Raw genomic sequence first — 45,600 nt, 5'->3', positions numbered from 1 at the left:
ATTCCATATTTCAAACACATGAGTACCGCTTCCATCAACCCGCTCACCCTCCTGCCGAAAGGCCGCCCGTTCAATGTCAGCCAATCGTTGAAACGAAAAATGGCTTCCTCATTCGCCGCTGATGCCAATGATTTCCTTTGGCGCGTTGGTATTCTGAATTCCAGCCGGCCCCACGACACCAACTCTTTCTTCTCCAAAATGTATGTCGACTTGTTGATGAGTGCGGAATGCTCCTTGAAGTCGTTGATTGTTAGTCTGTCACCGCCTAATGAAACACCCGAAGATGCTTACCTCAAGATCCGCAGCCTCGGCCACAATCTGGAAAAGCTTTACAAGGAAGTAGAACGGCGCGCTGTTAACCGCCTGAAACTGCTGAAGCCTGCGCAACGTGCGCTACTAATGGACGCAAACACCATTGGTGTAGGCTACCGGTACGACATCACTATCTTTTTCTTTTTGAGCCGGGAGTCCCGCCTGGACCGCGCATTCCAACAAGGCACTGTGAGTCGGATTCTGAACTACGACTTCATCATGGCATTGTACAACATGCTACATGAGCTGCGGGATTTAGCTGATGCCGCCCAGCTTAAACGGTTCGGTCCGCTCACTGCTTTATCTATGAAACAACTCGGGAAAATAGAGGAACGGGAAGATGCCTTCTTCGCGGCAGTAGGGCATCGCCTTTAAGTTTATTGTAAGGCTCCGCTGTCCTGACGGCGGCACGGTTTATGCGGCCCTGGCTGCAACCATGCCGCCGTCCAGTATGGCTTTAGCCCGTTCGGTTACCGAAATAGTGCGCACCTTTGCACCAAGCCCTATTGTTTATGTCTCGTTTGCTGACCCATTTGCTGTTGCTGCTATATGCGGGTGTTTACCTGCATTGCCAGCCGCTGCCTGCCCGGGTCCCCACAACGACCACTGGGCTGGGTAGTCCGCAGGAACAGTCCCAAACTGGCCTGTGCAAAAAGAAGCTGCAGACGGTGCAGGCCGATCCGCAGGCCGACCACGCACCAGAAGTAAAAGCCAAGCTGCTGCCGCTGGATCTGGCGCTGAGTGGTGATTTCCCGGCCCTGTATTTCGGGCTGCTGTTCCCGGCCGACGAGCCGACCCTGAATCCCGCCCGTGGCCCGAATGCCGGCCCCGAGCACTCGTTTGCCAACCACCCTAACAAGGCTCCGCCCGTTCGCTTTTCTTAGGAAAACGCGTCGTGGAGCCGGGTGTGTACCCGGTTAGTTGCCCCGTTCGTGGGGGCGATAACCGGGTTTTTTATGCCCCGACCAGCCCGCCGCCTCATGCGGCCGCCTTAACCCTGGTTATCGGGTAGTCCCGCCTTTTCCTGAGAGCCCCAGCAAATCTGCCTAGTAACTGGCTGGCTACGCCCCTGTGCGACCGGCCCGGATTTCTGTCCTGACTTCTCTCAGCCCATGTTTTTCCCTTTTGTACCTCCTGTCCGGCGGCTGCCGGCAGGTAGTGCCTGGCTACTCGTCGCCCTGCTGTTGACGGGTCCAGTCAGCCAGGCACAACAGCGCCCGGTTCATCCAGCCGCCGGCCGGCCACTTTCCTTAAAAGAAGCCCTGGATCTGGCCCGCACCCAGGCCCCGCACCTGCAAGCTAAAGCCTACCAGGTGCAGGCCGCCGAGGCCGATATTGCCCAGACCAAAACCCAGCGCCTGCCTTCGGTGCGCTTGAGCGGGCAGGTGAGCTACGGCTCCACCAACGCCGTGGCCGGCACCATGCTGCCCGTGGGCACTATCATTCCCAGCAGCGGCTCGCTGAGCGGGGTCAACTCCTACAACGCCGTATTCGGCAGCATGGGCACGGCCCTTGCGGAGTGGAGTCCGGTCACCTTTGGGCAGTACCCGGCCCAGCGGGCCCGCGCCGAAGCCGCCCGCGACTACGCCCAGGCCGACGCCGACAACGAGCTGTTCACCCAGCAGCTGCGCGTGGCCCAGACCTACCTCGACTTGCTGGCTACGCAAAGCCTGCGCCAGGTGCGCGAGCAGGATGTGCGCCGGGTATTCATACTCAAAAAGACCATTACCCGGCTGGCGCTGCATGGTCTGCGCCCCGGCGTGGACAGCACCCTGGCCCGCGCGGCCGAGGCCCAGTCGAAGCTGGCGCTGGTAAGTGCCCAGGAACAGGAAGCCGACCGCCAGGCCCGTCTTTCCACGCTGCTGGGCCAGCCCGGTGCTACCTGGCAGCCCGATACGCTCTACAACCGAACCCTGCCGCCCGCGCTGGTGCCGCCCACGGCCACGCACCCCACGCTGGGCCTGCAGCAGCGGGCCGTGGACCTGGGCCAAGCCCGCGAAACGGTCATTCGCCGTCAGTACCGCCCCCGGCTTTCCCTGCTGGGGGCCACCTGGGGCCGGGGCTCCGGGCTAAGCTACAACGGCACCACCGACTACGGGCTGGGCGGGGCCGCACCCACCCGCTTCAACTACGCCGTGGGCGTGGGCGTGGTGTTCGACCTGCTTGACTGGCCCCGCGTGCAGGCCCAGGCCAAGGCCGAAAACCTACGCACCCAGGGTCTGCAAGCGGAATATCGCCAGCAGCAGCTGGAACTCAGCAACCAGGCCACTTTAGCTAACCAGCGCCTGCAGCTGGCCGCCGAGCGCGCCCGCCAGGCACCCTTGCAGCTTGCGGCCGCCCGCCAGGCGTACCGCCAGAAGCTGGCCCTGTACAACTCCGGCCTGGCCACCGTGGTCGACGTGACGCAGGCCCTCTATGGGCTGCAGCAGGCCGAGCAGGACCAGGTGCTCACGGCCAACGCCGCCTGGCATGCCGTGCTGCTGCAAACCGCCGCCGCCGGCGACTTTTCCTTCTTTTTCACCCACGTAACGCCCTAGCCGCATGTACGAACTCATCCGGTCGGCCCTGCAGCGGCCCCTCACCGTGGTGGTGGCCATGCTGGCCATCCTCTTTTTCGCCTTCGCCGCCGTGCGCGACATTGCCGTGGACATCTTCCCCAGCATGGACGTGCCGGCCATCTACGTGGCCGAGCCCTACGGCGGGCTCTCGCCCGAGCAGCTCGACGGTTTCATGGCCAACCAGTTTCAGAACAACTTCCTGTTCGTCTCCGGGGTCAAGAAGATTGAAACCAAGAGCATTCAGGGCCTGACGCTCATCAAGCTCTCCTTTTACCCCGGCACCGACATGGCCCAGGCCGCCGCCGAGGTGGCCACCCAGGTGTCGCGGGCCACGGCCTTTATGCCGCTGGGCACGCTGCCCCCGCAGGTGGTGCGCTTCGATGCCAGCTCCCTGCCCGTGGGCCAACTGGTGCTGGAAAGCGAGAAAAGCTCCCTGACCCAGCTCCAGGATCTGGCCGCCAGCCGCATCCGGCCCATGTTTACCACCATTCCGGGCGTCACCTCCACGGCCCCGTTCGGCGGCAACATCCGCACCATCGTGGTGAAGGCCGACCCGGCCAAATTACGCGGCTACCAGCTCACGCCCGACGACGTGGTAAAGGCCATCGTCAGCAGCAACCAGCCCTCGGCGGCTGGCAACGTGAAGATGGGCGACGTGGCCTACATGGCCCCGGTGAACTCGCTGATTGAAAACCCCGCCGACTTCCTGGACGTGCCCTTGCGCACCGGCGCCGGCCCCGGCGTGTATTTGCGCGACGTGGCCACGGTGGAGGACGCGGCCGACGTGACGACTGGCTACGCCGTCATCAACGGCAAGCGGGCTATTTACATGCCGGTCATCAAGAAGGCCGACGCCTCTACCCTGAAGGTGGTGCAGCAGGTCAAGGCCAAGCTGCCCACCCTGCGGGCTCTGCTGCCCGAGGACGTAAAGCTCAGCTACGCCTTTGACCAATCGACCTACGTGGCCAACTCGCTCAAAAGTCTCGTCACGGAGGGCGTCCTGGGCGCGGTGCTCACGGGTCTGATGGTGCTCTTGTTTCTGCGCGACTGGCGCAGCGTGGTGATTGTGGTGACGACCATTCCGCTGTCGGTCTTGTCGGCCGTGATTCTGCTTAAGCTCTTCGGGCAGACACTGAATATCATGACCCTGTCGGGGCTGGCGCTAGCCATCGGCGTGCTGGTGGACGAAGCGACGGTGACTATCGAGAACATTCACCAGCACCTGGAGCGTGGCAAACCCAAGGCCCAGGCCATCTGGGACGCGGCCCGCGAAATTGCCCTACCCAAGCTGCTGATTCTGCTCTGCATCCTGGCCGTCTTTGCGCCCGCCCTCATCATGGAAGGCGTGCCGCGTGCCATGTTCCTGCCCCTGTCGCTGGCCGTGGGCTTTGCCATGGTGGCCTCGTTTCTGCTCTCGCAGACCTTGGTGCCGGTGATGGCCAACTGGCTCATGAAAGACCACGCCCCGGCTGCCGGTCACGGTCACGACGAACCAGCTGAACAAACCGGGTTCTTCGCCCGCTTCCAGGCTGGCTACCAGCGCCTGCTCACGCGGGCCCAGGGCCGGCAGCGCGGCGTGGTGCTGGTCTACCTGGCATTGTCGCTGATAATAGTGGGAGCGGGATTTGCCGTCATCGGTACCGACATCTTTCCGCAGGCTAACAGCGGACAGTTCCAGCTGCGGCTGCGCGAGAAGGTGGGTACCCGCCTAGAAAAAACTGAGCAGACGGTAGCGGCGGTGCAGGCCATCATCAACAAAGAAGTCGGCCCCGACAACGTGGAAATTAGCTCCACCTTCGTGGGCACCCAGCCGGCCAGCTTCGCCGTCAACTCGGTGTTCGTCTTCACCACCGGTCCCCACGAGGCGCTGATGCAGGTGGCCCTGAAGGAGGGCGTGCACGTGAACCTGAGCCAGCTTAAGGAGCGGCTGCGCCGGCGTATCCACGACGCGCAGCCGGGCTTACAACTAAGCTTCGAGCCGATTGAGCTGGTGGAAAAGGTGATGAGCGACGGGGCGCCCACGCCCATCCAGGTAAACGTGGGGGGCAAAAACCTGAAGGAAGCCGCCGGCCACGCCCGCAAGGTGCTGGCTGCACTAAAGCAGATTGCCTACCTGCGCGACGTGCAGATTGCCCAGCCCCTGCAGTACCCGGCTTTGCGCATCGACGTGGACCGGGAGCGGGCCGCCCAGTTTGGCCTCACCAGCCAGGAAATCACCCAGTCGGTGGTAGCGGCCACCTCGTCCTCGCGCTTCACCAGCAAAAACCTCTGGCTCGACCCCAAGTCCGGTCTGGGTTACCAGGTGCAGGTGCAGCTGCCCGAAGACCAGCTCACCCAGTTGCAGGATCTGGAGGCGCTGCCCGTCAAGGCCGGGCAGGCCCGCCCCACCATCGGGGAGGTGGCCACGGTGTCGGCGCGCATGATGCCCGGCCAGATTGACCGCCAGGGGCCCTACCGCCTGGTGAGCATCACCGCCAACGTGCAGGGCCGCGACCTGGGCACCGCCGCGCAAGCTGTGCGTAAGGCGCTCAAGCAAGTCGGCGAACCCCCGCGCGGGGTAGTAGCCAACCTGGTGGGCCAGCCCCAGTTGCTGGAAGACACCATGAGCAGCCTGCAGACCGGGCTGGGCATGGCCATCGTGGTCATCTTCCTGCTGCTGGCGGCCAACTTCCAGTCGTTCCGCCTCTCGCTGGTGGTGCTGTCGGTGGTGCCGGCCGTGGTGGCGGGTTCCCTGCTCATGCTGCTGGCTACCGGGGCCACGCTCAACCTGCAGTCCTACATGGGCATGATCATGAGCGTGGGCGTGTCGGTGGCCAATGCCATCCTGCTCATCACCAGCGCCGACCACCTGCGCCACGAGCACCGCGACGTGCCCCTGGCCGCCCGTTTGGCCGCCGATACCCGCATCCGGCCCATCCTGATGACCAGCATTGCCATGATTGCCGGCATGTTGCCCATGGCTTCGGGCCTGGGAGAGGGCGGCGACCAGATTGCCCCGCTGGGCCAGGCCGTCATCGGCGGGCTCATTGCTTCCACGCTGGCTTCGCTGCTGGTGCTGCCCCACGTGTTCGGCTGGGCCATGCGCCGGGTGGGCTACGAGTCCGGCTCCCTGCTCCCCGCCCGCACCCGGCAGGCTGCCTAATCTTCTCCTTCTTTCCCTACTGAGTCTCTATGAATGCCTTCCTGAAATTGATTGCCCCTTCACCCCGATATACTTCCCTGCTGGCGGCGGCTCTGCTGCTGAGCGGCGTGCTGGGCAGCTGCTCGTCCGGCGCTTCGGAACCCGCGGCCGAAAAACCCACGCCGGCCGCGCCGGCCACCGTAACTACCTTTCGGCTGACCAACGCCCCGGCCGTGCGCCGGCTGCGCTTGCCCGCCGAGCTCAAGCCCTATGAGCAGGTCGACCTTTTCCCCCGCGTGGGCGCTTTCGTGCAGCGGGTGCTGGTGGACCGCGGCTCGCGGGTAACCAAGGGCCAGACGCTGGCCGTGCTCGAAGCCCCCGAGCTGGCGGCCCAGCTGGCCCGCGCCCGCTCGCGCTGGCAAGCCGCGCAGGCCAAGCTTTCTGGTACCCGGGCTAGCTACGAGCGGCTATTGCGCACCAGCCAGGAGCCGGGCACCATCTCGCCCAATGACCTAGAGCGCGCCCGCGCCGAGATGCAGGCCGACCAAGCCAATGTGCAGGCTGCGCAGTCTGAGCTGCAGGCCAGCCGGGAGTTGAGCAACTACCTGGTGGTGCGCGCCCCCTTTAGCGGCACTATTACGGCCCGCAACGTGTCAGCCGGGGCCCTGGTGGGACCGGGCGGGGGCCAGCCGTCGGCACCCATGTTCTCGCTGGAAAACAGCCGCACCCTTCGCCTGGAAGTGGCCGTGCCCGAGGCCGCGGCCGGCCAGTGGCTGCAGCCCGGCGCTGCGGTGCCGTTCACGGTACCGGCCTTTCCCGGTCAGACCTTTACCGGCGTGTTCCGCCGCAACGCCAGCCGCCTGAGCCAGACGGTGCGCTCGGAGCTGGTGGAGATGGACGTGCCCAACGCCGATGGCCGCCTGAAAGCGGGTATGTACGCCCAGGTGCTAGTGGCGCTGCCCACCGCTGCGAAAGCCGTTGCCGTGCCGACCTCGGCCGTGTTTGCCACCCCGGACGCACCCAAGCAGGCCCAGGTAGTGCGCGTGCAGCAAGGGCGGGCCCAGTGGGTACCCGTGCGCAAAGGCCAACTGCTGAGCCGCGATACGGTGGTGGTGTTCGGGCCACTGGCGCCCGGCGACGAGTTGGTTCGCGAAGCCAGCGAGCAGGTGCCCGACGGCCAGAACGTCAGGATAGCCAAGGCCAAGCCCGCCGGAGTTTAATATATGAACGTTTTTTCATTTGTTTGTTGTTGCGCGTTTAAATCCTTCGACCATGAATCGTAAAAATCTGCTCCAGTGGCTGCCACTGGCTTTGTTTGCCCTCGTTCTGTTCACTCCGTTGCGCACGCCAGTATTGGGTGCCCTGCAGCGCGGCCTGCTGGCCACGGGCCTGTGGAAACCGGATGTGCCAGTAGCGACTCCGGCCCCGGCCGACGCGCCCATTGTGCCGACGGGTGGCGCTGCGTACCCGCACAATCTGCCGCTACTCACCCTCGACGGCAAACATGCTAACCTGAGTGACCTGAAGGGCAAAGTTGTGTTCGTGAACCTGTGGGCCAGTTGGTGTCCGCCCTGCGTGGCCGAGATGCCCGGCATTCACGCCCTCTATAAGAAGATGGACCCCAAGAAGGTGGCTTTCGTGATGATTTCGCTCGACGAAAACCCGGCCAAGGCCCAGGCGATGCTTAAGCGCCAGGGCTACACCTTCCCGGTGTACTTTCCCGCCGGCCCCCTCGTACCGCCATTTGATTCTAACTCGATTCCTTCCACAGTCATCCTGGACTCGGACGGCCAAGTAGCCGCTCGCCACGACGGCATGGCCGAGTACGACACGCCGGAGTTCAAGGCTGCGCTGGATAACCTAGCCGCCGGCAGCCACAAGTAAGCAATCCTAGGTGCCGGCCCAGCGGGCCCTGGGCCGGCACCTAATCTTCGTCGTGTTCGGCTTCGGCGGGCTGCACGAAGCCAGGGCGGGCTTCGGGGTGCATGATCTGGCCGCCCAGGTTACCGGTGCGAGCCAGCAAGCCGAAGCTGACTACTGCTCCGGCCAGCGTGAGGTAGGTAAACAGCGGGGCGCGGGCGGTTGTGCGGCGCCGAGCCAGTAGGCTGACTAGGGCCAGCGCGCCGGTGGCTTCCATTACCCAGAGGCTCAACTCGGCGGCTTCTTCGTGCTCGTGAATCAGGGCGTGCGTTACGCCGGGGCGGTCTTCCACCACTTCCTCCGCGCCTTCTCCTGTGAGCTGGGTGGGAATGGTGAGCAGGGCCGCGACGACCAGCGCAACCAGGCCGGCGTTGATCAGCGTTTCCTGCCGCCGTACGACAGCCACCAGCAGCAGCAACAGGCCGAACAAACTGCCGAGGATGGGGGTGTGATTCAGCAGAAGGTGAAGGTGGGCACCATTCATAACAGAGGTTTGGGAGAAAAGGAGGGGAGCAGATGCAGGTTGGATGTTTACGCGGGCGTGACGTTGAAGAAATGGCCGACCACGGCAGTAAGCCCCATGGCCAGTACGCCCCAGAACGTGACACGAGCGGCGGCTTTCAGCACGCTGGAGCCGCCCACGTAAGCCGCCAGCCCGCCTAGGGCCGCTAGAAATGCCAGTGAAGTAATGGACACTGTCCAGGTCAGCTGCTGCACCGGCGACACCAGGATGACCAGTAGCGGCAGGGCCGCCCCTACCGTGAACGTGCCGGCCGAGGCCAGCGCGGCCTGCACGGGGTTTGCGGCGGCCGTTTCGGTGATGCCCAGCTCATCGCGGGCATGGGTGCCGAGCGCGTCGCGGGCCATGAGCTGCTTGGCCACTTCGTCCGCCAAGGATTGGGTCAGGCCCCGCTCTACGTAGATGGCGGCCAACTCGCGGTGCTCCGCCGCTGGGTCAGCGGCCAGTTCGGCCTTTTCCCGCGCCATATCGGCCTGTTCGGTATCGGCCTGGGAGCTGACGGATACGTACTCGCCCGTGGCCATCGACATGGCTCCCGCTACCAGCCCGGCCACGCCCGCTACCAACACGGCCTCGCGCGAGGCGTTGGCGGCCGCGACGCCCACCACCAAGCTAGCTGTGGAGATGATGCCGTCGTTGGCCCCGAGCACGGCGGCGCGAAGCCAGCCAATGCGGTGGGTGCGGTGGTTTTCGTCGTGGCGCATGCAGTAAGGGTGTTTAGGGAATAGGTTAATACGTTGGAATACTGCTCAACTGGTTATACGGCCGAGGTGCGGTGGCAGCTATAACCCAGGTTGTGCAGTAGTGCTACTGACTCGCGCAAGCCGGCCTTCGCAGCTGCTAAATCAGCGACGAGCTAGAAACGCGGCCACGCCCAATGCTACGGCCGCCGCCAGCCCAAATGGCAACGCTGGGCCACCCAACTGCCAGAGCAGGCCCGCGCCGGTGCTGGCGCCCAGTGCGGCCAAGCTGCTCAGACCGCCCAGCGTACCCAGGGCAGCGCCGGTATCGGCTGGCGCGCAGAGCGTGCTGACCCAGGCCTTGCTCACGCCTTCGGTGGCGGCCGCATAGAGGCCGTAGAGGGCAAAGAACCCGGCAAAGACCCAAGGCCCTTGCGCCAGGGCTACCCCGCCATATACCACCGCGAAGATTAGTAGGCCCCCCACCAGCAGGCGGCGCGGGCCGAGGCGGTCGGCCAGGTGCCCCAGGGGCCAGGCGCTGAGCACGTAGGTAAAGTTATAGAGTACGTAGAGGCCGATGACGCCGGTAGCCGATACCCCACGCTGGCGGGCCAACAGCAGCAGGAAGGCATCGGCGCTGTTGAAGAGGGCAAACACAAGTAGGGCCCCTACCACCCGACGGTAGGCGGGCGGGGCCTGTCGCCAGTAGCGAAACGAGGCCCAAAAGGGCATCACCGGCCGGCCGGAAGGCACGGCCCGCCGTTCCCGAAGCGCGAAGGTGATACCAACGGCCAGCGCGCCTGGCAGAAAAGCCCACAAAAACAGCGGGCGGTACTGACCGGGGTGCGCGGCCAGCCAGGCCAGCGCGGCCAGGGGACCGAATACGGCCCCGAGCGTATCCATTGAGCGGTGGAACCCGAAGACCTTACCCCGGTCGGCAGGCGTGGTTTCGTCGGAGAGCAGCGCGTCCCGGGCGCCCGTGCGCAAGCCCTTGCCCAGGCGGTCGAGGGTGCGGGCCAGCAATACCCAAAGGGGAGTGGCCAGCACCGCCAACATCGGCTTGGAGAAGGCACTCAACCCGTAACCCCACTGCACGAAGGGCACGCGGCGGCCCAGCCGGTCGCTCCACTGGCCGAAGTAGCCCTTGCTCAGGCCGGCCACGGCTTCGGCCAGTCCTTCAAGCAGACCGATGAAAAATACGGAGAAGCCAATGGACTGCAGATACAGCGGCATCACCGGGTAGAGCATCTCGCTGGCCAGATCGGTGAAGAGGCTAATGAGCGAGAGCAGCCAGACGGCGCGGGTAAGGTAAGTCATCGGCGTGGGTTACGAATGCAATAGTAACAAAAGGGGAAAAGCCAATCACCGTGCCATAAATAGGCTAAAAAAGCATTAATAAATAAGCTAAAAAAGCAACAATAACAGGCGCATTTGCGTTTAATAAGTATAAGCAACGCACCTAAAACAGCTTGATAATCATGGTGTCAATGCCCCTTTCCCCTGCTTGTGCGCTCTTGGTTTCCTCAGCCCGCCGGAACCTGCGCGAAGTGCTCAATCACCCCGCCTTTAGCCCCGAGCGCCGCCAAAAGGCCGAGCCACTGCTCAGCGCCTGCACCGATGCGGCCCAGTTGCTGCGCTGGAAGCTGCTGGCCTTGCAGGAAAGCGAGGCATGGGAAGATGCCCAATTGGCCCGCGAGGACCAGGAGCTAGGCCCGGCTGCTCATCCTGATTACCTCTACTAACGCTTTTCTCACCACTTACCCCGCCTTTGGTTTATGAAAAATGCCCCCGCTGCCGCCCCCCGCGCCGATGTGTATGACATCATCACCAACCGGATTATCCTGGCTTTAGAAAGCGGCGTAGCCCCGTGGAAACAGTCGTGGAACGCTGCCCACGGCGCTCCCCGCAACTACCGCAGTAAGCACGTGTATCAGGGCATCAACGCCCTGCTGCTGGCCATGCTCCAGCACGAGCAGCCTTATTACCTGACCTACAACCAGGCCCGTGAGCTGGGCGGCCAGGTGCGCAAGGGCGAAAAAGGAATGCCCGTGGTGTTCTTCAAGGTATCGAAGAAAGAGGACGCCCAGGGGAAGGAGAAAAAAGTGGCCATCCTGCAGTATTCCACCGTGTTCAACATTGCCCAGATTGACGGCGTGGCGTGGAAACTACCCGAGCCGGTGCAGCGCGAGCATACACCCGAGCAGGCTGCCGAGCAGATTGTGACCGGTTACGCCGGTGGCCCCCGCATCTGTTACGCCGGCAGTGAGCCCCACTACCGCACCAGCACCGACACTGTGACTGTGCCCGAGCCGGCGAACTTCCACACGCCGGAGGATTTCTACACTACTCTGTTTCACGAGTTGGCCCATTCCACCGGCCACGCCAAGCGTCTTGACCGGGCCACCCTGACGGAAAAGGCCGCTTTTGGTAGCGAAACCTACGCCAAGGAAGAGCTGGTGGCCGAGTTGGGCGCCGCCTTCCTGAGCAACGCCGCCGGCCTGAACCTGGCCGTGACCGAACCCAGCACCGCCGCCTACCTGGCCAACTGGCTGCAGGCCCTGCGCAATGATAAGCGCCTGATTATTTCTGCCGCCAGCCAGGCCCAGAAGGCCGCCAACCACATTCTGGGCATTGTGTCCAGCTACGAGGCCGACAGCGCCGAAGCCCTGCCCGAAGCAGCATAGCGGGGGAGAGGGCACCGGCTGGCAACCGTCAGCCGGGGGCCCGGCGCGCCAACAAAAGGAAAACACCCGGCCCCGAAGCCAGCGGCCCCAAGCTCCGCTGTTTCATCAGTCACCACTTACTGCCTCATCATGTCCAGTTCTTCCGCTTCCGTCGTCCGTCAGCCTACCCTTAGCCCTACCGCCTGGACAGGGGAGCCGCAAGCCTGCCCGGCGTGGGTGGGGTTTCCCAGCCTGGCGGGCTTCCCGGCCGGGCTGCAGTGGTCCGGCCGCGGCCAGGTGCCGGCCATTGGTGACCGTGTGCACATCTAGGAGAGCATCAAAAAGTGTGGGGCAGTGGGGAGGTAGCTGTCTTGCGGGTTAACTTGGGAAACTCTCCTTATCCGTGAAAGCGATGCGCCAGCCAGCAGTTGCTGCTCCTACCGTATCTGGTACTGACCGGCTGCAGGCCGTCTACCAGCTCAAAATTCATCTGCTAGGCATCAGCCCGCAAATCAGCCGGCGGGTGCTGGTGCGGGGCGACACGACCCTGGCCGAGCTGCACCACGTCTTCCAAGTGGTGATGGGCTGGGAGAACTGGCACCTGCACAGCTTCCATCTCTGGGGCAAGGACTACGGCATCTGCTACGCGGGCGGCACGTGGTTTACCGACGATGCCCGGCGGATCCACTTGGGCGATTTCGAGTGGCGGGTCAAGGACCGGTTCACGTACACGTACGATTTTGGCGACTACTGGCAGCACCAGGTGCGGGTCGAGAAAATACTGTCTGCAACGGCGTTAGCGGCCCACCCGGTATGCATCAGTGGCCGCCGGGCCTGTCCCCCAGAAGAGGTCGGTGGTCCCCGCGGCTACGACCAGCGCACGCTCGACCAGTTCTCGTGGAGCTACGAAGCCGTGGACCGGCTGCTGGCCGGCGAAAATATCTTCGCCGACGACGTGCCGACCTGGTTCTGGACCTACCGCCCGGAGCACTTCGACAAGGCACAAGTCAATGCCCGCTTGGCCAAAGTGTATCAACTTAAGGGTAATCCCGATTTCCTGCTTTCGCAGGGCGGCTACGACTACTTCTTCGCGGATGTGACGTCGTGAAAACTGTATCAGGAAAACCAAGTGGTTTCGTTGATACAGCCCAGGTAGCTTTGCACGATGCAACAGGCGGTTATTTTCGTGCGCGTCTCCAAAAAGGAGCAGGACTACCAGCGGCAGGTGGAAGATCTGCGCGCCGTGGCCCAGAGCCAGGCCGTGCAGGTCGTGGCCGAGATTGCGGAGAAGATTAGTGGGGCGAAAAGGAATCAGGAGCGGGAAGGGATTCAGCAGTTATTGGCGCTGAGCCGCCGGGGCGCCATTCAGAAAGTGTTGGTCAGCGAAGTCTCGCGCCTGGGCCGCTCCACGGTGGAAGTGCTGCAGATTGTCGAAGAACTGACCCAATTGGGCATCAGCATCTACGTCCAAAACTTCGGGATTGAAACCCTCAAAAACGGCAAGCGGAATCCGGTGGCGCAGTTTATGTTCACCCTGCTGGCCGAGTTTGCCCGCCTGGAACGCGAAACCTTGCGCGAGCGCATTCTCTCCGGCATGGACGAGGCGCGGCGGCAAGGCGTCACGATTGGTCGCCCCGTGGGCGCAACGGAGGAAAAGGCCGTCTTTCTAAAAAAGTATGCGGCTGTCGCCCGGCAGCTGCGCGCGGGCCAGAGCGTACGTAACACGGCGAAGCTGTGCGACGTGGCCATCAATACGGTGCGTAAAGTGAAAGCCATGCTGTAATCCTTACCCCCCCAGTCCCATGAACTTCAAATTACAACTGGTGGCTTGTCAGTCAGAAGGCGACGAGCCTACCCTCGAAGACGTGTTCACCTGGAGCCGGGAGGACCTAAGCTTAGCCAACGTGGGCCTGACGCTGGCCGAATCGAAAGCGCTGCTGCAACGCCTTCAGTAAAAGATGATTGCGCAGCAGGTAGCGGTACACCTGCAGGCGCAGCAGCCCAGCGGGTTACGCAAGAAAGGCAGCTACCCGCTCCAGCTGAAAACCTTGTTTGGAAACGTTACAGTGGATAGCCCGCGCTACTATCTGCCTCCCACCGAGGCGGGGCCTAAGACTTTCAGCCCCCTCCAGCACCTGTTTCCGCAGCACGTGACGCCGGAGCGGCTGTACCTGGAAACCAAGTGGGCCAGCCTGATTCCCTACCAGAAAACGGCAGATTTGCTCCACGACGTGCTGCCCCTGAGTGCGAAACTATCGGGCACAACCGTCCAGCAGCACCTGCACGCCGTGGTCGAGGCGCAGGAGAAGCAGCTGCCGCAGGAAGTGGCCCCTTTTCACGGCGTTTGCCAGCGCGACCGCGAGGCCTTGCCGTGCCCGCCCCGCCCGCTGGTGGTCGGCCTCGACGGCGGCTACGTCCGGCACTGGCACAAAAAAGGCTGTTTCGAGGTGATTGCGGGCAAAAGCATTCCAGCCGAAGGGGGCGCCAAATGCTTCGGCTTCGTGCAGGAAGTCGATGCCAAGCCGCGACGCCGGGTATTTGAAGTCCTGCGTTCGCAGGGGCTGCAAGCCAATCAGTCGGTGGAATTCTTCACGGACGGCGCCGCGGTGCTGCGGTCGCTGACCAGTTATTTGAGTGCGGAGTCCACGCATATCCTGGACTGGTTTCACCTGACCATGCGCCTGACGGTGCTCCAGCAATACGCGCTGGGATTTGCTCAGGTCGACGCGGCCGGGGGAAAAGCGCTACAGGACGGCTTGACCAGCATCAAATGGCACCTCTGGCACGGCAACGCCCAGCGGGCCCTGGAGAAAATACGGGACCTGGACGACGCCCTCGCCGTACACCAGGACGACCCGCTCGTGGCCCGGAAATACAGCAAGTGTAAGCCGCTGGCCCGGCTACTGGCTGATTTTCATACCTACGTGGAGCAGAACAGCGGCTTCATCGTGGACTACGCCGAGCGCCAGCGCTACGGCGAACGCGTCTCCACCGGCTTTGTGGAGTCGGCGGTCAATCAGGTGCTGGCCAAGCGAATGGTGAAGCGCCAGCAGATGCAGTGGACCAAGAAAGGCGCGCACCTGCTCGTGCAGGCCCGCACCAAGGTGCTCAACGAGGAGTGGGAAGACTGTTTTCGGCAGCAATACCCCGGCTTCCGGACCCTGCCAGCGGAGTCCCTACCGATGGCCGCTTAACCCCACTGCCCCACACTTTTTGATGCTCTCCATTCTTCCGTGCCCATGAAATTACTTATCGTAGAAGACGAGCCGGAGCTGACGGCCAGCCTGCTCAGCCACCTGCAAGACCAGCAGTACGTGTGCGAAGTGGCCACCACTTTTGCCGAAGCCGAGGAGAAGCTGTTGCTCTTTGAGTACGACTGCGTGTTGCTGGACCTGACCCTGCCCGGCGGCGACGGCCTGGAGCTGCTGCGCCAGCTCCAGGCCCGCCAGCAGGCCGATGGCGTCATCATCACGTCGTCGCGCGATGCGCTCGACGACCGCATCACCGGCCTGCGCCTCGGGGCGGACGACTACCTGCCCAAGCCGTTTCACCTGTCGGAGCTGAGTGCCCGCATCGCAGCTCTGGTGCGGCGGCGGCGCTTCAACGGGTCGAACCTGGTGCAAGCCGGCCCACTCACGGTAGACGTGCTGGCGCGCCAGGCCACGGTGCGCGGGCAGCCGTTGCTGCTCACGCGCAGCGAGTACGACCTGCTGCTGCTGCTGCTCGCCAACCAGAACCGGGTGGTCATGAAATCGACCATTGCCGAGCATATCTCGGGCGACATGGCCGAGCATTTCAACTCTTACGAGCCGGTGTACACCCACGTCAAAAACCTTAAACGCAAACTCAGCGAACTGGGCATCGGCGACAGCCTGCGCACGGTGTACGGGCTGGGGTACCGTTTTGAGCTGCCTTCCGCATGAAGCCGGCGCGTCCCGTAAAGCTCCTGCTGCGCACGCTGCGCGCGCAGCTGGTATACGCCGGGCTGGTTTCCCTGGCCGGCACGTTCGTCTTCTATTTCGTGCTGCAGCAGCTTTACTACGCCGACGTGGACGAGGCGCTGCTGCTACGCCGCGAGGAAGTAGTCCGAAAGCTGCCGTTGGTGCCGCGCGCGCAGGACCTTGCCCTGTGGATGAAGCTTGACCGCGACCTGGTCATCCGGCCATTGGGCCGGGAGCCTGCCGGGCCGGAACGCATAGCAGGGGAATTGCGCTACGACTCGCTGGCCAAAGAGATGGAGCCTTACCGGACGCTTACGACTACGGTGCGCTACCACGGCCACCCCTACCGGCTGGTGCTGCGCAGCTCGCTCGTGGAAAGCGAGGACCTGTTGGCGGCCATTGGGGTGGCGCAGGCGGGGCTGCTGGTGGTGCTGCTCGGCGGGCTGGTGCTGGTGCAGCAGCGCGTGGCCCGCCGCCTGTGGCGGCCGTTCTACGAAACGCTGGCCCAACTGCGTCGCTTCCGCCTCGACCAGCGCGTGCCGGTGGAGCTGACGCCGTCGCCCACACTGGAATTCCAGGAGCTCAACGCCGCCCTGACCGACTTGCTTACCCAGCATCGCCGGCTGTACCACAGCCAGAAAGAATTCACCGAGAACGCGGCGCACGAGATGCAGACGCCCCTGGCCGTGCAGCACACCAAGCTGGAGCTGTTGGCCCAGCAGCCCAATTTGGGCGAAGCGCAAGCCCAGCACATCGGAGCCTTGCTGGACGTCACGCAGCGGCTGGCCCGACTGAATCGCAGCCTGCTGCTGCTGGCTCGTCTCGAAAACCAGCAATTTACCGCCGACGAGGAAGTGGACCTGCGGCGGGTGCTGACCACCATTGTCAAGCAATTACAGGAAGAAATCGAAGCCGCGCAGTTGAACGTGCAGCTCGCGGCCGACCATCCCGTGTGGCTGCGGGGCAACTCGACGCTGCTGGAGATTTTGGTGAGCAACCTGGTCGTGAACGCCATCCGGCACAACCAAACCGGGGGGGCAATTGCGGTGACGCTCACGCCGCAACGCCTGACGGTGGCAAATACCGGACGGGCCGCGGCCCTGCCCGCCGGCCGGGAATTTGCCCGCTTCCGCAAGGATGCCTTGAGCGCCCCCGGTGGCGTCGGGCTGGGGCTGGCCATTTCGCGTCAAATCTGCGACACGTGCGGCCTGCAATTAGCCTACGACTTCGAGGTGCCCAACTGGCACCGCTTCACGGTGAGTTGGACCTGAGCCCTTTCTCCAGCACTTTTTATGCAAAATTCAATAGGCTGGGGAGCACTCAGCATGCTGCTGGGCCTGGTGGCAAGTGGCTGTCAATCGAATAGCCGAGCCGACCAGCCGACGGCTGTTGCACGGCCCGTGAAAGCACTGCTTTACCTGGAGCGGACGATAGCACTGCCCCAGGTAAAAGGTGGGTTCGACCTGATGGCCCTGGATGCCGCCGGTCAGCGGCTATTCGTAGCCGCCGAAGACAATCACAGCGTCGAAGCAGTGAACGTGGGCACTGGCCGCGCCCTGGCCAGTCTGCCCGGCTTTGCGGAGCCCAAGTGGGTGGTGTACCGGCCCGAAGGAAATTGCCTGTTCGTCTCAACGGGCGGCGACGGGCGCGTCACCGAGCTGGACGGTGCCACGTATCAGCGGGTACGTACCTATGCCTTCCGCGAGGCCTGCAACAACCTGCGCTTCGACAGCGCGGCGCACCAGTTAGTTGTGGGTGTGGGCAAAAGCTTTGGGGCCCTTGGGCTGCTGGATGTGGCTCACCACGTCAAGACCGGCGAAATCCCCTTGGCGGGCTACGCCAAGCAGTTCGAGCTGGACGGCCGGCGGGTATACGTCAACGAGCCGGCCCTTAATCAGGTCGAGGTGATTGACCGGCAAACCCGGAAAAGCATCGCGACCTGGCCGGTCACGGGGGGAGGCCAGAATATCCCGATGGCGCTGGATGGTGCGCACCACCGGCTTTTTGTGGCCTGTGCGCCGGGTCGGCTGGTGGTGTTCGCCACCCCGGGCGGTCGCCAGGTGGCCAGCTTGCCCATCAGTCCCGGTGCCGACGGTATTTATTACGACGGCCGCCGGGCGCAGCTCTACATCTCCTGTGGGGCCGGGACGCTGGAAATTGTCAAACAGCAAACGCCTGACCGCTACCAGCTGAGCCAGTCGCTGCCTACGGTTAAAGGAGCCGGCACTAGCTTGTATTCTCCGGTGCTCGACCGCCTCTTTCTGGCTACTCCCCAGTCCGCCGGCCATGCCGCCGCCATCCGCTGCTATAAGCCCGATTGAGTTAATCAGCCACAACATTTCCGCCGGTAGCCGCCGGCAGCACCTTGGGGTAGCCTGCACGCTTCGCTGTCTAGGCCGCTGCCTGCCTAACCGTCCACGGTAGCACGAGGGCTGAGACGACACGGCACTCAACTTTCGCTCAGAATGCGACGCTAATTTTCGCCTATTGCTCAACGCTGAGTCTCGCGTGGCTGTAGCCAGCATCATTGAGCGGGTTACGCTTCGGTCAACTCTTCCCGTTATGCCAATGGTGCCGTCCTCTTTGTTTGCCAACGTTCTGACTCGTGCCTGGATGGTTGGCCTGCTGTGTTTCAGTACCAAGGCTATTTGTTTGGCGCAGGTACTACTACCGAAAGACTCCTCTTTGAGCAGGACGGCGACCATACCAACCACCGTAGGCCCCCGCAATCCTTTCCGCCCCACGTTGCGGCAGTTAGCTGTGCCGGCGCTACTGTTGGGAGTGGCCACCCTGGGTACCGAGGGCGTGGACGCACTGGAAACGGACGAGGCCATTCAAGCTTCCGTCAAAAGGCACTTTCCTCGTTTTGAAACCTCTCTCGACGACCAGCTGCGCCATATGCCGGCCGTGGCCACGCTGGGCCTGAGCCTGGCCGGTGTGAAGGGCGTGCACAGCACCGTTAATCAGGGCGTGATTTTCTTCCTGGCCTACACCATCAACAACACCCTGACCAGCAACCTAAAAAATCTGGCCCACGTCGAGCGGCCCTACGGCAACCAGGACTACAGCTCCTTTCCCAGCCAGCACACCAGCGCCGCGTTTGCCGCCGCCACCTTCCTGCACCGCGAGTACGGCGGCCGGAGCATCTGGTACAGCGTGGGCGGGTACTCGGTGGCCACGGCCACGGCGACCATCCGGGTGCTGGGCAACAAGCACTGGCTCTCCGACGTGCTGGCCGGCGCCGGCGTGGGCATCCTGTCTACGGAGCTGGCCTACTGGGCCTACCCGCTGGTGCACCGGGTGCTGCTGCGCGGCCTGCAGGACCGGGCCATGGTGGTGCCCCTTTACAACAACGGCGCGCTGGGAGCCGCCGTGTGCCTGACGCTACGCTAAGCCGTTCTGCCCCGAATGACATGGTGGGGACTTTGCAGCAGAAGCGGCTCAGCGGGAAAGTTTCTCCAGCGCCGCTTTAAACTCGGACGTGTCGTACTCGGCCATGCCATCGTGGCGGGCGGCCACCTGCCCATCGGGGCCGAGGATGACGGTGGAGGGAATGGAGTTGGAATCGAACGGCGCGGGCAGGTTGCCGGTGCGCAGGTACACCGGAAAGGTGTAGCTCTGGCTTTTAACGAACTTCCGGGCCTTGGCCGCATCATCGTCGAGCGAGAGCATTACGAAGGCCACCTTCGCGGGGTCCATTTTTTTATACAGGGCTTCGATGCCGGGCATCTCGGCGCGGCAGGGCGGGCACCAGCTGGCCCACAGGTTCACGAACACGACTTTGCCTTTCAGCTCGCTCAGGTTAACTGGCTGGCCGTCGAGGGTGACCATCGGCAGGTTGTGGGGATAGGCGGTGCCGCTGGTGAGCACCACCGGCACCGCGGCTGGAGCGGCGGGCACTTCGGCTTTCCAGAGGCCGGTGGCCAGCAGGCCGCGCTGCACGCCGCCGAGTACGATAGGCCGCAGGGGCGTGAACAGGACCAGCGCGAACAGGACCCAGGGAAGCCACTGCAATAAGTTCTTACGGTTCATAACGGGGGCTTAAGGAATTGGCCGGGGCCGCCGCGCGGCCCTTGGGGCGCTTGACCCGGGAGCAGGCCAGCGAGAAAAAATGAACTTGCTGGAACAAAGATACGGACAATACTTGTAAGCATGAACAAATGTTCATACATTTGTTCAACCTATGACGACCGCCGCTTCCCCCGCCCCCATTGAGCTTGGCCTCGACATCGAGAAGATGGAGAAGGTGGCCTTTATTCTCAAGACCACGGCCCACCCCACCCGCATTGCCATCGTGCAGCTGCTGGCGGCCACCGACAGCCTGTCGGTGTCGGACATCAGCGAAAAGCTGAACGTGGAGCAAAGCCTGCTCTCCCACCACCTCACGGGCATGAAGCTCAAAGGCATCCTGAGCAGCTCCCGCGAGGGCAAAAACATCTACTACGCCCTGAAAATGCGCGAAGTCATCGACGTGATTCAGTGCCTGGCCGCGTGCACTTTCCTATAGGAATCGCGGCTTTTTTTGCCGCAATACATGAACACCCTTTCATAAATTCATACATCCCCCGCTCATGCTCCATTACTTCGGCTACTTCGCCGCCATTTTCATTGGCCTTTCGCTGGGCATCATGGGTGGGGGTGGCTCCATTCTCACAGTGCCGGTGCTGGTGTATTTGATGGGGGTGAGCCCGGTGCTGAGCACGGCCTATTCGCTGTTCGTGGTGGGCTCTACCTCGGTGGTGGGGGCTTCGGGCTACTTCCGCAAGAGGCTGGTGTCGCTGCGCACGGCCATTGTGTTCTTGCTGCCTTCGCTGGCGGCGGTGTTTCTGGTGCGCAAGGTGCTCATGCCGGCCATTCCGCACGTGCTGTTCACGATGGGTAGCATCGTCTTTACCAAAGACCTGCTGGTGCTGGTGGCCTTCGCCGTGCTGATGGTGGTGGCGGCCACCTCCATGATTCGCAGCAAGCAGGCCGTTGAAGTGCTGGGGGAGGAACTACACCACAAGCACACCTTTAACTACCCGCTCATTCTCACCATTGGCCTGGTGGTGGGCACGCTCACGGGCTTTGTGGGGGCGGGCGGCGGCTTTCTCATCATCCCGGCCTTGGTGCTGGGGGCGCGCCTGCCAATGAAGCTGGCCGTGGGCACATCGCTGGCCATTATTGCTCTGAACTCGCTCATTGGCTTCACAGGGGACCTGAGCGCGGGCACGCCCATCGCCTGGCCGTTTTTGCTGGGCTTCCTGGCCTTTGCCCTCGGCGGCATCGTGCTGGGCACCTACCTGGCCCGCTTCATTCCGGGGGCCAAGCTCAAGCCCGCTTTTGGCTGGTTTACGCTGGCCATGGGCACGTTTATTCTCACCAAGGAGCTGCTGTTTCACCACGCATAACGCTTCCTTTTCCGCCTTCTCACCTCCCGATTCTCTCACCCGTTTTTTCGTTGCTTCCCATGAAAATCGAACAGTTTGAAGACAAGGGCCTGGCCCACTTCTCCTACGCCATCCTGAGCGAGTGCGCCCGGGAAATCGTGCTGGTGGACCCCGCCCGCGACCCGCAGCCCTACTACGACTTCGCCCGGCAGCACGACGCACAAATCGTGGCCGTGCTCGAAACCCACCCCCACGCCGATTTCGTCTCCTCGCACCGCGAAGTTGCGCAACATACCGGCGCGGTTATCCGCGTGAGCAAGCTGCTGGGGGCCGAGTACGCGCACGAAGCGTTTGACGACGGCGACTCGTTCACGGTGGGCAAGCTCACCTTCCGGGCCCTGAACACGCCCGGCCACTCGCCCGATTCGGTGAGCACCGTGCTCATCCGGGAGGGCCGGGACGTGGCCGTGTTCACGGGCGACACGCTGCTCATCGGCGACGTGGGGCGGCCCGACCTGCGCGAAAAGGCCGGCAACCTGACCGCCAAGCGCGAAGAGCTGGCCAAGCAGCTGTACCACAGCACCCGCGAGAAGCTGATGACGCTGGCCGACGACGTGCTGGTGTACCCTGCCCACGGTGCGGGCTCGCTCTGCAGCAAGGCCACCAGCACGGCCAGCAGCAGCACCATCGGGGCCGAGAAAAACGGCAACTACGCCCTGCGACCCCAATCCGAGGAGGCCTTCGTGCAGGAGCTGCTGGCCGACCAGCCCTTCATTCCCAAGTACTTCGGCTACGACGTGGACCTGAACAAGGCCGGCGCGCCCGACTTCGCGCCCGGCGTGGCCCGGGTGCCGCGCCTGGCCGTAGGCGAGGCCCTGGCGGCCGGCGTGGTCATCGTCGACACGCGCCCCGAAGCGGAGTTCAAGCGCGGCCACCTGCCCCAGGCGATTAACATTCAGCAGGGGGGCAAATTTGAAACCTGGCTGGGCTCCCTCGTAGGGCCGACGGAACGGTTTTACCTCCTGGCCGCCGACGGGGCGGTGCTGGATGATGTGATTCGCAAAACGGCCAAAATTGGCTACGAGCCCCTGATTCTGGGCGCGCGGGTGGGCTCGCCGGGCCACGAGGAAACGATGCCGGCGCTGGACGTGGAAGCGTTTCGCGCCCACCCCGACCGCTACACCGTCGTGGACATCCGCAACCCGTCGGAGCACGCCCACGAGCCGCTGTTTGCCGGCTCGCTGAGCATTCCGCTGCCGGAACTGCGCGAGCGGGCCGGGGAAATTCCGACCGGTAAGCCGGTGGTGGTGCACTGCGCCGGCGGCTACCGCTCGGCGGCGGGCAGCAGCATCGTGGCCCCGGCCCTGCCGGGCACGTCGGTCTTCGATTTGGGCGAGGCCGTAAAGTCTTTTCCCGTGCTGGCCGGGGCCGTTCACGCCTAAGGCCTGACACCCCCGTTTAATCTATTTTATTCTTTCCCATGTTCAATTTCCTGAAATCCTCCGCCCCGGCTTATCACAACCTGCCCCCGGCCCAGTTTTCCACCGAAATCCGGCAGCCCGGCGCGGTGCTGCTGGACGTGCGCCGGCCCGACGAGTTTGCCCAAGGCCACCTGCCCGGCGCGGTGAACATCGAAGTGACTGCGCCCGATTTTGCCCAGCGCGTGGCCAGCCTCGACCAGCAGGCCCCCACCTACGTGTACTGCCGCAGCGGGGCGCGCTCGGCCAAAGCGGCCGACCAACTGGCAAAGGCCGGTTTCACACACGTTGCCAACCTGCTCGGCGGCGTGCTCGACTGGCCCGAGCCGCTGACCACGCGCTAACGCATAGGCCGCTCACAATTTCTCTCGTGTGCCCCGCTCCGTCGAGCGACCGGGGCACTTATTAGCGCTTGATTTATGCTTGAACTTCTGCAACAGCCCTGGCCCTGGTACGTGGCCGGGCCCCTCATCGGCCTCACGGTACCGGCCCTGCTGCTCGTGGGCAACAAGGCGCTGGGCATCAGCTCCTCGCTGCGCCATATCTGCGCCGCCTGCGTGCCGGCCGGCATTCCGTTCCTGCAGTACAACTGGCGGGCCGAAAGCTGGAACCTGATGTTCGTGCTCGGCATTGCGCTGGGCGGCTTCATCGGCTACCGGCTCATGGGCCACCCGGACGTGGTGGGCATCTCGGCCGAAACCGTGCGCGACCTGAAGGCGCAGCTGCACCTGACGGACTTCTCCGGGCTGCTGCCGCGCGAGCTGTTTGCGCTCGATAACCTGGCGAACTGGAAGGGCTGGTTCTTTTTGGTGCTGGGCGGCTTTCTGGTGGGCTTCGGCACGCGCTACGCGGGCGGCTGCACCTCGGGCCACGCCATCTCGGGCCTGTCGAACCTGCAATGGGTGTCGCTGGTGGCCGTTATCGGCTTTTTTGCCGGCGGTTTGCTGATGACCTGGCTGATTTACCCGCTGCTGTTTTAATACGCCCCATGAAATACCTCAAGTACCTGGTGCTGGGCACACTGTTCGGCATCATTCTCACCAAAAGCGAAGTCATCAGCTGGTTTCGGATTCAGGAGATGTTCCGCTTCCAGGCTTTCCACATGTACGGCGTCATCGGCTCGGCCGTGGTAGTGGGGCTGATTTCGATTCAGCTCATCAAGCGCAATCACCTGAAAACCCTCGGTGGCAAACCCATCGTGATTGCCGACAAGAAATTCAGCCACGGCGTCTGGATTGGCGGCCTCCTATTCGGGTTGGGCTGGGCCATTACCGGGGCCTGCCCCGGCCCGTTGTTCGCGCAGCTGGGCAGCGGCGTGCCGGCGGCCGCAGTCATGATTCTGGCGGCGCTGGCGGGCACCTGGACGTACAGCGCGCTGCGCGAAAAGCTGCCTAACTGAACTGTTACCGACCACTCGTCACGACCGCTCGCCTTCGCCCAGCCGGCCCAATGCTTCCTGCCGTTAAAGGCGTTGCCTACGTTGCCGTTCTAACCCCTGCCCTTCTATGACCACCCTCACCGGCCGCCTTGATGCTGCCCCTTACCGCACCGCCATTTCCCTGGAACGGGGCCGCACGCTGCTCGCCGATGAGCCCGCCGACCGCGGCGGCCAAGACCTGGGTCCCTCCCCGGGCGAGCTGCTTGCCGCCTCGCTCAGCGCCTGCACCTGCATCACGCTGCGGATGTACGCCGACCGCAACCAGTGGCCCTTGCGGGACATCGAAGCCGTGGTGACATTTGAGCGGGACGAGCGGCAGGTGATTACCCGGCTGGACGTGGTGCTGCGCCTGCAGGGCGAGCTCAGTGACGAGCAGCTCCAGCGCCTGCTGCGCGTGGCCCACCAGTGCCCCATCCACAAAACGCTCATGGCGGCGGTGCCACTTTCGGTGCAGCTGGCCGGCTAGCGGAGGAAAACCCGACCGCTGGCGGGGGTATAAGATGTTCGTTGTAATCAAGCAGAGCTACAAGATGCCCACTCAACTCGGTTTGCGCGCCAACTGGCGGCAGTTCGCGCTGCTGGTGCTCGTCAACGCCTTCGTGGGCGGCATGGTGGGGCTGGAACGCACCATTCTGCCCCGGCTGGCTGAGCAGGAGTTTCACCTGGTGGCGCGCTCGGCCATTCTGTCCTTCATCGTGGTGTTCGGCTTGACTAAGGCCGTGGCTAACTACTACGCCGGCGCCTGGGCCGGGCGGATGGGACGCAAAAACCTGCTGGTGCTGGGCTGGGCCTTCGGGCTGCCCGTGCCATTGTTGTTGCTCTGGGCCCCGAGCTGGGGCTGGGTGATTTTCGCCAACGTGCTGCTGGGCCTGAACCAGGGCCTGGCCTGGTCGAGCACGGTGGTCATGAAAATGGACCTGGTAGGGCCGAAACAGCGCGGCCTGGCCATGGGCCTAAACGAGTCGGCTGGCTACCTGGCCGTGGGGGCTACCGCCTTTGCCTCCGGGTGGCTGGCCACGGAGTACGGTCTGCGCCCTTATCCGTTTTATCTGGGCATTTCCTTGGCGGTGCTGGGGCTGCTGGGCAGCCTGCTGGTGCGCGACACCCGAGTTCACGTGGCCCTGGAAGCGGCGCAGGCCCCCGCCACGCCGACCGGCCCCCGCCTGTCGTTCTGGGACGTAAGCTGGCGGCACCCCAACCTGGGCTCCGTGACGCAGGCGGGCTTAATCAACAACCTCAACGACGGCTTGGTGTGGGGCCTGCTGCCGCTGCTGCTGGCCAGCAAGGGCTTCACACTGACGCAGATTGGTACGGTGGCGGCCGTGTACCCGGCCGTGTGGGGCCTGGGCCAGCTGCTGACGGGCCCGCTGGCCGACCGGCTCTGCAAGAAAGACCTGCTCTTCTGGGGTATGCTGCTGCAAGGAGTCGTGCTGCTGGCCATGCTGTTTACCGACACCTACCCCGCCTTTGTGCTGCTGGCGGCGCTGCTCGGCGCGGGCACGGCCCTGGTGTACCCCACGTTTCTGGCGGCGGTGGCCGAATACGCCCCGGCCCCGCAGCGGGCGCGCAGCGTGGGCATCTTCCGCTTCTGGCGCGACATGGGCTATGCCATCGGGGCGCTGCTGACGGGCGGGCTGGCCGATGCGTTCGGGCTCCCAGCGGCGCTGGCGGCCATCGGGGGCCTCACGGTGGTTTCGGCGGTGGTTATTCAGCGGCGAATGTCGTGCGCGCCCAAGGCCAATGCCTCAGGGGTGCCCCGTTCCTGCCCGGCACCCACGGCGCCGGAGCAGCCGGTGGTGACAGGGCCGCGATGGTCATTTCAACCCCGAGCAGGTTGGGACTTGACGCTCAGCTAAGCGGCCTCAGTTCTCGCCCAGCTGGCAGGTGGCCAGTTGCCGGCGATGTACCCGAAAGCGCCACAGGCCGACTGCCAGCACCAGGGCCGCCACGGCCAGCGCCGAGTAGCCCAGCCGCCCGCCCCGCTCGGGGTGAAATTGCAGCAAGGCCAGCCCAAAGCCCACCAGTGCCAGACTGGTGCGCACGTAGGTCAGCAAAGTACGCTCGTTGGCCAGGCGGGTGCGCTGCAAGGCCAGTTGGTCCGAAAGAGGAAGTGAAGGGATGGGAGTTGTCGCAGACATCAGAACAGAGGGAGAGACTACGCAAGGGTAATGGCATCGCCCGGCTCGCCCAGGCGATGAAATACGATACCTTGCTTTTCGAAATAGGGCCCGTAATTCTCGTAGCGCTGCTGCACGAAGAAGGGCTTGAGGTAGCCATCGTGCACCGGCAGAATCTGCCTGGGCCGCATCTTCAGGGCAAAGTCGGCCACTACCAGTTCCGTGAGGAAGGGCGCGGTGACGGGCAGCACTAGCAACTCTATCCCCGCAAACTGGAGAAGGTTCCCAGCGAAGGAATCGGCGGGGTTCAACACCTTGCCATTCACCAGCCAAGCCGTCATTTGGGGCAGCGGGCTATCGAGAATGGCCTCGTGCTGCACCGGGATGGCCAGCAGCTGAAACGCGCCTAAATCCAGCGGACCTTCCTCGTGAATTTGCACCGTCAGACCGTGCGCTTTCAGTTTGGCGGCCACTTCGCGGTTGGAAACGATGACGGCCTGGCGCAGGGCCACGATTTTCTGCAGCGCTTCCACGTCGAGGTGGTCGGGGTGGTCGTGGGTGATGAGGACGACGGAAACGTCCTTGAAAACCTCGGGCTTGACCAGGCCTTCGTTGAAAGAAAACTTGCCGGGGTCGAAGAGGATTTGCTGGCCGTCCAGCTCGAACAACAGGCAGGAGTGGATGTATTTGGTGATGCGCATGGCGTTGGGAAAGGCAGGCTGTTAGACAAGTACGCGCCGCTGGCCGGCACGTTCCCAATTGGTTCAGTCGCCCAGCCAGCGGTCGGCCACTAGGCCCAGGGCGTAGTTGAGCTGCACGAGCAGCAGCAGGATAGCCCCGGCATACACGCTCACGAAGCACAGCCCGGCCGCCGCCGCGTAGAGCACCTGCATCAGCCCGATGCGGCGCACCAACGCCCGACTCACGGCCGCATCCACGGCCCGCAAGAGGCTGTGCCGCTCGGCGTAGCGGTAGCTGCCCAGCAGGGCCGCTCCCACCAGCAGCAGGTTGGCCCAGTACACCAGCACCGCCCCGCGCAGGGGGAAATGGGTGGTGAGAAACGCCGTGGAAAACGTCAGCAGCCCCACCACCAGCAGAAAGGCAATGTGCCACCAGGCCAGCCGCCGGTCGCTGTGCTCCAGGTAGGTGAACTGCGTACTCTGGCACACCCAAAAGATGCCCAGCGACAGGAACCCCAGCACGTAGCCCCCGATGCTGGGCAGTAGCTCCAGCAAGGCCGGCCCCACGTCGGCCTCGGTGCGCACGAGGGCGGCGGCCGGCACCCGCAGGTTGAGCACGAGCAGGGTCATGGCGATGGAAAACACGCCGTCGCTGAGCGACTCGATGCGGCGCAGGTTTTGGGCCGCCACGGCGGTGTAGGCTACGGGCGGGGCGTGCGGCGCGGCCACGGGCTAACGGGGCGAAGCCGTCCGGCGGTGGTCCCGCTTGTCGTCTTTTTTGACCAGCTTGGGCTCTTTGCTCAGGCTTTCGCCGTGCGTGACGTGGCCGTCGTGCCGGGCGCGCCGGTTTTCGCGCACCATTTTGGCGTCGACTTTGCCCTCTTTTTTGAGCATCTTATCGCCCTGCTGGGCGTGCGTGGTCAGGCTAAGGCCCAACAGGGCGAGCGCGGCGGCGAAGGAAAAACGGCGGGTTGGGGACATCGGAGCAGCGAAAAAGTACGGGGTTAAATGTAGGGCCTGGCCCTTTTAGTAGCGGGAAAACCAGGTGGTTTCGGGGGAAATTATTCTCCGCGGGCCTGGCTTGGCAGGGCCTGCTCCTGCGGCAGGTTCGACTCCGGGGTTTGGGAGAAGGGCACGGTTTGGGGGATGAAGTCGGCCGCTGCGCCGGGCTTGCTGTAGTCATAGGGCCAGCGGTACACGGCCGGAATTTCGCCCGGCCAGTTGCCGTGGGGCGTGTCCACGGGCGTGGTCCACTCCAGCGTGGTCGAGTTCCACGGGTTCTGGGTGGCGCGGCGGCCCCGCCACATGCTGTAGAAGAAGTTGAACAGGAACACGAACTGCGCCAGGAATACCACGATGGCCGCCAGCGAAATCAGTCGGTTCAGGTCGGCAAACTGCGAGAACATGTCGAAGCCCGTCCAGGAGTAGTAGCGGCGCGGGAAGCCGGCAATGCCCAGGTAGTGCATGGGCATGAACACCAGGTACACGCCCACGAAGGTGAGCCAGAAATGCAGGTTGCCCAGCTTCTCGTTCAGCATGCGCCCGAACAGCTTCGGGAACCAGTGGTACACGCCCGCAAACATGCCGAAGAAGGCCGCCGAGCCCATCACCAGGTGAAAGTGGGCCACCACGAAGTAGGTGTTGTGCAGCTGGATGTCGAGCGTGGCGTTGCCCAGCACGATGCCCGTGAGGCCGCCGGCCACGAACAAGCTCACGAAGCCGATGCTGAAGAGCATGGCCGTGGTGAAGCGGATGTTGCCCCGCCAGAGCGTGGCCAGCCAGTTAAACGTCTTCACCGCCGAGGGCACGGCGATAATCAGGGTCAGGAACATGAACACCGAGCCCAGGAAGGGGTTCATGCCCGTCACGAACATGTGGTGGCCCCACACCACGAACGAGAGCAGCAGGATGCCCGCCAGCGAGCCAATCATGGCCCGGTAGCCGAAAATGGGCTTGCGGGCGTTGGTGGCCAGGATTTCCGACACGATGCCCATGCCCGGCATAATCACGATGTACACCTCGGGGTGCCCCAGAAACCAGAACAGGTGCTGGTAGAGCACCGGCGAGCCGCCCTGGTTGCTGAGCGCCTGCCCGGCGATGTAGATGTCGGAGAGGAAGAACGAGGTGCCAAACGAGCGGTCGAACACGAGCAGCAGCAGCGCGGCCAGCAGCACCGGAAACGTGAGCACCCCCAGAATGGCCGTCATCAGAAACGCCCAGATGGTGAGCGGCAGCTTGGTCAGGCTCATGCCCCGGGTGCGCAGGTTGAGAATGGTGGTGATGTAGTTCACGCCGCCCAGCAGCGTGCTCACCACGAAGAGCACCATGCTCACGAGCCAGAGCGTCTGGCCCAGGCCCGAGCCGGCAATGGCCTGCGGCAGGGCCGAAAGCGGCGGGTACACCGTCCAGCCGCCGGCCGCCGGGCCGGTTTCCACGAAGAGCGAGGCAAACATGACGGCGCTCGACAGGAAGAAAAACCAGTACGAGAGCATGTTCATGAAGCCCGAGGCCATGTCCCGCGCCCCAATCTGCAGGGGAATGAGCAGGTTGGAAAACGTGCCGCTGAGGCCCGCCGTGAGCACGAAAAACAGCATGATGGTGCCGTGCATCGTCACCAGGGCCAGGTAAAACTCGGGGTTGAGCTTGCCCTCCACAATCCAGTGGCCCAGCACCGGCCGCAGCCACGCCATCGAGCCTTCCGGCCAGCCCAGCTGCAGGCGAAACAGCGTGGAGAGCGTGCCCGCCACCAGCGCCCAGGCCATGCCCGTGAGCAGGTACTGCTTGGCAATGGTCTTGTGGTCCTGGCTAAACACGTAGCGAAACAGCCACGACGGCGTTTCGGGGGCCTCATGGGCCGTCGCAGCATCGGCTGCGACGGGCACGGGAACCGCTAGGGAGCCCGCAGCGGGGTCAGGCAGGGGCATAAGGGGGAAGTCAGCCATGGCGTACGGCGATAAAAGCGTGAAACACAAAGAGACTGGTAACCCGGCCCGCCCGGTGCCCGGCCGTGAGCAGCCCTATTCCCAGCCGTGGCGGCGGAAAATGCCGTGCCCCTCGGTCGACTGCAGAAAGGCCACGAACTGCCGGGCCGTGGCCGCCTGGGTGGTGCGCTGGGTCAGGGCGATGGGCGTGCCCCGGTACACGCGCTGGCCGCGTGGCAGGCGCACCAGGGCCGAGCCAGGCAGGCGCGGCTGCCAGGAGGCGTAGGTAATCCAGGCGTCGTAGTCCTGGGGCTTTTGCTGCCAGAGGTCCACGGCCTCGGCGCTGGTTTTCACCGACGTTTTGGTGTTGTGCTGCAGGTTGGCGATGAGGGCGCTGCTGCGGGCCATGTCCTCGGTCATGCCCATCTGGCCGGCCCCGTTCACGTCGAGCAGGCGCACGCCGGGCCGGGCCAGGTCTTCGAGCCGCTTGATGTGCAGCGGGTTGCCGGCGCGCACCAGCACCGCCGACTCGCGGGCGTAGAGGCTGGTGCGGCTGGCTTCGTCGAGGAAGCCGGGGTGAGCCAGCGCCGTTTGGGTGAGCATGTACTCGGCCCCGCCGTACACCACGTCGGCATCCTGCTGGGCCTGTTCGAACCACTTGGGCTCGGGGCCGGCCGTGACCTCTACCGCCAGGCCGGTTTGCTTGGTGAAGGCGGCAGCGCACTCCTTCATGGCCGTGGCCGGGCCGCCGGGGCCGTACACGTGCAGGGTTTGGGCGGCGGCCGGCGCGGCCGCGAGCAGAGCAGGAGACATGAGCAATAGCGCGAAGCGGCGGAGCAGGGTGAGCAGGGACGTTTTCATGGGTAGCAAGGCGTTACTTAACGGGCGGCAAAAAGCCGTATTTCTGGTACACGGCCTGCCCGGCGGGGCTGTTCAGGAAGGCCACGAAGTCCTCGGCTGCCTTGGCGTGGGGCGCGGCTTTCATCACCCCGGCCACGTAGTTGGCCAGGATGTTTTCCTTGGCCGGGATGGCCACGGTTTCCACCGGGTGGCCCAGCATTTTCTGATAAAAGGCCTCCGTGTACCACACCGGGGCCGCGTCGGACTGGTCATACAGCACCCGCAGGGGCGACTGGCGGTGGTGAATCTGGGTCAGGTAGGTGCTGCCGGCTTTCACTTTGGTGGTCATCACGGCCGTTTTCAGGGCCGCGCCGCCGGCCTTCTCGTACGATTCCTCGATGCGCTTGCCGATGCCTTCCCATTCGGGGTTGGGCATGCTCACCCGCACCTCGGGCCGGCCCAGGTCGCGCAGGCTGGTCACCTTCTTGGGGTTGCCCTGGCGCACCAGGATGGCCAGCCGGTTCTGGGCGTAGCTGGTGGTGCGGGCAAACCACTCCGGCGTCATGTCCATGCGGTTTTTGCCGGCCGCGTACACGTCGGGCTTCAGCTCGATGCGCATATTGCCCAGCACCAGGCTACCCTGCGCAATCTGCTGGGCCAGGATGCCGGGCGGCAGCGTCTCCACGAAAATCCGCACGTACTCGGGGTGGGCCTTGCGAAATTCCTTCAGCAGGTCATCGAGCACCATGAACTGGTTGCCCCCGAAAAACACCACCAGCTGCGGGTCCACCACGTCGCCGTAGAGGTCGGGCGCATTGTCGATGCCCGGCACCGTGAAGGGCACCCCGGCCTGAAACGGCGCATTCCAGGGCGGGTCGAAGCGGTGGGCCGGCTCGGGCGGCGTGGGCTTTTGGGTGGGCATGGTCTGGGCGGAAAGGGCAGCCGGGGCGGCCAGTGCCAGCGCCAGCAGCAGGTGCGGAAGGAGTTTCATGGGGTTGGGGTAAGGAAAGCGGAGAAAAGCACGAAAGCCGCGGGGAGCCCGGCGCTTACGGGTGCACCAGCGACCAGCCCTGGGCCTGGCGGATAATCAGCTCACCGTTGCCGCTGGGCACGTAGGAAATCAGGGGCAGCAGCTCGTCCTTGCTGATTTTCCTTTCCTTCAGCGTGTTTAGGCACTGGGCCAGAATCACGCCTTTCTGCTTGAGGGCCGTGAGCTGGGCTTCGTAGGGCTGGTCCTTGCGGTAGAGCGCGGTGCCCCCGCCGAAGGCAATCAGCTCCACGGTGAGCTTGCCTTTCAGCCGCGTATCCTCCAGCGCGTTGCCGATGTTGCGCAGCGTCTGCTGGATGAGCTTGGGGTCGTCGCTGTCGAGCTGGTAGATGACGTGGTACTGGGCCTGGTCGGCCGTAGCCCCCTGGAAGGTGCCTTTCTGAAAGGCTTCGCGGTCATTCATGGCGGTGGCATTCGTGGTGGCGGTTGTCTGGGCTCGGGCCGAAAGGGTGAGGCCGGCGAGCAGCGCGGCGGTCAGCAGCAGGTGTTTCATGGGAATTGGGGTAAGAGCACCGGCCGAACGGGGTGCGGGTTGCGTGAAAACGAGAGGCGATGATGGACTTGAGCAAGGCTACTCGCCGCCCTTCCTGCCCACTTCCATCGCCGCGTAGGGACCAAACTGGTGTTGGTGCTGCGTGAACTGGTCGGTGTAGGGCGGGTAGGGGCAGTCGGCGGGCTTCTTTTTCAGGTTGGGGTAATCCTTTTCCAGGTGGGCCATGCGCGGCCGGGGCAGCGAGTTGATGTAGGCCGCCACGTCGTAGGCGGCATCATCGGTGAGGATGGTGTGCTCGGCCGTGGCCCCGAAGGGCATGTTGGCCTTGATAAAGCGGGCCGCCGTTTGCAGGCGGTGCATGCCGGCCCCGTCGTTGTAGCTGTCTGGCCCCCACAGCGGCGGGTACTGGTAGCCATCGGCGGCCAGCGTCCCATTCAGGTGGTCCTGGCCATTGGCCCCGTGGCAGCTGGCGCACTGCTGGGCGAAGACGATTTTGCCCTGCCCCAAATTCGCCTCGCGGTTGGGCATGGTCATTTTCACAAAGCCCTGGCCCTTCACCTTCTCCCCCACCGGCACCTGGCGGCCCAGCCATTTCATGTACGTCACCATGGCCTTCATTTCCTTCCCATCCAGCGGCAGGGGCCGGCCGTTGAGGCTGCGCGTCATGCAGCCGTTGATGCGGTCCTCCAGGGTGCTGATGGCATCCTCGCGCCCTTTGTAGGTGGGGTAAATGCCCCAGATGCCCACGTAGGGGGCCGAAAACGCCTTCTGGCCGGCCTGCAGGTGGCAGTTCTGACAGGCCAGGTTGCTGCCGGCCAGCCGCAGGGCCGGGTTGGCCACCTGCGGGCCGAGGTAGTGGGCGGTGTGGGCAATCAGCTCGTAGCCGTAGCGGATGAGCTGGCCCTCCGGGTCGGGCTTCACGCTATCCAGCAGAAAGCGGGCGGGCAGGAAGAAATCGGTTTTGCCCGCTTCGGCCCCGCTGGCGACGGCCGGTTCGCCCGCGGCGGCGGCCGTCGTCGTGGCTGGGGCATCAGCCAGCAGGTCGGGTGTTTTGGGGTTGAAGATGACGACGTAGGCCGTCACGGCTACCACCAGCACCATCAGGGCAATCACCCAGGTCAGCAGGCCGGCGATTTTGATGAAGGCCTGCTTGTCTTCCGGCTGCAGGCGAGGCGAGGGGTCGGGAGTGGTTTCCATGAGGCCAGGGAGAGAGGTGAAACAGGCGGCAAAGGCCAGCCAGCGCGCAAAACATATTGTTTTACGGAATGCAGACAGTCAATGAGTTAAATCGGACAAAGCAGGCGCTACCATTCGGCCGCTCTGCCCCGGTTAGGCAGCTATACCGTGTGTAGAATCACGTAGAGCGAGCCGGTCGAAATCACCACCCAGAGCAGGATGCCCAGCACGTAGGGCTTAATGCCCACCGAGCGCACCACCTTGGCCGACAGGCCCGCGCCGATAAAGAACAGCGTCACCGTGAGGCCGATTTTGGCCAGGTTCACCATCACCGGCCCCAGCGGCTTGGCGGCGGGCACGAAGGTATTGACGAGCATGGCGGCGATGAAGCCGAAGATGAAGTAGGGAATGGTGATTTTGACGCCTTTCTGCTTGAAAATCATGGCCGTGCCGATGGCCACCGGGATAATCCACAGGGCCCGGGCCAGCTTCACGGTGGTGGCCACTTCCAGGGCCTGGTTGCCGTAGGCCGCCGCCGCGCCCACCACCGAGCTGGTGTCGTGGATGGCAATGGCGCACCAGAGCCCGAATTGGTTCTGCGTCATGGCCAGCGCGTGGCCGATGGGCGGGAAGGCAAACAGGGCCACGGCATTGAGCACGAACACCGTGCCTAGGGCCACCGACATTTCTTCGTCCTTGGCCCGCAGCACCGGCCCGATGGCCGCGATGGCCGAGCCCCCGCAAATGGCGGTGCCGCACGAAATCAGGTGCACCACGTGCTTGCCCAGCCCCAGCCAGCGGCCCACCACCAGGCCCAGCAGCAGCGTGCCGAAGATGGAGACGACCGTGAAAATGATGCCCTCCTTGCCGGCCTGCACCGCCGCGTGGGCGTTCATCCCAAAGCCCAGCCCGATAACCGAGAACTGCAGCAGCTTGGCCGTGGCCTTTTTGGTTTGGGTCGTGAAGGGGTTGCCGATGGTCTGGGCCAGCACCAAGCCCAGGGCCAGGGCAATGGGTGGCGAGGCCCAGGGCGTAAGGCAGAACACGAAGAACAGCACGAACACCACCTGCTTCAGCGTAAAGTCCTGCCCGAACAGCACGCGGGGCGTGTGCAGGTGGCGGAAGACGCCCGTGGTTTCGTTGAATTCGGGAGCGGCCGGCTCCTGCGCCGGAGCGGGAGCAAGCGGCGAATCGGGGGCTTGCGGAGTAGCGGGATGAACCGGGAGTGCCATGAGCGGGAGGGGGTTGTTTCTGAGGCAAATATACGGCGACCCCTACGCAAAGGATTATCCAATAGTGTTATCCCGCATAACCAAAAGTTATTTGTGCCCTCAGCAGCCCATCGGCCGCGTACTGACTTTAGGAGCCAGCATAGCCATCCCACCGGCTAAAACGCCAACGGCCGGCCCGTAGCGCACGAGCCGGCCGGTGGCCATCAGTAGCGGGCGGTATTGGGCTTACAAGCCGGTTTGCTCGTCGTTCAAATCATAGACGTCGCCGCCGGCCATGCGCGGGTCATCAAGCGCATAGGCGGCTTTCTGCTCGCCGGGCGTGCCGTCTTCGGCCGCCTGCACCGCCTCCGTCGCTTGGTTCTGCTCCACGTGCCCGCGCTGCTGGCTGGGGTCGGCAATGGCTTCGGGCATGCAGTAGTGCTCGGTAGCAGCGGCGTGCTGGCCCCGAAACTCGCTGAACTCGTCGGGGTTATCGTTCGAGCCGTCGTTGGTCGGGGCCTGGTAGTGGCGGGGCGCGTGGGGGTCGGCCGGGTGGCCAAAGTCGCCGTAGTGCGGGGTGCCGTCGTGGGCGGCCTGCTCGTCGGCGGGCTGCTCATTGGTGGGGGTGGGCTGCGGGGTGTTTTCCATGAGGGTAAGCAAGTAGGATGAAGAGATGCGAACCACCCGGTCCGCGCTACGCTGCAATGGTACGTGAGCGGCTGCTAAAGTGGTATTACCAGCGGATACCGAATGGTTATCCGGCATCACCAACCTTTATTTAGCTCCCTTGAATTGCCCCTGCACGAAGCTCAGAAACCGCTGGGCCGGCCGGGCCAGCACCTGTCCCTGCACCCAGAGCGCCTCGAACTGCCGGGCCAGGTGCAGCCCTTCGATGGGCACGATTTCGAGCAGCCCGGCTGCCACCTCGCGGTCCAGGGCCCGGCGCGAGACGAAGCCCAGGGCCGCCGGTGCCGCTTCGAGGTAGCGCTTGATGGCTTCCGTATTGTCCAGGTAAAGGGCTACGGGAAGGCTGCTCAGCTTGATGTGCTGGGCCCGCAGGGCAAATTCGAGGATTTCCAGCGTGCCCGAGCCCCGCTCGCGCAACACCAGCGGGTGCGCCAGGGCTTCGGCCAGGGACAGTGGTGCGGCGGGCGGGCCGCCGGGCGTGGCGCGGCGCACCGCCACCAGCTCGTCGGGCAGCAACAGCTCGTAGTGCAGGTCGTGGCTTTTGGTGCGGCCTTCGACAAAGCCCAGGTCCAGCTCGCCGCGCAGCAGGGCGTCGGCAATGCGCTCGGAATTGGCGTTCAGGAACGAGAGCTGCACCTGCGGGTAGCGGGCCTGGAAGGCGGGCAGCAGCCCCGGCAGCACGTACTGGGCCAGGGTGGTGCTGGCCCCCAGGCGCAGGCGGCCGGCGGCCTCTTCGGGGTCGCGCAGGGCCAGGAGCTGGTCTTCGAGCTGCTGCTGGGCGGCGGCGGCGGCCTCGGCATGGGCGTGGAGCAGGCGGCCGGCCTCGGTGAGGCTCACGCGGTTGCCGCGCCGCTCCAGCAGGCGCTGGCCGTACTGGGCTTCCAGCTCGCGGATGTGCTTGGTGACGGCCGGCTGGCTCACAAACAGCTCCTGACCGGCCTTCGTGAAGCTCAGGTGCCGGGCCACGGCGGCAAATACGCGCAGACGAAAATCGGACATGGGCGCAAAGTAGGGTGTTGTTAAACAAATAGGGGAAAACCTCCGACTCGGCGCTACGCCGGTTTGCTCGGTGGCTGCCAGGTGCTGATCAAGTCTATGTCGAACGGGGCGTCGGCCGGCAGGGGCTGGTCGGAGAAGTCGTACTCGCCGTGCAGGTTCAGGTGGCGGTAGGAGAGCACCGCCGAGGGCGAGAGCGTGGCCAGTGCGGCGGCCTGCTGGTCGGGCGGTAGCCCGGCCAGGTGCTGGGAGAGGTGCAGGTAGTTCCAGCAGATGATGGCGTTCATCAGCAGGCGCTTGCAGGTGTCGGCCACCAACTGCTCGGAGCGGGTGGCGGCGTGAAACTCTTGGTTGCGCCCGTGCCAGACGGCGTGGGCGAGTCGATGAGCGCTTTCGCCCTTGTTGAGCTGTTTCTGGATGCGCTGGCGAAGCTCCACCTGGTCGACGTAGCGCAGCAGGAACTCGGTTTTGACCAGCCGGCCCAGCTCTTTCAGGGCCCGGTAGAGCGGGTGCTGGCGGGCGTAGGAGTTGAGCCGGCCGAAGAGGCGCGAGGCCTCGCTGTGGCGCAGCTTCAGGGTGACGACCAGGCGTAGCACCTCATCCCAGTGCCGGGCGATGCGCTCGGGGTCCAGGCGCGCGTCGGGCAGCAGCGTCTGGCCGAGCTGGCGGTGGGTGGACACGGGTTCCCAGCTGTAGAGCTGCTGGTTGGTGAGCTGGCGAATGCGCGGCTCGTAGGCAATGCCCAGCAGGCGGGTCACGGCGAAGATGACTTCGGTGTAGCCGTGCGTGTCGGTGCTGTGCACGTCGGTGGGGCGCTGGGCGTGGCGCAGCAGTCCCTCCAGCAAATGCGTGGCCTCGCGGTCGGCGGCGCTGAACACGGTCGAGTCGAAGACCAGCAACGTCTCGTCCACGTAGGAGTAGGCCGTCAGGCCGCGCCGGTTGCCGAAGTACTTGAACGAGGCGCTGCCGGCCAGCGAATCCACGGCCAGGTCGTACTTCTGCCCGTCGCTGCTGCTGCGGAGCACGTCGGGCGAGAAGCGGAACGCCTCGCGCAGGCGCAGCTGTCGGGTGAAGTCCAGAATCAGTTCGTTGGCCTGGCGCAGGTTGTCGAGCGTGAAGTGGGTGCTGGCCAGCCGTTGCAAGGCGGCTTCGTCCACCTGCGGGGCAACCTGGGCCAGGCGGCGTAATCCCAGGTTACAGCCGAGCCCTACCAGCGCGGCCAGCAGTTGCGACAGCGGCGGCGGGGTGCGGGCGTGTTTGCTGGGCAGCGAGCTGAAGGCTGTGTCGAAGCCCGTGAGCCGTGCCACGCTGGTGAGCACTTCGCGCAGGGGCACCACCCGGTGGCGGGGAAACAAGTGCGCCGGCAGGCGCGGCTGCTCGGCCGGCAGCCGGGGCGTGGTCAGGCGGTAACGCCCGGCCGGGGTGCGGTGCGCGTGCGGGTTGGCTGCCTCGGTCAAGTGGGCATTCGTGGCGGCGAACTGCGCCCGCAGTTGCTCCTGCATCGTCGCCTGGACTGTGGCAAAGTCGCGCCAGGCCCCCAGGCCGGCCTGTTCCAGCAGCGCCTCGCGCTGCCTGGCCCACTGCGCGGCCGGCAGCAGGTAGTGCTCGAAGGCGCGGTACTGGTAGCAGCAGGTGAAGTTGAGCTGGCCGGACTTGACAGCGGCGGCCATCTCCACCAGCAATAGGGCTTTGTAGAGGGACGTACGCAACCGGCCCTGGTCGTCGAGCACGTGGGCGCGCTGGGCCAGGGAAAGAAAGGCCATCGGCACGTGGGCGCCTAGTGCCCCGTCGTGCTGCTGGTAGTGGCGCACGGCCCGCCCGAGCTCAGCGTGGGTGGTGGCTTCGTTCACGACCAGCTCCCGCACCAGCGTCCCGAGCTTGGTCTGCAGGCGCAGCGAGGCGGCGGCCAGCGCTTCGTAGAACAGGGCCTCGCCGGCCTGCTGCTCGGTGGCCGCGCGCAACTGCTCCAGCTGCTGGTGGTCTTCGCGGAGCTGCGTGGCCGTAACCTGGTGGCGCTGCAGCAGCGCGTCGATGCGCTGGAGCTTTTGCTCGGCCGGCACGTCGGGCACGTCGACCAGGGCGCGAATCTGGGTCAGGGCTTGCAGGTGCCGGTAGCCGCGGCCGGTGACCTGGCTGGTCAGCTGCTGGGTGGCCGTGCGCTGGTGGTAGAGCGTTTCCTTGACCTGCTCGCGGCATTGGTTCACCACACTGGTTACGGTCTGCAGCAGCGTGTCGACCAGCGCATCGCCCAGTTCGTAGTACTGGTGCACCATGAAGCTGAGCAGGTAGAGGTAGCGCCGCTCGTCGCGGCGGTAGAGCTGCGCGGCCTGGGCCCGCAGCACGTACTCGGCGTAGTAGGTGATGGCCTGGTCCGACAGGTGCAGCCGCTGCCAGAGCGGCTGCAGCTGCGCGAAGAGCTGGCGCAGGGCGGCAAAATGCGTGACCCGTTCGCGGATTTCGCCTGCGCGCAGCCCCTGGCGGATGCGTTTGAGGAAGGTAAGCGGGTAGCGCCGGTCGGCCGCCGTCTCACGCGGGTCCTCCGCGTCGGCGTCGTCGGCGGCCAGCAGCCGGTCCAGCAAGCGCTGCTCGCCGGGCTGCAGGTGCTGCTGCACGCGGTGGAGCAGCCGTTTCTCAAACGCGAGCAGGGCCCGCGTGATGAGGTCGGCCAGCGTGTTGTAGGTGGGCAGCTCCAGCCGGTGCTCGTGCAGAAACAGCACCAGGTAGTCGAAGACCGTCGACGGCTTGAGGTGCTGGCTGCTCAGGCGCACGGCCTCCTGGTACAAACGCTCCGTGGCGGCCGCCTCGAAACGCGCAATACCCAACTGCTCGCACACGAGCTGCTGGTGGGCGTAGTACCGGGCATCGGCGTAGCGAAGCGGGTCAAAGCCGTCGGGTTCCAGCCCCAGCTGCTGGGCCACGTACGCCACATCGGCCGCGTGGTAGCGGGTGGCCACGTAGAAGCGCTGGCTAATCTGGGAGTAGCCCAGTTGCAGCACGAACCCGACCCGGTTGACCGGGGCCAGCATCCGGGCCAGGTGCGGCTCGGCCCACGCGGGGACGGCAAAGACCCGCGCCTGCTCGGCCGCCGGTACCAGCGGGGGCTGCTCGTAGAGGTCCCGCTCCTTTCCCAGGTGAATCCGCAGGTGCGTAGCCATAAGCTACCCAAAAGGCGATGGTGTAAACGACCGTTATTTCTACCCACCAATGATAGCGTTAACGTCCATGTAAAGGTATCGAAAACCGGTACCTTTACGAAGCGCATTTACCTTATCGCTAACCGGCCCGTTTTGCCCATGCTAGTTGGCTACGTCCGCGTCTCCACGAGCGCCCAATCGGCCGAGAGCCAGAAGAGCCTCATCGCCCGCTATCTGGTCGAGCACCGCTGGACCCTCGACGAGTGGATTGAAGTAGAAATGTCTTCCCGCCGCACCGCCGGGCAGCGCCGCCTGCCCGAGCTGCAGGCCAAGGTTGCTGCCGGTGACACGGTCATCGTCTCCGAACTCTCCCGGCTGGGCCGCTCGCTGCGCGAAGTGCTGGGCCTGATTGAAGAGTTGATTCACCAGAAGCGGTGCCGGCTGATCCTGGTCAAGCAGGGCCTGGACCTGGACCCGCAGAATCACCGCGACATGACCCACAAAATCCTGCTCACCATTTTCGCCATGCTGGCCGAGCTGGAGCGGGACTTCGTGTCCGAGCGCACGAAGGAAGGCTTGCGGGCGCGGCGCGAGCAGGGCATCGTGCTGGGCAAGCCCAAGGGTGTGGTGCAGCCCTCCATGTACGACGCCGACCGCGAGCGGATTCTGCACCTGCACGCGCTGGGCGTACCGCTCACCACCATCGTGGCCGTGCACCTGAAGTACGGCAAGTACCTCTCCCTGAAAAACTACCTGGCCAAACTGCAGCGGTAACCGAGCCGAAATGCCGCCCCCTAACCGGACGACTCGGAGGTTTTACCCTATTTGTTTAACACCACCTAAATTACCTATATAATTATAATTTTTTTATATACTATGCGCCGTATGGGGTCTCTTTGGGAGCCAGCAGCCTATAGAAGAAAGCCTGCGGTCTGGTTGAGAAAAACGATTTCTCCAGCCAAACGCTAGCAGCTCAACAGCGCTAGCTTTCTTCTGCTTTTGCGAACCCAACTGATTCACGAAAAAACTGCGGCGATACGGCCGTATTTTTCTTGAAGAAGCGGCTGAAATAGTATTCATCCCCGAAGCCCAGCGCGAAGGCGATAGCCTTGACGGATTGACTGGTTAGGTACAGTTCGCGCTTGGCCTCCATAATGATTCGCTCCGTGATGAGTTGGCTGAGCGTCTTCTGATAATGGGACTTGACTAGGCGCGTTAGGCTTCGGGCGGGAACTCGTAACAGGTCGGCATACGCCCCGGCCGTGTGCAGGTGGCGGTAGTGCGTATTAATGGCATCTTGAAGTTGCTGCAGGAGCCAGGGCTCCCGGCCAGACGGGTTCTGCTCGGTGCCTAACGCGGGCTGTGCAGTACGAATACGGATAGCTTTCAGCAAAAAGAGCTTCAGATATAATACGATGGACTCTTGTTGGGCTACCTCTTGACGCCGTACTTCCTCTTGCATCACAGCTGCCAGGGCGGCAAATTCACGCACCGCCTCTGGTGTAACCGGGAAGAAGGGCGGCTCAAAAATGGTGTTGAACAAGATGCCATTGCTAGCTACCTCCTGCTGATGCCGGTAGATGCAGAAAAAGTCGGCATGAAAATCCAGGACCAGGCCCGCTACAGCGGTGCTGGCTTGGATAGTGTAAGGTTGGTACGGGCCAAAACAACACAGCGTACTGCCAGCAAACAGGTAGGTGGCAAAGTTGGCGCGTAGCTCGCCGCTGCCCTGCGTAAGCAGAATGAGGGAGTAATAATTATTGCGTTGTAAGTAATTAAACGGGGTGTCGTCGCTAAAGGAGTAGCTTCGAAACGCTAGTTCACCCGTGTGCGGATGAGTTAGCAGGAGACAGTCAATCGCCATCGCGTGAGGAGAATACTAGCTAGCCAACTGGACGAACTGCCCGCCAGCCCCTAAAGCGACCCATGCCTGGGCATAGGTCGCTTTAGGGGCTGGTAATTATTTGGCAGCCAAGATAGCTACTTGTTCAATGACAGGCGGCACGGCCAGCAAGTCGGCCGCATGGGCCATCAACGCAGCGGCAATAGGGCCGTTAAGATGCGCCTGCCGGCCTGCTTCATCCGGAAAGGTATCAAAGATACCGAAGGTGGCCGGCGCCAGCTGAATAGCATACCAGGTTATGGTAGCCGGCTCTTGCTGAGCCAGGGGCAGAGCGCCCGTCAAAAACTCGAGTACTGCCTGCTCTTTACCGGGCTTCGCTTCGAGCCGGACCAGCAATCCTACATTCTTCATGGAAGTGGGGGTTGGGTGAATTGATATAACAAAGGTACTGCCTCTCTGAAAGGATTAACATGGACGGACGCAACTAGTGGCTGGACAAAAAGACCATATCCTCAGGATTCTCTACTAGCGAGAGAACATGACAAAGGTCCCTCGGCGGCCTACCCCCGTGCATTATCATAGGGGAAGAAGTGCGGGCGGTGAGGCCTGAAAACAAGGTGTTGCCCCAGGGGCTAGCGCTTTATAGCCAGCCAAATGAAATGAGGAGGCCGCCCCTAAACAACTCGGCGAGGTGCCTGCGAATGCCGGGCCAGGGTACGCCACGGCTGCCGCCGCACCCGTCGGCCTCAGCGCCCGGTAACAACCAGCCCCAGACTAGGCGGAGGGGACTAGCACTATCCTCGCAAAGTACTGCATAATCCTAGCAATCTTATGATTTGGCGCAACCGTCCAGTAGGGAGCCTGGTTCATACGGCAGCCTGCTACCCCGGCTGGCCTTGCTACATTCCCACCTTATTCCCCTCCACACCCATGGGTATTTCCCTCGAACAGGCGCAGGCTGCCGTGCAGGCAGCCTACCAAAAATCGCTCGAAATAGGCGTCAAGATGAACATTGCCATCGTCGATGCCGGCGCCAACCTCGTGGCGTTTGCCCGCATGGACGACGCCTGGCTCGGCTCACTCGACATTTCGATTAAGAAGGCTAAGACGGCCCGCTTCTTCGATATGCCCACCGGTGACCTTGGCCAGGCCAGCCAGCCCGGCGGCCCGCTCTTCAATATTGAGGTCTCGAACGGCGGCCTCATCACCTTCCCCGGTGGCCTGCCCATCAAGGACGGCAGCGGCAAAATCATCGGCGCCATTGGCGTCTCGGGCGACACGGTCGAGAACGACCATACCGTAGCCGAAGCGGGCTCAAACGCCGTGGCCGGCCAGTAAGGCAGCGTTCTCCATGTTCAGGAAAAAGCGGCGGGCCTGGCTGGCTGGGCCCGCCGCTTTTTCCTTTTATTCTCTAAAACCACCCAACTCAATATGGCTAGCAACAGAGGCGTTGTTTACCTGGGCCCCGGCAAAGTCGAGGTGCAAAGCATTGATTTTCCTGAGCTGAAAAACCCCAAGGGCAAGAAGATAGTCCACGGCGTGATTCTGAAGGTCGTATCCACCAACATCTGCGGCTCCGACCAGCACATGGTGCGCGGGCGGACCACGGCCCCCGCCGGCCTGGTGCTGGGTCACGAAATCACGGGCGAAGTCATTGAGGTAGGGGCCGACGTGGAATTCCTCCAGGTGGGCGACCTCGTATCGGTACCCTTCAACGTGGCTTGCGGCCGTTGCCGCACCTGCAAAGAGCAGCAAACCGGTATCTGCCTGACCGTGAACGAGGGCCGCGCTGGTGGTGCCTACGGCTACGTGGACATGGGCGGCTGGGTAGGCGGCCAGGCCGAATACGTCATGGTGCCTTACGCCGATTTCAACCTGCTCAAGTTTCCCAATAAGGACCAGGCGATGGAAAAAATCCGCGACCTGACCATGCTAAGCGACATTTTTCCCACCGGCTTCCACGGCGCCGTAAAGGCGGGCGTGGGCCCTGGCCGCACGGTGTACGTGGCCGGCGCGGGCCCGGTGGGCCTGGCTGCCGCCGCGTCGGCGCAGCTGCTAGGGGCCGCAGTGGTGATAGTAGGCGACATGAACAAAGCGCGCCTAGCGCACGCCCGCTCGTTTGGCTGCGAAACGGTAGACCTGAACGAAGACGCCAGTCTGGCCGAGCAAATCACCCAGATTTTGGGCGTGCCCGAAATCGACTGCTCTATCGACTGCGTGGGCTTTGAGGCCAGCGGCCACGGCGCGCAGGCCAAGGTAGAGGTGCCGGCTGCCGTGCTCAACTCGCTCATGGAAATCACCCGCGCGGGCGGTGCCATCGGCATCCCCGGCCTGTACGTCACTGACGACCCCGGCGCCAAGGAAGCCGCTGCCAAAACCGGTAACCTGAGCATTCGCTTCGGCCTAGGCTGGGCCAAGAGCCACTCCTTCCACACTGGCCAAACGCCCGTGATGAGCTATAACCGCCAGCTCATGCAGGCCATTCTCTACGATAAAATCCAGATTGCCAAGGCCGTGAATGTGGAAATTATCAGCCTTGACGACGCGCCGAAAGGCTACGCGGAATTTGATAAAGGCGTGGCGCGCAAGTTTGTGATTAACCCCCACAACCTGATTCCGAGCACCAAACCAAAAGTCAAAACCGAAACGGCCGCTGCCTAGGTAGCTCACCTGCTCAGCTCTCAGCCGGACTGTCTCTAGGGGTGGTCCGGCTGTTTTGGTAAGGCAAAGGACGTTTTTTGGCTGGCGCGGATGGGGGAGGCGTTTGCCAATGGCCGCCCCCGGCCGGCCCAAAAAGCAGGGGCTTGCACAAGGCGCGCAATCGGTGGCAGTCTCCTCGCCAAGAACATTTTTGGCCTGCCGACAGGTTATTAGGGCGCCCGCCGTTGCGTAAGCTTCGCATTGGTCGCTGCCATCCGCCTTCTTTTCCACCTGCTTTTCGCCCCTGGTCCCTTGCTGCCTTCCATCCCGCTCACTGCCCCCCACGAGTTCACCACGCTCATCGACCACCGCCGGGTGCAGACGCTGGAGAAGTACGAGCTGAGCATCCTCGAAACGCTGGCCCCCGGTGACCAGGTAGCGCAGTCGTACAGCGACCTGGTGCTGACCAACATGCTGCGCGGCAAAAAAGTAATGCACCTGCGCGACCAGCAGGCCTTTGCCTACCTGCCCGGCCATACCATGGTCGTGCCCCCAAACCTAAAAATGCTGATTGACTTCCCCGAGGCCTCTGACGAAACGCCAACTCAGTGCGTAGCCCTGGCCATCGACCGGCTGCAAGTCATCGACACGGTCAATTACCTCAACGCGTTTTACCCGCGCACCGACGGCGAGCCGTGGCACCTCAGCCTCAGCCAGCACGCTTTTTATAACAACGAAGAGATTACAGCCCTCATCATCAAGCTAGTACGCATTGGCTTCGATGGTTCCCAGAACAAGGACATGCTGGCTGACTTTGCGGTGAAGGAGCTGCTGCTGCGCCTCATGCAGCTGCAGCGCCTGCACCTGACCGAGCACAACACGGCCGTGCTGGCCTCCTCCAACCGCTTTGCCCACACCCTGCAGTACATCAAGGAGAACCTGGCCCAGAAAATCAGTGTCGAGGAGCTGAGCACGCAGGCCTGCATGAGCCAAGCCAATTTCTTCCGCGCCTTCAAGCAGGAGTTCGGCCTCTCGCCCATCGACTACATCATCAAGGCCCGGATGCGGCTGGCCAAGCGCTGCCTGCAAAACCCTGCCATCAGCATTACCGAGATTTGCTTCAAGGCAGGCTTTAGCAACCTGGCCTACTTCACCCGCATGTTTCGACGGTTGGAGCACATGACGCCCACTGAATACCGGGCAATTAGCCAGGGCCACGCGTAAGGGCAGCCGAGCAGGCGGCGCTGCCAGGGCGAAGCTCAGCCGCTTGGCAATGCTTATAGCTGCCGCCCCACACGGCTCAGCCATTCGGGCGTGCTACCCAGGTAAGAGGCAATAAAATGCTGCGGCACTTGCTGCGCGATACCGAGGTACTTGCGCAAAAAGTGCTGGTAAGGCTGGAAATTCGCAAAGCACTCATCGGTAAGCGGCATGTGAGCCTGCAAGTGTGCCCGCAGAAAGTGATAATCAGCCGGAGAATCCAGGCGCTGGAGGTAGTGAAAGCCATGAGTTTGCCACACTATAAGCCATGCACCACAGAACTACCGCCGTGTCAATGAAGGTGCAAAAAGCTAAAGCTTGGGCGTTGCAAACGAGTCGGAGTAGGTATGGTATTTTAAGATATTATATAGTCATAAATAATTATTAAAAATCGAACTCAAACAGTCAATGAGATTCTGTATTAACTCACCCCAAATAGGTTGCAATGAGTAAACAACGTCGCTACTTTGACCAGTAAAGACCTGATAAGATTCAGTTATCAGGTCCTAATCAAAACAGGGCCAAGGCTCTGTATTCATTACTTATCGCATTGG

The 45,600-nt window shown here is 63.5% G+C and carries 49 protein-coding genes; 29 read left to right on the top strand and 20 right to left on the bottom strand.

What is annotated here, in order from left to right; translation table 11 throughout:
* The 6 genes from GGU46_RS21320 to GGU46_RS21295 all read left to right on the top strand — a co-directional run.
* The coding region (locus GGU46_RS21320) for a hypothetical protein (protein ID WP_215906431.1) at positions 1 to 687 on the top strand (687 nt) is incomplete at its 5' end.
* A 137-nt stretch (positions 688 to 824) separates the two neighbouring features.
* Positions 825 to 1,196: a hypothetical protein gene (locus GGU46_RS21315; RefSeq protein WP_183405531.1), complete on the top strand. Its 372-nt coding sequence runs from the start codon at positions 825 to 827 to the stop codon at positions 1,194 to 1,196.
* Positions 1,197 to 1,424: 228 nt separating this feature from the next.
* Complete coding sequence (locus GGU46_RS21310) at positions 1,425 to 2,849, top strand: TolC family protein (protein ID WP_183405530.1); 1,425 nt, start codon at positions 1,425 to 1,427, stop codon at positions 2,847 to 2,849.
* A gap of 4 nt (positions 2,850 to 2,853) precedes the next feature.
* Positions 2,854 to 6,012, top strand: a complete 3,159-nt coding sequence (locus tag GGU46_RS21305) for an efflux RND transporter permease subunit (RefSeq protein ID WP_183405529.1) — start codon at positions 2,854 to 2,856, stop codon at positions 6,010 to 6,012.
* A 29-nt stretch (positions 6,013 to 6,041) separates the two neighbouring features.
* Complete coding sequence (locus GGU46_RS21300; protein WP_183405528.1) at positions 6,042 to 7,211, top strand: efflux RND transporter periplasmic adaptor subunit; 1,170 nt, start codon at positions 6,042 to 6,044, stop codon at positions 7,209 to 7,211.
* Between the two features lie 52 nt (positions 7,212 to 7,263).
* Positions 7,264 to 7,875, top strand: a complete 612-nt coding sequence (locus GGU46_RS21295; protein ID WP_246399142.1) for a TlpA family protein disulfide reductase — start codon at positions 7,264 to 7,266, stop codon at positions 7,873 to 7,875.
* Between the two features lie 40 nt (positions 7,876 to 7,915).
* Here the strand turns inward: GGU46_RS21295 and GGU46_RS21290 are convergent, their stop codons facing one another.
* The 3 genes from GGU46_RS21290 to GGU46_RS21280 form a co-directional block, all read right to left on the bottom strand.
* Positions 7,916 to 8,395, bottom strand: a complete 480-nt coding sequence (locus GGU46_RS21290; RefSeq protein WP_183405527.1) for a hypothetical protein — start codon at positions 8,393 to 8,395, stop codon at positions 7,916 to 7,918.
* 47 nt (positions 8,396 to 8,442) lie between these two features.
* Positions 8,443 to 9,135, bottom strand: coding sequence for a VIT1/CCC1 transporter family protein (locus GGU46_RS21285; RefSeq protein WP_183405526.1), 693 nt, complete (start codon positions 9,133 to 9,135; stop codon positions 8,443 to 8,445).
* A gap of 141 nt (positions 9,136 to 9,276) precedes the next feature.
* Complete coding sequence (locus tag GGU46_RS21280; RefSeq protein WP_183405525.1) at positions 9,277 to 10,428, bottom strand: MFS transporter; 1,152 nt, start codon at positions 10,426 to 10,428, stop codon at positions 9,277 to 9,279.
* A 197-nt stretch (positions 10,429 to 10,625) separates the two neighbouring features.
* Here GGU46_RS21280 and GGU46_RS21275 point away from each other — a divergent pair, with 197 nt between their 5' ends.
* The 11 genes from GGU46_RS21275 to GGU46_RS21225 all read left to right on the top strand — a co-directional run bounded on the left by GGU46_RS21275 (position 10,626) and on the right by GGU46_RS21225 (position 19,108).
* Positions 10,626 to 10,853, top strand: a complete 228-nt coding sequence (locus tag GGU46_RS21275; protein WP_183405524.1) for a hypothetical protein — start codon at positions 10,626 to 10,628, stop codon at positions 10,851 to 10,853.
* 33 nt (positions 10,854 to 10,886) lie between these two features.
* On the top strand, positions 10,887 to 11,795 hold the full coding sequence (locus tag GGU46_RS21270; protein WP_183405523.1) for an ArdC family protein: 909 nt from the start codon (positions 10,887 to 10,889) through the stop codon (positions 11,793 to 11,795).
* Positions 11,796 to 11,924: 129 nt separating this feature from the next.
* A complete protein-coding gene (locus tag GGU46_RS21265; protein ID WP_183405522.1) occupies positions 11,925 to 12,104 on the top strand; it encodes a hypothetical protein in 180 nt (59 codons plus the stop codon).
* Between the two features lie 82 nt (positions 12,105 to 12,186).
* On the top strand, positions 12,187 to 12,882 hold the full coding sequence (locus tag GGU46_RS22265; protein ID WP_246399144.1) for a plasmid pRiA4b ORF-3 family protein: 696 nt from the start codon (positions 12,187 to 12,189) through the stop codon (positions 12,880 to 12,882).
* 57 nt (positions 12,883 to 12,939) lie between these two features.
* Positions 12,940 to 13,557, top strand: a complete 618-nt coding sequence (locus GGU46_RS21255) for a recombinase family protein (RefSeq protein WP_183405520.1) — start codon at positions 12,940 to 12,942, stop codon at positions 13,555 to 13,557.
* 19 nt (positions 13,558 to 13,576) lie between these two features.
* On the top strand, positions 13,577 to 13,729 hold the full coding sequence (locus GGU46_RS21250) for a hypothetical protein (RefSeq protein WP_183405519.1): 153 nt from the start codon (positions 13,577 to 13,579) through the stop codon (positions 13,727 to 13,729).
* Positions 13,730 to 13,732: 3 nt separating this feature from the next.
* Positions 13,733 to 14,968, top strand: coding sequence for an ISKra4 family transposase (locus tag GGU46_RS21245; protein ID WP_183405518.1), 1,236 nt, complete (start codon positions 13,733 to 13,735; stop codon positions 14,966 to 14,968).
* Positions 14,969 to 15,013: 45 nt separating this feature from the next.
* A complete protein-coding gene (locus tag GGU46_RS21240; RefSeq protein WP_183405517.1) occupies positions 15,014 to 15,697 on the top strand; it encodes a response regulator transcription factor in 684 nt (227 codons plus the stop codon).
* Positions 15,694 to 16,986 carry a sensor histidine kinase gene (locus GGU46_RS21235; RefSeq protein WP_183405516.1) on the top strand — a complete coding sequence of 431 codons (1,293 nt, stop codon included), beginning with the start codon at positions 15,694 to 15,696 and terminating at the stop codon, positions 16,984 to 16,986. Before GGU46_RS21240 ends, GGU46_RS21235 begins: the two co-directional genes overlap by 4 nt.
* A 129-nt stretch (positions 16,987 to 17,115) precedes the next feature.
* Positions 17,116 to 18,036: a YncE family protein gene (locus GGU46_RS21230; RefSeq protein WP_125433154.1), complete on the top strand. Its 921-nt coding sequence runs from the start codon at positions 17,116 to 17,118 to the stop codon at positions 18,034 to 18,036.
* 424 nt (positions 18,037 to 18,460) lie between these two features.
* On the top strand, positions 18,461 to 19,108 hold the full coding sequence (locus tag GGU46_RS21225; protein WP_183405515.1) for a phosphatase PAP2 family protein: 648 nt from the start codon (positions 18,461 to 18,463) through the stop codon (positions 19,106 to 19,108).
* A gap of 48 nt (positions 19,109 to 19,156) precedes the next feature.
* Here the strand turns inward: GGU46_RS21225 and GGU46_RS21220 are convergent, their stop codons facing one another.
* Positions 19,157 to 19,747, bottom strand: coding sequence for a TlpA family protein disulfide reductase (locus GGU46_RS21220; protein ID WP_125433156.1), 591 nt, complete (start codon positions 19,745 to 19,747; stop codon positions 19,157 to 19,159).
* 151 nt (positions 19,748 to 19,898) lie between these two features.
* On the opposite strand from GGU46_RS21220, the gene GGU46_RS21215 reads away from it, so the two are divergent.
* From GGU46_RS21215 to GGU46_RS21180, 8 genes are all read left to right on the top strand, one after another.
* Complete coding sequence (locus GGU46_RS21215) at positions 19,899 to 20,222, top strand: ArsR/SmtB family transcription factor (protein ID WP_246008998.1); 324 nt, start codon at positions 19,899 to 19,901, stop codon at positions 20,220 to 20,222.
* 64 nt (positions 20,223 to 20,286) lie between these two features.
* Complete coding sequence (locus GGU46_RS21210) at positions 20,287 to 21,105, top strand: sulfite exporter TauE/SafE family protein (protein WP_125433157.1); 819 nt, start codon at positions 20,287 to 20,289, stop codon at positions 21,103 to 21,105.
* A 59-nt stretch (positions 21,106 to 21,164) separates the two neighbouring features.
* Positions 21,165 to 22,526: an MBL fold metallo-hydrolase gene (locus GGU46_RS21205; RefSeq protein ID WP_125433158.1), complete on the top strand. Its 1,362-nt coding sequence runs from the start codon at positions 21,165 to 21,167 to the stop codon at positions 22,524 to 22,526.
* Between the two features lie 38 nt (positions 22,527 to 22,564).
* On the top strand, positions 22,565 to 22,906 hold the full coding sequence (locus tag GGU46_RS21200; RefSeq protein ID WP_125433159.1) for a rhodanese-like domain-containing protein: 342 nt from the start codon (positions 22,565 to 22,567) through the stop codon (positions 22,904 to 22,906).
* A 75-nt stretch (positions 22,907 to 22,981) separates the two neighbouring features.
* On the top strand, positions 22,982 to 23,542 hold the full coding sequence (locus tag GGU46_RS21195; RefSeq protein ID WP_125433160.1) for a YeeE/YedE family protein: 561 nt from the start codon (positions 22,982 to 22,984) through the stop codon (positions 23,540 to 23,542).
* An 8-nt stretch (positions 23,543 to 23,550) separates the two neighbouring features.
* A complete protein-coding gene (locus GGU46_RS21190) occupies positions 23,551 to 23,961 on the top strand; it encodes a DUF6691 family protein (protein ID WP_125433161.1) in 411 nt (136 codons plus the stop codon).
* A gap of 106 nt (positions 23,962 to 24,067) precedes the next feature.
* Complete coding sequence (locus tag GGU46_RS21185; RefSeq protein ID WP_125433162.1) at positions 24,068 to 24,466, top strand: OsmC family protein; 399 nt, start codon at positions 24,068 to 24,070, stop codon at positions 24,464 to 24,466.
* Positions 24,467 to 24,500: 34 nt separating this feature from the next.
* Positions 24,501 to 25,856: an MFS transporter gene (locus GGU46_RS21180; RefSeq protein ID WP_246417750.1), complete on the top strand. Its 1,356-nt coding sequence runs from the start codon at positions 24,501 to 24,503 to the stop codon at positions 25,854 to 25,856.
* A 6-nt stretch (positions 25,857 to 25,862) separates the two neighbouring features.
* Here the strand turns inward: GGU46_RS21180 and GGU46_RS21175 are convergent, their stop codons facing one another.
* From GGU46_RS21175 to GGU46_RS21115, 13 genes are all read right to left on the bottom strand, one after another.
* Positions 25,863 to 26,138, bottom strand: a complete 276-nt coding sequence (locus GGU46_RS21175) for a YidH family protein (RefSeq protein ID WP_125433164.1) — start codon at positions 26,136 to 26,138, stop codon at positions 25,863 to 25,865.
* Positions 26,139 to 26,155: 17 nt separating this feature from the next.
* Positions 26,156 to 26,818 (bottom strand): MBL fold metallo-hydrolase, encoded by a 663-nt coding sequence (locus GGU46_RS21170; protein ID WP_125433165.1) that lies wholly within the window; start codon positions 26,816 to 26,818, stop codon positions 26,156 to 26,158.
* 63 nt (positions 26,819 to 26,881) lie between these two features.
* On the bottom strand, positions 26,882 to 27,526 hold the full coding sequence (locus GGU46_RS21165) for a TMEM175 family protein (RefSeq protein ID WP_125433166.1): 645 nt from the start codon (positions 27,524 to 27,526) through the stop codon (positions 26,882 to 26,884).
* A gap of 3 nt (positions 27,527 to 27,529) precedes the next feature.
* Complete coding sequence (locus tag GGU46_RS21160) at positions 27,530 to 27,778, bottom strand: hypothetical protein (protein ID WP_125433167.1); 249 nt, start codon at positions 27,776 to 27,778, stop codon at positions 27,530 to 27,532.
* Positions 27,779 to 27,858: 80 nt separating this feature from the next.
* Entirely contained in the window at positions 27,859 to 29,739 is a 1,881-nt protein-coding gene (locus GGU46_RS21155; protein WP_246008999.1) for a cytochrome c oxidase subunit I, read from the bottom strand.
* Between the two features lie 75 nt (positions 29,740 to 29,814).
* Entirely contained in the window at positions 29,815 to 30,579 is a 765-nt protein-coding gene (locus GGU46_RS21150; RefSeq protein WP_125433168.1) for a substrate-binding domain-containing protein, read from the bottom strand.
* A 13-nt stretch (positions 30,580 to 30,592) separates the two neighbouring features.
* Complete coding sequence (locus GGU46_RS21145; RefSeq protein WP_125433169.1) at positions 30,593 to 31,549, bottom strand: molybdate ABC transporter substrate-binding protein; 957 nt, start codon at positions 31,547 to 31,549, stop codon at positions 30,593 to 30,595.
* 55 nt (positions 31,550 to 31,604) lie between these two features.
* A complete protein-coding gene (locus GGU46_RS21140; protein WP_125433170.1) occupies positions 31,605 to 32,099 on the bottom strand; it encodes a DsrE family protein in 495 nt (164 codons plus the stop codon).
* A 78-nt stretch (positions 32,100 to 32,177) separates the two neighbouring features.
* On the bottom strand, positions 32,178 to 33,296 hold the full coding sequence (locus GGU46_RS21135; protein WP_183405514.1) for a c-type cytochrome: 1,119 nt from the start codon (positions 33,294 to 33,296) through the stop codon (positions 32,178 to 32,180).
* Between the two features lie 140 nt (positions 33,297 to 33,436).
* A complete protein-coding gene (locus tag GGU46_RS21130; RefSeq protein WP_215906430.1) occupies positions 33,437 to 34,507 on the bottom strand; it encodes a YeiH family protein in 1,071 nt (356 codons plus the stop codon).
* A 225-nt stretch (positions 34,508 to 34,732) separates the two neighbouring features.
* Positions 34,733 to 35,134, bottom strand: a complete 402-nt coding sequence (locus GGU46_RS21125; RefSeq protein ID WP_125433172.1) for a hypothetical protein — start codon at positions 35,132 to 35,134, stop codon at positions 34,733 to 34,735.
* Positions 35,135 to 35,260: 126 nt separating this feature from the next.
* On the bottom strand, positions 35,261 to 36,172 hold the full coding sequence (locus tag GGU46_RS21120; RefSeq protein ID WP_125433173.1) for a LysR substrate-binding domain-containing protein: 912 nt from the start codon (positions 36,170 to 36,172) through the stop codon (positions 35,261 to 35,263).
* A 53-nt stretch (positions 36,173 to 36,225) separates the two neighbouring features.
* Positions 36,226 to 39,324: a Tn3 family transposase gene (locus tag GGU46_RS21115; protein WP_183405513.1), complete on the bottom strand. Its 3,099-nt coding sequence runs from the start codon at positions 39,322 to 39,324 to the stop codon at positions 36,226 to 36,228.
* A gap of 138 nt (positions 39,325 to 39,462) precedes the next feature.
* Here GGU46_RS21115 and GGU46_RS21110 point away from each other — a divergent pair, with 138 nt between their 5' ends.
* Entirely contained in the window at positions 39,463 to 40,077 is a 615-nt protein-coding gene (locus GGU46_RS21110) for a recombinase family protein (RefSeq protein WP_183405533.1), read from the top strand.
* A gap of 208 nt (positions 40,078 to 40,285) precedes the next feature.
* Here GGU46_RS21110 and GGU46_RS21105 read toward each other — a convergent pair whose 3' ends face one another.
* Both GGU46_RS21105 and GGU46_RS21100 read right to left on the bottom strand, forming a co-directional pair.
* Positions 40,286 to 41,167, bottom strand: coding sequence for a helix-turn-helix domain-containing protein (locus tag GGU46_RS21105; protein WP_183405512.1), 882 nt, complete (start codon positions 41,165 to 41,167; stop codon positions 40,286 to 40,288).
* Between the two features lie 96 nt (positions 41,168 to 41,263).
* Entirely contained in the window at positions 41,264 to 41,557 is a 294-nt protein-coding gene (locus GGU46_RS21100) for a putative quinol monooxygenase (RefSeq protein WP_183405511.1), read from the bottom strand.
* A 519-nt stretch (positions 41,558 to 42,076) separates the two neighbouring features.
* Here GGU46_RS21100 and GGU46_RS21095 point away from each other — a divergent pair.
* The 3 genes from GGU46_RS21095 (at position 42,077) to GGU46_RS21085 (ending at position 45,010) form a co-directional block, all read left to right on the top strand.
* Positions 42,077 to 42,484, top strand: coding sequence for a GlcG/HbpS family heme-binding protein (locus GGU46_RS21095; protein ID WP_089334453.1), 408 nt, complete (start codon positions 42,077 to 42,079; stop codon positions 42,482 to 42,484).
* A gap of 93 nt (positions 42,485 to 42,577) precedes the next feature.
* Positions 42,578 to 43,807 carry a formaldehyde dehydrogenase, glutathione-independent gene (fdhA, locus tag GGU46_RS21090; RefSeq protein ID WP_089334450.1) on the top strand — a complete coding sequence of 410 codons (1,230 nt, stop codon included), beginning with the start codon at positions 42,578 to 42,580 and terminating at the stop codon, positions 43,805 to 43,807.
* Positions 43,808 to 44,098: 291 nt separating this feature from the next.
* Positions 44,099 to 45,010, top strand: a complete 912-nt coding sequence (locus tag GGU46_RS21085; protein ID WP_167855343.1) for an AraC family transcriptional regulator — start codon at positions 44,099 to 44,101, stop codon at positions 45,008 to 45,010.
* A 53-nt stretch (positions 45,011 to 45,063) separates the two neighbouring features.
* On the opposite strand, the gene GGU46_RS21940 is transcribed toward GGU46_RS21085, so the two are convergent.
* A complete protein-coding gene (locus tag GGU46_RS21940) occupies positions 45,064 to 45,306 on the bottom strand; it encodes a hypothetical protein (protein ID WP_089334452.1) in 243 nt (80 codons plus the stop codon).
* Between the last annotated feature and the right edge of the window lie 294 nt (positions 45,307 to 45,600).

This window comes from Hymenobacter latericoloratus, from assembly GCF_014199535.1.
GTDB classification, from domain to species: Bacteria; Bacteroidota; Bacteroidia; order Cytophagales; family Hymenobacteraceae; genus Hymenobacter; species Hymenobacter latericoloratus.
Note: the sequence above shows the minus strand (reverse complement) of the source record. Positions and strands in the feature narration are given on the sequence as shown.

Excerpts from the sequence above, each read along its gene's own strand:
- GGU46_RS21250 (WP_183405519.1), top strand. The coding sequence starts at position 13,577 with ATGAACTTCAAATTACAACTGGTGGCTTGTCAGTCAGAAGGCGACGAG.
- GGU46_RS21310 (WP_183405530.1), top strand. The coding sequence starts at position 1,425 with ATGTTTTTCCCTTTTGTACCTCCTGTCCGGCGGCTGCCGGCAGGTAGT.
- GGU46_RS21100 (WP_183405511.1), bottom strand. The coding sequence starts at position 41,557 with ATGAAGAATGTAGGATTGCTGGTCCGGCTCGAAGCGAAGCCCGGTAAA.
- GGU46_RS21150 (WP_125433168.1), bottom strand. The coding sequence starts at position 30,579 with ATGAAAACGTCCCTGCTCACCCTGCTCCGCCGCTTCGCGCTATTGCTC.
- GGU46_RS21205 (WP_125433158.1), top strand. The coding sequence starts at position 21,165 with ATGAAAATCGAACAGTTTGAAGACAAGGGCCTGGCCCACTTCTCCTAC.
- GGU46_RS21220 (WP_125433156.1), bottom strand. The coding sequence starts at position 19,747 with ATGAACCGTAAGAACTTATTGCAGTGGCTTCCCTGGGTCCTGTTCGCG.
- GGU46_RS21120 (WP_125433173.1), bottom strand. The coding sequence starts at position 36,172 with ATGTCCGATTTTCGTCTGCGCGTATTTGCCGCCGTGGCCCGGCACCTG.
- GGU46_RS21235 (WP_183405516.1), top strand. The coding sequence starts at position 15,694 with ATGAAGCCGGCGCGTCCCGTAAAGCTCCTGCTGCGCACGCTGCGCGCG.
- GGU46_RS21180 (WP_246417750.1), top strand. The coding sequence starts at position 24,501 with ATGTTCGTTGTAATCAAGCAGAGCTACAAGATGCCCACTCAACTCGGT.
- GGU46_RS21135 (WP_183405514.1), bottom strand. The coding sequence starts at position 33,296 with ATGGAAACCACTCCCGACCCCTCGCCTCGCCTGCAGCCGGAAGACAAG.
- GGU46_RS21145 (WP_125433169.1), bottom strand. The coding sequence starts at position 31,549 with ATGAAACTCCTTCCGCACCTGCTGCTGGCGCTGGCACTGGCCGCCCCG.
- GGU46_RS21315 (WP_183405531.1), top strand. The coding sequence starts at position 825 with ATGTCTCGTTTGCTGACCCATTTGCTGTTGCTGCTATATGCGGGTGTT.
- GGU46_RS21170 (WP_125433165.1), bottom strand. The coding sequence starts at position 26,818 with ATGCGCATCACCAAATACATCCACTCCTGCCTGTTGTTCGAGCTGGAC.
- GGU46_RS21190 (WP_125433161.1), top strand. The coding sequence starts at position 23,551 with ATGAAATACCTCAAGTACCTGGTGCTGGGCACACTGTTCGGCATCATT.
- GGU46_RS21140 (WP_125433170.1), bottom strand. The coding sequence starts at position 32,099 with ATGAAACACCTGCTGCTGACCGCCGCGCTGCTCGCCGGCCTCACCCTT.
- GGU46_RS21300 (WP_183405528.1), top strand. The coding sequence starts at position 6,042 with ATGAATGCCTTCCTGAAATTGATTGCCCCTTCACCCCGATATACTTCC.
- GGU46_RS21240 (WP_183405517.1), top strand. The coding sequence starts at position 15,014 with ATGAAATTACTTATCGTAGAAGACGAGCCGGAGCTGACGGCCAGCCTG.
- GGU46_RS21265 (WP_183405522.1), top strand. The coding sequence starts at position 11,925 with ATGTCCAGTTCTTCCGCTTCCGTCGTCCGTCAGCCTACCCTTAGCCCT.
- GGU46_RS21125 (WP_125433172.1), bottom strand. The coding sequence starts at position 35,134 with ATGGAAAACACCCCGCAGCCCACCCCCACCAATGAGCAGCCCGCCGAC.
- GGU46_RS21255 (WP_183405520.1), top strand. The coding sequence starts at position 12,940 with ATGCAACAGGCGGTTATTTTCGTGCGCGTCTCCAAAAAGGAGCAGGAC.
- GGU46_RS21105 (WP_183405512.1), bottom strand. The coding sequence starts at position 41,167 with ATGGCGATTGACTGTCTCCTGCTAACTCATCCGCACACGGGTGAACTA.
- GGU46_RS21130 (WP_215906430.1), bottom strand. The coding sequence starts at position 34,507 with ATGGCACTCCCGGTTCATCCCGCTACTCCGCAAGCCCCCGATTCGCCG.
- GGU46_RS21285 (WP_183405526.1), bottom strand. The coding sequence starts at position 9,135 with ATGCGCCACGACGAAAACCACCGCACCCACCGCATTGGCTGGCTTCGC.
- GGU46_RS21160 (WP_125433167.1), bottom strand. The coding sequence starts at position 27,778 with ATGTCCCCAACCCGCCGTTTTTCCTTCGCCGCCGCGCTCGCCCTGTTG.
- GGU46_RS21175 (WP_125433164.1), bottom strand. The coding sequence starts at position 26,138 with ATGTCTGCGACAACTCCCATCCCTTCACTTCCTCTTTCGGACCAACTG.
- GGU46_RS21210 (WP_125433157.1), top strand. The coding sequence starts at position 20,287 with ATGCTCCATTACTTCGGCTACTTCGCCGCCATTTTCATTGGCCTTTCG.
- GGU46_RS21305 (WP_183405529.1), top strand. The coding sequence starts at position 2,854 with ATGTACGAACTCATCCGGTCGGCCCTGCAGCGGCCCCTCACCGTGGTG.
- GGU46_RS21290 (WP_183405527.1), bottom strand. The coding sequence starts at position 8,395 with ATGAATGGTGCCCACCTTCACCTTCTGCTGAATCACACCCCCATCCTC.
- GGU46_RS21215 (WP_246008998.1), top strand. The coding sequence starts at position 19,899 with ATGACGACCGCCGCTTCCCCCGCCCCCATTGAGCTTGGCCTCGACATC.
- GGU46_RS21280 (WP_183405525.1), bottom strand. The coding sequence starts at position 10,428 with ATGACTTACCTTACCCGCGCCGTCTGGCTGCTCTCGCTCATTAGCCTC.
- GGU46_RS21245 (WP_183405518.1), top strand. The coding sequence starts at position 13,733 with ATGATTGCGCAGCAGGTAGCGGTACACCTGCAGGCGCAGCAGCCCAGC.
- GGU46_RS21200 (WP_125433159.1), top strand. The coding sequence starts at position 22,565 with ATGTTCAATTTCCTGAAATCCTCCGCCCCGGCTTATCACAACCTGCCC.
- GGU46_RS21110 (WP_183405533.1), top strand. The coding sequence starts at position 39,463 with ATGCTAGTTGGCTACGTCCGCGTCTCCACGAGCGCCCAATCGGCCGAG.
- GGU46_RS21095 (WP_089334453.1), top strand. The coding sequence starts at position 42,077 with ATGGGTATTTCCCTCGAACAGGCGCAGGCTGCCGTGCAGGCAGCCTAC.
- GGU46_RS21155 (WP_246008999.1), bottom strand. The coding sequence starts at position 29,739 with ATGGCTGACTTCCCCCTTATGCCCCTGCCTGACCCCGCTGCGGGCTCC.
- GGU46_RS21295 (WP_246399142.1), top strand. The coding sequence starts at position 7,264 with ATGAATCGTAAAAATCTGCTCCAGTGGCTGCCACTGGCTTTGTTTGCC.
- GGU46_RS21185 (WP_125433162.1), top strand. The coding sequence starts at position 24,068 with ATGACCACCCTCACCGGCCGCCTTGATGCTGCCCCTTACCGCACCGCC.
- fdhA (WP_089334450.1), top strand. The coding sequence starts at position 42,578 with ATGGCTAGCAACAGAGGCGTTGTTTACCTGGGCCCCGGCAAAGTCGAG.
- GGU46_RS22265 (WP_246399144.1), top strand. The coding sequence starts at position 12,187 with ATGCGCCAGCCAGCAGTTGCTGCTCCTACCGTATCTGGTACTGACCGG.
- GGU46_RS21195 (WP_125433160.1), top strand. The coding sequence starts at position 22,982 with ATGCTTGAACTTCTGCAACAGCCCTGGCCCTGGTACGTGGCCGGGCCC.
- GGU46_RS21115 (WP_183405513.1), bottom strand. The coding sequence starts at position 39,324 with ATGGCTACGCACCTGCGGATTCACCTGGGAAAGGAGCGGGACCTCTAC.
- GGU46_RS21270 (WP_183405523.1), top strand. The coding sequence starts at position 10,887 with ATGAAAAATGCCCCCGCTGCCGCCCCCCGCGCCGATGTGTATGACATC.